This is a genomic window from Pseudomonas sp. Irchel s3h9, from assembly GCF_900187475.1.
Taxonomy (GTDB): Bacteria; Pseudomonadota; Gammaproteobacteria; order Pseudomonadales; family Pseudomonadaceae; genus Aquipseudomonas; species Aquipseudomonas neuropathica.
Genome location: NZ_FYDH01000010.1, coordinates 227,992 through 285,662, shown reverse-complemented (window position 1 = coordinate 285,662; position 57,671 = coordinate 227,992). Strand labels below are relative to the sequence as shown.

Here is a 57,671-nt window from a genome sequence, read left to right as displayed (position 1 = left end):
GGACGCGCCGCCGAACACTGCGGTGAACGGCTCGTTGTCCTGCAACACCCGCGCATCCCAACGCGCCATGATCGCCGGAATACTCGCGGCGGCTCGGCGTTGGGCGTATTCCACCAGTACGCTCGGTTGCGGCGGCAGGATCTCGGCGATGTTGGCGGCGGTCAGGTGCCGGCGCCAGCCGTAGTCGCTGATCGGTCGGTATTGCAGCAGCCACAGTTGCGAGCCGTCCCAGGCCCATTCGACGTCGCCGGGCACGTAGTGGAATACGCGCAGCACGTCTTGCAGAAAGCGCCAGAGCAGGTCTTCGGTCAAGCCATGGGCCGGCGTGAACGTGCCGCTGCGCCACGCATCGCCGAGCCGCGAAAGCGTTGCCCGAGAGGGGCTGACGTGACCGTCGGCCAGCGATTCAAGATGGCCTTCAACCCACTCCAGTTCTACCGAGAGATGGCGCACAAAAGCGATCCCGGAAACTAGCGGCGTGATGAAGCGCTGCACCACCACTTCCTCGACGCCTTCGGCCGTCAGTTCGGCAATGCGTTTCGGCACATTGGCAGACGGCTCGCGCAGATAGGTGGTGCTCAAACCGGCATTCGCCGAGTCGGCCTGATCTTCACCGTAACTGGAGGAGCGCACCGCCCAGGTCACATCAGGTTGGGCCGCGAGAAATGCCGGCAGACGCGGATCGGTGCAATCGTTGAGGGTCAGCGCTGCCGGTACCGCTTGCCGGGCCAGTTCAGCCAGGCGCAAACGCCCGCCCTTGGTGTGGGCGACAAACCCGCGCTCGCCCGACTCCAGCCACTGCGCGAACTGCGCGGGCGAGTCGATCCACGGGTAATGACCCCAACCGGGTTTGAGGCTGATGGTCAGATCAGCGCGGGCGAGAATCGCCGACCATGCCGCTGCTTGCTCGATGCCGAGCACAGCGTCCTGATCGCCCCAGACCAGCTCGACCGGATCGGTGATCCACTCCAGCAGCGGCAGCGCAGTGTCGGCGCGAATCAGATCCCAGTGCGGCACAAACGCACGGCAGCGCGCATAGCCGGCGCCCATGCGCTGGTACTGCTCGGGCGTCCAGGTCTGGTTGGAGAACTTGCGCGCGAACAGCGTGGGTTTGTTCGACAGCAGCCAGTGGATGGTCTTGCGGATCGGCAGCGGTGACATCAGCGCCGGCAATCGACGCTGCCACAAAAATGCCCCAACCGGCGCCAACAGAACACTGCGGGAAAAGTGTCCGGGCCGACGCTGCAACGCATGCAATACAAGCAAGGCATTGACCCCGACCGCCATGATCGCGCTGCCCTGCTGCGTCATCGCCAGCAAGGTCTGCGCGTAGTCCGCCAGATCTTCGCAGGGTGACTGCGGGTTGGCGCCAAAGCCCGGCAACTCCAGCGGCACCACGTCGTAGCGCTGAAAGTGCGGCAGCGCGTCGTCCCACCAATCGGCAGCGCTACCGTTGCCGGCTAGCAGGTACATCAACGGCTTGCTCATGAGCGATCCTCAGGTCAGATCGCGCAGAGTGGCGTCGAGGGTTGGATAGCGGAATGTGTAGCCGGCCTCGGTCAAACGCTGCGGCACCACGCGCTGACCGTCGAAAAACAGCTGCGCCATCTCCCCCGCCAATGCACGCACTGGCGCGGCGGGAATGTGCAACCACACCGGACGCTTGAGGACCTTGCCGGCCTGCTCGGCGAACGCGGCCTGACTCACCGTTTCCGGCGCGACCATGTTGTAGGTGCCACGCAGAGTGTCGTCGTTGAACGCCCGCGCGATCACCTGAAGCACATCGTTGCGATGTACCCAGCTCATGATCTGCTGACCGTCGCCCATGCGCCCGCCGAAACCCAGGCGGAATGGCAGCAGCAACGGCGTCAACGCACCGCCGGGGCCGAACACCACGCCGAGACGCAGCACCACCTGACGCACGCCAAACTCAGTGGCCGGTTGCGCGGCGGCCTCCCAACGCGCGCAGAGTTCGGCCATGAAACCGTCGCCCTTGCTGGCGTGTTCGTCGAGGTTTTCGCTGGCATCGCGCACGCCGTAGAAACCGATGGCCGAGGCTTGAATCCATAGGGCTGGTTTGTGCTTGGTGTTCTTCAGCCAGGTCATCAACGCTTCGGTGGTGCCGACTCGGCTGGCGAGCAGTTGCGCTTGCCGCTTGGCGTTCCAACGCGGGCCCGCGACGGGGGCACCGGCGAGATTGATGATTACGTCGAAGGCTTCGTCGTGGCTGAGTTCGCTGAGCGAATGCACGCAGCGGACGCGGCCGTTGAATAGATTGGCCGCGTTCAACGGATCGCGTGTCAGGACGCTGACCGAGTGGCCCGCGTCGAGTAATTGATTGACCAAGGCTTCACCGATAAACCCGGTGCCGCCAGTGATCAGCACACGATTGAAAGCGCCGCCGGCAAACGGGTTGGATTGGCTCGGAGTCTTTACTGAAGGAGATTTTCGGCGGTCATGTCGATACAGCCAGAATAACGGCGGCACCAACACCAGCAATGCAAAACCATCTAGCCATAGATGCGACCAAACCTGTTGTTGCGCTGAGAGCCACATGTCCTGAGGCGCCCATAACAGGATGCCCGCGATCAACCAGCCCCAAACTGCCGGGGCTTTCAAGCGATTGCCCAAGTGCACCAGCGCGAGCATGTACAGCGAATAACTTTGCAGCGTCGCGCCGAACAGCGCGAGCCACCAGACTTGTTGTTCGTGGCCGGCGACGGGCACCGGGTCGGCGCCCCAGAATTTGAGTTCGAGGGTGTGCAGATAGCCGTCGAGTAATCCGGAATGACCGGCCCAGGTCAGGGTGAGGCCGGCGAGAATGTGCACGATTGCGGCGGCGTATAGCCAGAGCACTAGCGCTGGGCGAAGCGAGGTCGAGGGGGCTGGCATTCCGTGTCCTGAGCGCATTCCTTGGGGGTGGGGAGTTTAAAGGAAAATGGTGGTCGTCAGATGCTCAAAAACTAAACGTTTTACCGGACGGATTCAGACTCAACGACTGCGAAAACGCATCAGACATGACCCGGCATTTCAGATGCAGTGACTGGCCTTGATCGGCGCCGTGCCTGTCGATCCCAATCGCCCCACGTTGAAGATGCCCAACTGATTACCTTTGTCAGCCGCCATCTGATAACAGGCTAACGCCCGGGACATATCCTTCGTTCCAAACTCGCCACCTTCAAAGGTCGAGGCCAGATAATTCATCGCATCAGCGGAGCCCATGGAAATAGCACGAATAACCTGCTCTTTTGCCTGCTCGGGATGGAGGCAAGGGCCGTTATAGTCGGTCGAGTTTCCTGAACAAAGAAACGTGGCATAGGCTAACGCGCCACTCGGTATTTTCGAGGCCGCTTTGAATAGCGCCTCAACCTTCGGGGTTTCCAACTGAGACGCCATTTGCGAAAGGCTCAGGCTTGCCGCCGACAGGCTCGCCTGTGCGTCACCCGACTCCGCAGCACAGACAAAATTTTCCAGCGACGCTTCAATCAACTCCACCGTCAGCGGGTATTGCTCAAGAAACCCCAGCCCACCTAGCGCTTCGGCACGCTGATAACAGAAGTTCTCGGCGCGGCTCATTCCCGGGTTATCTGTTGCGACAAGATCCTTCTCGCTGATCGACCAATCCTCAATCCCCTCAAGCACCCAGCACGCCTGACGAGAGAAGTTGAAGATTTTCACATTGCTGTTACCCGCCCGTTTATCCACAACGTTGACGTGACTGTCGTCGACCTCCTCGATCTCGACTCCAGGTGTCTTGCCGGACGTGATGGCGGCCATCAGCGGATAGTTGAAAGTAGCTCCACTGACTCCCGAGGTCGAAGGCTCAAAGGTACTTCGATCCTTTCCTGCTACCGGTTTCAACACCAGCGACTTGACCGTCATCGCAGTCAGACGGCGTTGTGATTCGCTGTTGGCGGAAAACGCAGTCAGGAAAGGCGCGAACTCCTCCGAGGGGCAAGCGTCGCTGGTGGGAGCCGTCGAAGCGCTCTCATCGGATGCAAGCGCAGGGACAATCTTGTCCAGATACGCCGAGCGCTCGCGACTCATTCTAGCGATGCACGAGTTAACGGCGAACACATGCGCCGGCATCCCCGTCTCGATTTCGAATGCCTCCAAAGGGCAGTTCGCATCGCGCAACTTCAACCACGCACGTTGCGACTCTTTGACCTTCGCGGCGTACTCCGCGCCCAATGCCGGATCTGCTCGATAGTCAGACTCAAGTCGCGACATCAACTGCTTGTAGCTGACATTCAACTGCGCATCGGCAGCCTTCTTCGACGCCTCCGAGCAGGGCACCATTTCCAGGCTTGAGGTGACATTGCGGCAGTCGTCCTGCGCGTAGGCCGCTGAAACTGGCAGTAGTAGCGCGGCTAGCAGGGTAAAAACAAAACGGTTCAATGTGTTCTTCCTTGAGTCATTCAGGTTTTGCGGGGGAGGCAGATTTACCCAAGTCTCCCTTACGGAAAATCTGCTCTATTTGCGCCCGCGGATTCTACTTTCACTTACCGGTCAGCTTGTCCATACCCGGTTGCAGGCGGAAGCTCTTCAGGATGTTGAGGAAGTCTTCCTTGCTCTGCTCAAAGGTTCTGATTTGTGTTGAAGCGTAATTCTCGGCCTTCAACACCATGCTCGGTTCATATCCCTTGTTGGCCAGACCTGCGGTCATGACGAATCGCTCTGTGGCCTCAGTTTCTTTGCCTTGCGGGTCCGTGGGCTTGTAATACTTGCCGCCCATGATTCCTGTGCGCGATCCGATTTGCACTTTTGAAGGGCCGAACGTTTGAATGACGCCGGCACTTGGGAATGGGTTGCCCATGATCGGCGTGGTCAATACCGGGAGCAGATTAAGGGCTTTGCCGATGTCGTCACTCAAACTCAGGCTGTAAAGCAGGTTCGGATTGTCAGTGGGATGCCAGGCCATGGTGATCGAGTAGTGGGCTTTGCCATCATCGGCGATGAAGCCGAAGGGCAGGCAAAAGCCAGTCTCTTTGGGATCTCAAATTCTGCGCGCGTGCGGAAGCGCGCGAGCAGGTCACGGGCGGCGGGGAGTAGTTTTTCGAACGAACTTCTGTGTTCGGAATAGTCGCTTTGTTGGCCGAATGCGAAGCGATAGATTCGGTCGTCACGCCACAAGAGCACGATGAGTTTGTCGGGATAGCGAGCGCCGTAGGCGTCTGGCATGCCGAAGTCGAAGGCGGACTGCTCGGCGTAGAGTTCATCTGTTGGGTAGGTATCGAATTCTTTTTTGTAGGCTTCCAATTCAACTTCAAAATGTTTGTAGGGACGGTTTTCTCTTTTGAATTGACTTATAAAGTCCGCCAGCACAACGAGTTCGGTGCTTACTTTTCTGATTCTGGTTAATGTTTTGCGGAGATCGAGTCGTTGCTTTTGCAGTGATTTATATTTTGCGGGGTCCGAGCGAGATAAGTCACCTGTCATTATTTCTGAAATTTTGTCGATTTTGTTTTTTACTACACGTTCTTTTGCCACGGTTATGTCTGGGCGATGGCTGCTGACCAATTCGTTAAAGGTTTCCAAATCGGTTTTAGGTGAGACTTCAATGGTGACTAGACCGTATGCATCATTTGTTGGATCACTGCCGTAACTGAGCTGCTTGTCCGCCAAGCGTATATCCGGTGAATAAGTGGTGAAATCAGTGCCGGCAGTATAGGTCCATTGGTCGTTAAGCAGGAGCCACGTTAATTCTGGTTTTATGTCGAATACCGATCGCCCCAAGCACTCTGTTTGTGATTTAGACTCTCCAGTGCCGGCTTGCGCTACCAGTGAACTTATCAGCGCTGACGTAAATAAGGCATATAAGAAGTGAGTGGCATGCATCAGGGGCTTCCGTATCCAGTTGCTGATCGCTATTAACGGGACGTGTATAGCGTATTCGTTCGACGGCTAATTGCTGCGGTGCTGAGCAGATTATCCAAGTCGGACATTGAACAGATCTGCTCTATTGCGCACCGCAAGATTGCTTTCACTTACCGGTCAGCTTGTCCATGCCAGGTTGCAGGCGGAAGCTCTTTAGGATGTTGAGGAAGTCTTGCTTGCTCTGCTCAAAGGTTCTGACTTGTTTTGAAGCATAATTCTCGGCTTTCAATACTAGGCTAGGCTCCCAGCCTTTATTGGCCGTTCCGGCGGTTATGACAAAGCGTTCTGTGGAAGAGTTTTCATCGCCTTGTGGATCAGTGGGTCTGTAATACTTGCCACCCATAAGTCCTTCGCGCGAACCGATCTGCACCTTTGAAGGCCCGAAGGTTTGAATGACGCCGGCGCTTGGGAACGGGTTGGCCATGATCGGTGTGGTCAATATGGGCAGCAAGTCAAAAGCTTTGCCGATGTCATCACTCAAACTAAGGCTGTACAGCAAGTTCGGGTTGTCAGTGGGATGCCAGGCCATGGTAATTGAGTAGTGGGCTTTGCCATCATCGGCGATGAAGCCGAAAGGTAAGCAGAAGCCAGGCTCTTTGGGTATCTCAAATTCGGCGCGTGTGCGGAACCGTGCTAGCAGATCACGGGCGGCAGGAAGCAGTTTTTCGAACGAGCTTCTGTGTCTGGAATAGGCGCTCTGCTGGCCGAAGGCAAAACGATAGACGCGCTCGTCGCGCCATAGCAGGACGATGAGCTTGTGGGGGTGACGAGCGCCGTAGGCGTTTGGCATGCCGAATTCGAAAGAGGACTGTTCGGCATAGAGTTCGTCTGTTGGATAGCTGTCGAACTCTTTCTGGTAGGTTTCAAGCTCAAGTTCGAGTTTTTCAGTAGGTTTTTTTTGTTCTTTGAATTCAGCGATTAGGCCCGGTAATAAAACTCGCTCTATGGTTGCTCTACCCAACTTGTCAAATTTCTCCCTAAGCTCGTCTCTTTCATCCTCTAAGGATTTGTATTGATCAGGATCCGAGCGCGACAAGTCACCGGTCATGGCTACTGAAATTTCTTCTATTTTATTTTTTATAACTCGTTCTTTAGCCTCAACCACGCTTGGGCTATGTCTGTCGACCAATTTTTTAAATGTTTCGAAAGTAGTTTTTGGACTGACATCTATAGTGACGAGACTGTAAGCATCATTTGTTGGATCGCTGCCGTAATTAAGTTCTTTGTCCTCCAGTCTTATGTCCGGAGTGTAGGTGGCAAAATCGAGGCGATCGGTATAGTCCCACTGGTCGTTCAGTAAGTGCCATGATGTATCTTGATTGATATCAAATAGCGAGCGCCCTAGGCATTCAGTGTTGGTGATTGTTGTGGTATTAGCGTTTTCTGCTTGCGCAGTTTGGGTTAAAAGAAAATAGCAGCTGAGTAAAATGTAGATTGGCTTAATAGGACGCATTATGAATTTTCCGTGACTCGGTTATTGTTTAAAGCTGCGACAGCTATATCTTCACCTTCCTTTTTGTTGGGTTGTATTTTAGCAAGTATGGTCTTGCTGAAACCGGAGTCATTATTTTCATTTTTTGTCCAGTTAACAGGAAATGCTGTTATAAATCCGAGGATTTCTCTTGGCATTCCGCTGGGTTTGTATTTTTTCCAGAATTCAGTTTCGAAAGGCATTGGCTTTTCTTTTTTACCCGTCAACATGCCTGTATCTGTTTTTAGATCTTTTTTCCAAGTCGGCCAGATTGATACATCGTCACCGGGGATAAAAGTAAAGGCTTCTCTGTATGCATCAGAGTTCTTTTGCGCTTGTTTCTGAATCGCCTTCCAGGTTTCCGGTGACGCAGGTTCATCTATCAAACTACCCAGCAGCGCAGCGGGCCGGACTTTGACGCCTTTATCGGTGGCGTCAAGCGCAAACAACTTGCGCCACAGCTTGCCTCGTAACGCCTTGATCTCAGGGCAGACGGGATGTTGTTTTTTTCCGTTCACTGGAGCAGGCGTCGAAACCGTACCCGATACGATCACAGCCAACTCCGAGTCTCGATCACCCAACTGGCTGCGATCATTGATGTTTGCGCTGCCGAGTATCGCCACACGATCATCTGCAATAAGCAATTTACTGTGCACGTAAATCTGTTCCGTAACCGGCTGGTCGAGCAGTTCCCATGACCGAAGATTCAAGAGAGTCAGGTATTTCGACCATTTCATTTTTTCATAAACCTTGAGCGTGTCAGTTCCGTCTCCAGCGAGCTCTATACCGGCCTTCGCGACCGCTTCCGATCTGCCTCTATCCATCTGCTCCTTCATCGCCATCGCCCGCTGCACTCGTTTTATCAAGCTCTGCTGGCCCAGAGAAATGCTTTGCATCGTCAGGTGAACTTGAGTCATCAGATTGATCGCGTTGAGCGGTCCTTCGGGGTGCACGGGAAGAACCATGTAGACATGGAAGTTCTCGCCCATTTCGATCGCGCGTTCAATTCGATCGGCCAGCGCTTCGCACAGCGGGTTTATCAGGGCGGTTTGTGGCTTTTGCAGGAGGTTCAGGCCTTCGACGGTTGACTGGTTGGTCAACACCTGCATGATGCCTTGAGTCAATGCTTCGGCTTCTTTGTTTCGTATCATCTCTGCCAGTGCGAAATAATTGATCTTGTGCAATTTTTTCGGGTCTTTGTCGACTTCATCCAAGCGCAGTCGCGTTTTATAAGTTTCAAAGTCTGGCAGCCCGGAAATGTTCATCAAGCTTTGCGTTGGCCCTTTGATCAGGTCGGCCGAGGGCTTTGTGTCCTCGCCATACGCACTCTGAAAAAACTGGTTCTCAATGTAAATGAAATGCTGCGCCCCCGAGATCGCTTGCAGCATGGCCTGCATGCAATTTGCCTGAACGCCTGTCGGGGCGGAGGCTGGACCTTTGGCGCCTGACTTGCTGGCGCCCTGGCGTTCTTCGGTTTGCATGCGCAGCGGAGCGCTTCGCAGTACTTGCATGCTCATTTTGCCCTTTGGTGCGACACGTTCGGGTTGCGCGAGGTAGTGCGGTTTGAACGGGACGGGCTCAAGGTTCTTGTCAGCGAACTTCAGCAGGCCGGTCAGCACGCTTGGCATCTTCTGCACTTTGCCGTCGAAGCGCGCCTGCAGACTGTTCCAGCGATCAATGAAATTGCGCGACAGGTCATAAACCGAGCTGCCTTCCAGACGCATGTGCACGTCATGCCAAGGCATGCGCGGTTGTTTGATGCTGTCGAGCATCATGCCGCCGGGTGGCAGCAGGCGGGTCGCGGGGTCGGCCAGGTACGAATAGGGCTGGCCCGTTTGAGCATCGCTCAATCGGTCGAGAACCGAGTGCAGGTAGAGGACAAAAGGGGTGGAGATCTGTTCGAATTCCGTCATCGCCTTGGCGGTGATAATCGGCGTTGGCGTGTTGTTGAGCCAGGCATAAAACGCGCCCAGCCCTGTTTGCTGGATCCACAGGCTGGTGAGTTCGCTGCCTTCGTTCAATAGCTGCTCGCTGATTTGACCGCCGGACTTAATGACTTGGCCAGCCCAGGCGGACAAGTCTTGTTGAAACTTGTCCGCCTGCGGAGCAGCGCGCTCTACCCAGGTCTGCACTTCACCCTTGAGGCGGGTGACCTGAGTTTGCAACTTGGCGCGACCCGGCTGAGTGACCGCGGTCACCGCAGGAATTTTCTGTTGCGCGCGCACCAGCCAGTTCTCGACACGCTGCTGAATGGCCGAGGCTTGTTCCGGCTTATTCAGCGCCACACCGATAGCCTCGCTGATGGATTTGGCTTCCTGGCGCAGTTCAGTCAGGCTGCTGTCGGTTTTTTGCAGCGTCTGGACTTCATGATCAATGGTGCCGACGGCGCCATCGAGCGAGGTTTTCCATTGGCGCAAGCTTTTCTTCCAGCCTTCCAGATTGTCTCCGGTCAACTGTTGCTGGATGAACTCGGCAATGTAGATCACACCGCCGGTAGAGTACGCAGCACCCGCACCGAGCAAGCGCAGGCCGTCCTTGCCCTTTTCGGCGAACCATTCGCCGGCGTCTTTCTTGGCTTCCCGCAGCACGTTGAACATCTTGTTATCTTTTGCCCATGCCAGCTTGCGCTGGGCCTTGCTCAATACATCACCCTCCATCAAGGCTGCGCCGATCAACTCGACGGTGGTCATGTACGGGTATTGCTTGTGGGCTTCGATTTCCTTGATCGGCGGGATGCACGGGTTGTAAAACTCGTTGGCGGTTCGGCCTTCGGCGGCCAGACGAAAGTTGTTGTCATCGCGGCGCCCGTAGGCGAGGTCGATCCCACCGACGTAGGCGATTTCGTTGTCGATCACCACCATCTTCTGGTGATGGGAAAAGAACAGGCCAAGGGTGCCCATGTCGCTTTGCTGGATCGCCGGCAGGCACCAGACTTTTTTCTTCGCGAGACCGGCATTCAGAACAAACGCGGCCACCATGGTTTCCAGATCACCGGTATCAACGGCGGCCTTCGGCGACAGCCAAGGCATGAGGTAGATGTCCGGCGCCGCGCCTTTGTGCAACGCATGGTGCAAGCAGTCCCACAGCCGGGTTTCGCCCTCCAGCCGCACTTCGTAGTTGATCTGCCAGCCGGAAATGAAGATGGATTTCTTAGCGTTTTTTATCGCATTGGCGACATCTTTGAAGTAGTCGCTACCGGTGGTGAAAAACTTCACTTCGTTGCCCGGGCGCTCAGGTGAGAACGCTTCGCCGTATTTGGCATTGCCTTTGATGAACCAGCCAGGAGCGGAAGTAGCGGTGTAGGCATCGCCTTCTTTTGAGTTCAGTTGGTTCAGTTGCTTGGGCTGAACGCCGTTCAAGTTGCTCATGCCTTAAATCCCTTTAATTTGTCGAAGAGTGCAATGCCGTCGGTCAGTGACAAGTTTTCGAAGGCGCTGAGTTTGTCTGTGCCGGCTTGTTCGTGACGGGCGTCGGAGTGGGGCTCGCTGCTGAAGTCCATACTTGCCAGTGCCAGCAGTTCACGCTGTTCTTCAGACCAGCCGGTGTCGGTATGTGCCTTGAGCGCAACGCATTGACCTGGATATACCAGCCAGAACATTTCCGGATTTTGTGGGTATTCGAGGGACAGCTTCTTCTGAACAGCATCGGTAAGGGTGACTTTGCCTTCGTCATCGGTTTCGCCTTTGGCGATGACGTCGCTTTCTGGCACGCGACCGATTTTTTTCCAGGTCGGCTCGCTCATTTTGATGATGCGCCACGGTGTGTTCGCCAATGCGAAGGCGCCTTCCCCAGGGCGGTCAGCCAGACGAATGTCAAAGCGCAGGTTCTTCACCGGGGCGGGTGGGACTGGCGATCGTGTGTTGCCCTGAGCGCGATCCATCAGGCTGCCGGCCTTATCCTTATCCGCCGCACCCGGCAGCACCGGCGGTTTAATCCCAATGCCAGTCCCCGATCCCGCAGAACCACCCGCATTGATCTTGATCACCGGCCCAACCACCGTAACCCCACCGCCATCGAGCTTGATAAAGCTCCCACCCCCAAGAATGGTCAGCTCTGTCCCCGCCTCAATAACAATCTTGTCCCCAGCCTTGAGGTGTATCTCTTTCCCCACGCTGGTGAGCTGCGCAGTCCCCAGCTTCACATGCTGGTTCTGCCCAACCGTCAGGTGATCATCCAGCTTCGCTTCAACCTTGCGATCGGAGATCGTGGTGCGGTGTTCTTCAGCCTTCAGCTCTGTGTAGGTGTTCTTAACTACCGTGTCATGACGTTCATTCCCGACCCGAATCTTCTGGTCATGCTCAACGTTCTCATCCCAATCGCGCTGGGCGTGGATGTAGATCTGCTCCGCACCTTTCTTGTCTTCGATGCGCAGTTCGTTATACCCACCGCCACCCGGTGAACTGAGCGTTTTGAACACGCTGCGCGTCTTGTTCGCCGGCAGTGCGTACGGCACCGGGTTTTCCTTGTGGTACAGGCAACCGGTCACCAGCGGTTGGTCGGGGTCGCCTTCGAGGAAGGTGACGAGGACTTCCATGCCGATGCGCGGGATGCTGATGGCGCCGTAGCGGTCGCCGGCCCAGGAGCTGGAGACGCGCAGCCAGCAGCTGGTTTTGTCGTCGGCCTGGCCTTCGCGGTCCCAGTGGAACTGGACTTTGATGCGGCCGTACTGGTCGCAGTGGATTTCTTCGCCTTTGGGGCCGGTGACCATGGCGGTCTGGCTGCCGAGTACGCGCGGTTTCGGGTGTTCGAGGGCCGGACGGTAGAACACGTCCCACGGGGTGGCGAGGAAGGTGTTGCGGTAGCCCTGGTGGAAGTCGTCCTTGTTGTCAGTGGTGTCGCTGGTCACGCCTTCTTCGAGCACTTGCGGCTGTTTGCCTTCGTGGAAGAGTTCGGTGAGCAGCCACAGGTCGTTCCACTCGCTGCGCGGGTGGTCGGACAGTTCCATGAAGTGGCCGCTGACCAGTTTGGTCTGGTCGCCGCGACCTTCGGCCTGCCGGTAGTCGGCGCGATGGCGTTCGAGGGCGCGTTGGCTGAGGAACTTGCCACGGGCGCGGTCGATGAAGCGGCCCGGGTAGTCGTAGTCTTCGAGATCCGGCTCAGTGCTCCCGCCTTCGGGTTTGTAGGCGGCTTCCATTTGCAGGCGCGGTTTTTCGAAGTCGTAGTCACGCCGTGTGATGCGGCTGGTGCGGGTTTCCAGGCGCAGTTTGAAGCCTTTGATCACCGGTTCTTCGGCGACCATGCCGCTGCCCTGCACATACGCAGTTGGCTGACCGAGTTTGCGGAACACGGTCTGGTCGTCGCCGAACACCAGCAGATGGCCTTTGTCGCTGTGCTGGAAGTGATAGTGAATCCCCTCCTCCTCGCACAGGCGCTGGACGAAGTGCAGGTCGGTTTCGTCGTACTGCACGCAGTAGTCGCGATCCGGGCACGGCTGGCTGAGCTGGAAGTTGTAAGCGTTGCCCTTGATGCCGTGTTCTTCGAGGATCAGCGCGATGATTTTCGGCGCTGACATCTGCTGGTAGATGCGCTGGTTGGTGCGGTGATGCAGATATTGCAGTTGCGGCACCATCGACACTTTGTAGCGGGTCAGGCGTTTGCCGGCATCGCCCTGAGCGACGCGGTAGATCTGGCCGTGGATGCCCGAGCCTTGAGGATCGAATGCGAGAAACGCCTGCTTGTGCAGCAGTTGTTCGAGGTCCAGATCAGGGTTTTCGCTGACCAGTTCGAGGTCGAAGCGATACGGCTGGCTGATGCCTTCGGTGCCGGTGAACGACAGCACTTGCAGGTCGCCGACGTAGTCTTCGACCTTGAGGCTGAAGTGGGTTTCGTTAGCTGGGTTGAACATAAAGTGCTCCCTGTTCGAATGTCATCCGTTACGCCCGAAGTCGCAGACGTTGCAGCCAGGACGAAGTGGCGCCCAAGGCGTCACGCAATTGTTGGGCAGTGATGGTGCGTTCTGCCGGGTTGAAGCTCAGCGCGGTTCGCAGCGCTGGCCAGCCGTGTTTCGGTAAGTTCGCCGGGGCTTGCAGTTCGCGCTCCAGGTGCTCATCGCGCGCCTGAGTCGAGGGCAAGCGGCGGAACGGGTGTTTGCCGCCCGCCAGTTCGTAGATCACGCAGGCCACGCCGTACACGTCCGCGCTGGCCGACAAAGGTTGGCCCTCAAGCAGTTCGGGGGCGGCGTAGCCCGGGGTCCAGGCGTTGAAGCGTTCGCGACTCAGATGCGGCAGGCCGGGCATCACACCCTCCTCTGCCTGACCGAGGCCGAAGTCAAAGAGGCGCAAGCCGTCTTCGCTGAGCATGACGTTGCTCGGTTTCATGTCACCGTGCAGCACGCCGCGACCGTGGGCGTAGGCCAGCGTGTCGAGCAGCGGCAGGACGATGTCGCGCAGTTCTTGCCACGGCAGGCCGAGGGGCCGCTCGCAGAGCAATTTGTCCAGGGTCAGGCCACGCATGTATTCCATGGTGATGAAGGCCCGCTGGCAGTCGGTGTCGACTTCAAAGGTGTGCGCACGCACGACGTTGTCGTGGCGCAGGCGTCGGGTCAGGGCGAACTCGCTGTAGAGCAAGGCACTGGCGTCCGGCGATTCGGCAAATTCTTCGCTGAGGATTTTCAGCGCAATGTAAGGGTCGGGATCGCCGAACTGTTCGTGCAGCAGATCCCGCGCCCGGTAAACGGCGCCCATGCCACCGGCCCCGAGCAGACGCTCGAGGTGGTAGCGACCGGCGAGTACATCCGGCAGTGCACCGATGCTGGCCTTGGTTGGCGCCAGCAAAGGCTCTGCCTTGTTTTCCTTGGCGAAGGCGAAGTAGGTCAGGTTGTTGGCCTGTTCTTCGCTCATCAGCAAGTCATCGACTGAGGATTCGATTTCAGTCATTGGCGGATCACCACGGCTGTCAGGTTGTCGCGCGCGGCACCACGCAGGGCGCCGTCGAACAAACGTTCCAGCGCCACGTGCGGCGCGCTGAGGCTGAGGGCGTTGCCGAGGGCATCGCTGCTCAGGCCCTGATACAAACCATCGCTGCAGAGCAAAAACGCATCGCCCGGATAGACCTCGAGTTCCAGTACATCCAGGGTCAGTGTTTCGGCCGCGCCAACAGCTCGGGTCAACGCCTGAGCCGCCGGGTGTGCCGCCGCTTGTTCGACGCTCATTTGCTGTTCGTCGATCAATTGCTGTTGCAGCGAATGGTCCTTGGACAGCTGATACAGCCGCTGTCCGCGCCACATGTAACAACGGCTGTCGCCGGCCCAGATGCAGGCCGCGCGATTGCCTTCCACCAGCAGCGCGACGACGGTGCTGCCCATGATGCTGTCGTGGCGTCCGGCGGTGACCGTCAACTCCTGCCCCAAGCGCCGGTTCAACCAGTGCAGGCACTGGCGAATGGCTTTGAGGCGTTCGTCGAAGTCCTCGTGTTGCGGCAGTTCAGCCAGGCTGGCGACGATCAACTGGCTGGCGATGTCGCCACCCTGATGACCGCCCATGCCGTCCGCGACCACCCACAGCCCCTGCTGCGGCGAGTCGAGGAAGGCATCTTCGTTGCGCGCCCGCACCTTGCCCGGGTCGGTACGCGCCGCGCTGCGCCAGGCACTGGCCACCAGCATCAGAGCTGCACCGGCATACGGAAGGTGCGCAGCACGCCCATGTCGAACGGGTTCGGCGTGCGCTGGCTGGTCAGCAGGTAGTTGGCGCGCAGGCCACCTACGTCGGCTTTCAGCACCAGCACGTCGCGACCGCTCAGGTACTCGGTCTGCATCAGGTCGAACAGACGGAACAGCGACCATGGACCGGAGTTCTTCTCGATGCCGATCGGACGCCCGGCCATTTTGTCCATGACCAGGCTGGTGCGACCGTCTTCAGCATCGGTCGGCCATTTGAACGACATTGGCAGGATCGGACCGTGGCGGTATTCCATGGTCTTGTCGCCGAACTTGAACTCGGAACGGCTGACGGCCGGGTCGAGGGTGTACGGCTCCAGTTTGAACTGCACGGTCGGCTCGGCCGGGTTGATCGAGAAGAAGCTCTGACGAATCGTCAGCGCCGCCGCCATCTGGTCCAGATACATTTTCGACACCGGCAGGCTGTGGCCGTCGACGCTGCGCATGCGGTAGTTGCCCGGATCGCCGCTGACGAACGGACGCAAGTAGCTGTCGAAGAAGCGGTCGACGGTACCTTGAGCCCGGAAGAACTCACGGAAATCGCTGATCGCTACGTCGCTGGTGCTGCTGGCGCTGAACGGATAACGCTTGCTGATGGTTTTGCCATACACGCTGTACAGCTCGTTCTGATAACGGCCGTTCAGGTATTGGTAAGCATCGTTAAGCACCAGACGCCACGAGTCTTCGGCCAGCACGTTGAACCACACGCTGAGCGGACGCGGCAGACGACCGGAGGCATTGCGCAGGTTGGTCAGCGCATCACGCTGGCCGCTCATGCGGGTTTTCGCCATTTCGAACGCGGCTTGTTCAGGTGTGCTGGAACGGGCCAGACCGGCGAGTTGCAGTTGCAGGTCGTTGAGCGCGCTCAGCGCAGGCGTCAGATCCGCCGCCGGGCCGTTGTTGTCATCGAGCAAACGATGCAGCGGTTCGAAGCGGCGTTGCAGCGACTTCTTCGCGGTGTCCGGCAGGGTCTTCGCCACGTTCAGGGCCGAAGCCTTGTCCGCGGCGGCGGCGGCAAGTTTGCCAACCTTACCCAGTTTGCCTTTCTGCCCAGCCAGCGCATCAGCAGCGTCGCCAGCTTCTTCGACAGGGTCTGCAGCGGCCTGGAAGCGGGTGTTCTCACGCACTTCAGTGAGCAATGCCAGCACCGGCGAGTTGGCCGAGGTCAGGCCCGCCAGTTGCTCGGCGCCTTCACCGGCATCGCTGATCGGCGGCAGGGCAACCTGGCCAACGGCTTCGCTCCAGTAGTTGGCGTAGTCGCGGAAGTACAGCTGCTCCAGCTCGACCATCAGGCGACGCAAGTCCATGTCGCTGATGCCCGCGCCTTCGCCCAGTACCCAGTTGTCACGCAGGATGTCGGTGACCAGCGCCGAACCCTGCACCGAGAAATACTGCTGATAACCGGTTTGCGTATAGAAACCCGGGATCACGTATTCGGTGCCGATAAACAGCGAGCCTTGTGGGCCGAGGTGTTGGCTGAAACGGTAGTCCGGCAGGTTGCGCGCCTGCTCGCGGAGCATGCGGTAAACCACCGTGGCCAGCGATTCGCTGCGCAATACCTGACGCGCCTGAGTGACCAATTGGTCGTTCAGCGGGTAGATAAACGGCTGCTTCAGCAGGCGATCGAGGTGCGCACTCAAACCGTTCTGTACGGCGGTGTTGCCGGTATAGCGCGTCGACCAGTCAGTAGCGACCCAGTCCTTGAGCCACGCGGCATCGCGACGATCCTTCATGTTCAACATCAGGTACGCGCGCAGGCTGTTGAGCAGGCGGTCGCGGTCCTTCATGTTGGCGCGGATCTGCCCTTCGAGCATGGTCGCCACCCGTGGCAGCAGTTGCTTTTCAAGCTCGCGCTCGTAAGCCTCTTTGACCACTGGATTGACGTCTTCACCTTGATACAGACCGCCGCGCTCGTGATACGACACGTCGCCTTTTTTCGGGAAGACCTGGGTCGCGGCGTAGCTGGTGTCGAGGGTTTTCAGCACGCCCATGGCGTCATCACGCGGCGAAAGTGCCGTGCGCTGCTGCGTCCAGTTCTGCGCCAGATTGCGCAGGTTTTCCAGGCGCTCGTAGTTGGCCGAGAAACCACCGGCCCAGAGCATGCCGAACAGCGCCAGCGAAGCGAGTGCGCCGACGTACAGCGCACGCTGGCCCCAATGGATGCGGCTGCGTTCGCGTTTGTCCAGACCGGCCAGATCGGCTTCGGGGAAAATCACTTGGCTGAACAAGTGATGGATGAAACGCGAACGGCCGCTGCGCAGGGTCGGCAGCACGCCGGCGCTCATGCCGAGACTGGCGCCGATGCCGGCGGTGGTGGCATCCATCTCTTGGGTCAGGTGCGGCGCGCTGGTCAGGTAGAAACCGCGCAGTTGCGTGGCACGCTGATAACGGTTGCCAGTGAACGCCATGTCGACGAACAGGCACAGGCGCTCGCCGATCTGCCCCAATTGATGCGGGAAGTCGAGGATGCGGCCACGGCGCTGGGTATCGCGCTCGGAGTGCATGCGCATGATCACTTGGCTGTTGAGGCGACGCAGCAGTTCTTCGAATTCGTTGCGCAGCACAGCGACATCGGTGCCGACCTGATCCTTGCGGAAACTGGTGCCGAGCACTTGATCGCTTTCTTCGCGAGTCAGTTGATCGAAGAACTCGTCGAAGCCGAGCAGCTTGTCAGCCTTGCTCAGGACCAGATACACCGGCACATCGACGTGCAGTTTCTGATGCACGTCCTGCAGGCGACCACGTACCTGGCGCGCCAGGGTATCGATGTCCTGTTCGCTGCCGCCGAGCAGGGTTTCCACCGGGATGGTCACCAGCACACCGTTCAACGGACGCCCGCGACGGCGCTTGCGCAGCAGTTCCAGCAAGGTGGTCCAGGCGCTGCCGTCGACTTCCGCGTCAGGCTGGGTCATGTAGCGCCCGGCGGTGTCGATCAGCACACCGTGGTCGGCGAAGTACCAGTCGCAATGACGAGTGCCGAGGGTGTCGCGGGTCAGCTTGCGGTCGATCTTGTTGATCGGGAATTCCAGACCGGAAAAGTCCAGCAGGCTGGTCTTGCCGGAAGCCTGCGGACCGATCAGCAGATACCACGGCAAGTCACTGCGCCAGCGCTCGCTGCGGCCGCGATACAGGCTCGAGGTCTTCAGGGTTTTCAGCGCGTCTTTGAAGCGCGCCTTCAACTCCTTCTGTTCTTCGTCGATCAGCTCTTCGCGACGAATGCGGTCCTGGCCGTCCTCGCTTTCTTCCTCGGCTTTCTTGCGGATACCCGCGCGCCAGCTGACGAAGACCATGGTCAGGCCCCAGATCAGGAATAGCACGGCAATGGTCAGCAAGCGCGCGGTCGCACTCTCCCAGAACTTGTAGTCATCAACCGCCAACAACGGGCCGACGAACCACACCAGCAGCGCCACGAACAGCACCAGCAGTAAGGTCCAGACCCAGGTCTGGCGCAGGAAGGCGCCGACTTTCTTGAAAAACTTTTTCATCACACGTCCCTGTTTACGGCTGCGACTGCGGTTGCACCGCAGCCGGATCAAGCGGCTGATAAGGTTGCAGAACGGTGTCGCGCTGCTCGCCCAAGACCCAGGCGAAGCCTGAATACATCACCACCAGACAGACGAAAGTGAACAACACCACCATCCACGCCGGCACGATGCGCACCAGGTTGCGACGCTGATCGTTCAAGCCTTCCCAGTGTGGCGACAACTCGCGCGGCACGTCGCCACGCAACTGACGGATCTGCCGATACAAGGCGTCACGGATGCCTTCAAGTTCGAGCATGCCGCGCGCTTGCACGCGGTACTTGCCTTCGAACCCGAGGGACAGGCACAGGTACATCAGCTCGAGCATCGGCAGATGCTTGACCGGGTTCTTCGACAGTCGATCGAGCAACTGGAAGAACTTCTCGCCACCGAAGGTTTCGTTGTGGAAGCTGCTCAGCAGACTCATCTGCGACCATTCGCTTTCGTTGCCCCACGGCGTGGTCACGACAGCTTCGTCGACCACGGTGCAGAGCACGTAACGCGCGGCCATCACCTGGCTGCTTTCGGCGCCGTTGTGCAGGGCGCGGACTTCAAACAATTTCAGCCCGGCAGTCAGACGCTCGTTGAGTGCGTACAAGTCTTCGCGGGTTTCGCTGTGCTTGAGGCGCACCACTTCCGAGAGCAGCTCGGACGAGGCCGCCACCAGCGAATTGAGGCTGATGTTGAACGCTTCGGCCGGGCGCAGGCGCGCGGCGTAGATCATGCGTTCTTCCAGTTGCTCGAAACGCGGCGGCGCGGCGAAGTCGGTCAGCGGACTCGATGCCGGTCCGTGGCCCTGACGATCGAGCAGGACAGTTTTGTCGTCCTGGTTGTAATCCGTTTCCTTGATCATGTCGGTCAGTTCCTGATGGCCCAGAATTTCAGTTCAAGCTCGGCGAATTCGCCGGACACATGGAACGCGAAACCGCCGGAGCGCTCGAGTTGTGCCAGGTCTTCGGAACTGAGTTCGAGGATGAAATAGGTTTTGTTCGAGTGGAACGCGATCTGCCGCGGGGCCACCGGCAACGGTTTGACCTTGATCCCCGGCAAGTGCAGGTTGACCAGTTGGCGGATACGCTCCACCGGGCCGACCTTGAGGTGCGCCGGCAAGCGGTGGCGCAGTTCTTCGGAGTCGCAGTTGGCACTGGCTGCCAGCACGAACGACGCCGAGCCGAGCAGTTTGTGGTCGTGCAACGGCGAGACGATGATGCCGTACTGACGCGCTTGCAGGATCAGTTCGATGGCGTGCTGTTCGAGCACCATCGACAGCACCTGACGAATCGCTTCCATCAGTTTGCGGAAGCTCCCACCCTGATCGGCGTGGGAGTAGCGGCTGTCCAGGCGCGGGCGTTTGCTCTCGCCGGAAAAGGTCGCCAGATCGCCGAGCATGGTCAGCAGCGTGCGGTACAACTCTTCCGGGTGCACTTGCTCCAGGCCGAGGTAGTGGCGCAGCAGCAGTTCGGTGCGGTTGATCAGTTGCAGCATCATGAAGTCACCGACCTCAGCACCGCCGACCTTGCCGTTGGAGCGAATCCGCTCGGCAATCGTGTCGCCACGGTGGTTGAGCATGCTGATGACTTCTTTCAGGCACGACAGCAGATAGCTGGAGGCGTGGGCCTGAATGTAGGTCGGCACGAAGTCCGGGTCGAGGCTGATCACGCCGTCCGGCGTGGTGTCGAGCACGTCGCAGATCTTCAGCTTGACGTAGGCCTGATCGCTCTGCTGCTCGCCGAGCAACAGTTTGAAGTCCGGGCGACCGCAGCTGACCTGGCTGGCGGAATCGTCGCCGGCGTTGGAGTCGGCCACTTCGGCGTCGTACGCGGTGTAACGCGCGAGCACGTCGGATTGCTCCGGACGGCGCGACTCGATGTGGTTACCGGTGACCAGCGGCAGCGCCAGGTAGATCGGTGTGTTGCCGGTGTTCGGCGGTACGTCCAGCGCCAGCGGCTCGGTGTTGCCACCGAGTTCGAACAGGCTGCCGTCCGGCAGAATCCCCGAGGCTTCACTGATCACCAGTTTGCCCATGTTGAGGAACTGCAAGTCGATCTCCAGATTGAGGAAACCCCAGGTGTAACCACCCAACAATTGGGTGCGGGTTTTCATCTGGTGATCGTAATAACGATCGTTGTGCTGGAAGTGCTGCGGCCGCAGCAGCATGCCTTCCTGCCAAATGACTTTATGGGTATTCATGATCAGTCATCCGCCTTGGCGAGCACTTGATTGGTGTTACGGATGCCGGTCTGGTCCAGAGTCAGATCGACTTCGGTGACTTCCAGCGGAGTGATCTGAACGGTGTGGCGCCATTGGGTGTCCGGCAAGTCGCGGTAAGCGGCGAGAACGCCAACATAAAGGCTGCCCTCTTCCACCTTGAGCTTCATCTCCACGGTTTCACCCGGGCGCAGTTCGAGCTCTTCGCTGGCCACCAGATCCGGGTTGAGGGATTCCTTGGCGCGTTCGTAAAGGCTGAAGAAATCAGCGTTCTCGAAGGTCACCGGGTGCTTGAGTTCGAACAGGCGCACGACGATCGGCGACGGCCGACCGTTGAGGTCCGGGTTGAGCTGATCGCTGCCGGTCAGCTTCAGGTTGATCTTGGTCACTTTCGAGTACGGCGACAGCGACGAGCAACCGGCGAGTAGCACCAGCACGGTGAGCGCAGTCAGCGTCTTGAAAAAAGCGGTCGAGCGGCGAGACATGCGCATCATCCTTGGTGGTCGGTGTGGAGGGTGGAGATCAGGCGGATCTGTTCTTCGTAGGCCTGGGCGAAGTCGCGGGCCAGCAGACGCTCGCTCCAGTCATCGTCCTGACGCAGCGCCTGGTGATAGCGGCCGAACGCTCTCCAGCGCCCGCCCGATGTCGCGATCAACGGCTTGTTGTCACGCTCGAAACGCAGGGTCAGTTGCTCCGGCGAGAAGTGCTCCAGGGTGCCGCGTACGGCGGCGCGGCTGGCGGTCAGCAGTGCGACTTGATGCGCCTGCAGATCGCGGAACGCGCGGGAAATCGCTTGCTCGGCCGGCAGATGGCCGGGCTTGCTTGGCTGCAACAGAATCTGCAGCGCTTCGCTCGGATCGACGGCGAATTTCAGCGGATTCTTGTTGGTGCCTTGCACGGTGGTCTGGGCCAGACGCAGTTCGTTTTTCAGCTCCGAACGGGTGCGCAGGCTCTGCTGCAAACCGCCGATGCTTTGGCGCAGCAAGCGCGCCGCGTTCAACGCCAGGGCTTCGCGTTCGTCGTGGCTGAGGCCTTTGACGTCGACACCCAGCGCCGCACCGAAATGATCCCAGAAACCTTCGCTTTGACGCTCAACGGCTTTCGGTGCCGGAGCGGGCTCAGGTTCGACGGGGGCTGCAATCAGCTCCGGCACCATCAGGCTTTCCATGTCGATGCGCGCGTAGTCGGCGCGTTGACGGGAATCCTCAGGCTTGGTGTTCGGCGCCAGCAGTTCGTCGATTTCCGAGTACACACGCTCTTGCTGTTCGAGAGCATTGAGCGGATCGAGATCCAGAAATGCGTCATCGGGAATGATGCTGCCGGCAGCGCGTGGACGGCCGACTTCACCGTCGAAGGTCGCCGGGTCACGCACCAGGCGCGCGCGAATCTCGAAGTCACCCAGTACGTAGGTGCTGCCGTGTTCGATGCGCACCGGTTCGCCTTTGTGCAGGCGTGCGCCGCTCTCGCCGTCCTGGACACCGTTGCTGCTGGTGTCGGTGAGGAAGAACGTGCCCTCGCGGTAACTGACAATCGCGTGGTGATTGGACAGGTGACGCTTGCGGTCAGGGATGATCCAGTCGCAGTCCTCGCCCCGCCCGATCACGCCGCCGGCCTGTTTAAAGGTCTTCTGGCACAACTCGGTGGGCACGAACTGCTTGGTGTTCAGCATTTCGAAAACCAATTCCATGTTTGATGCTCCTTGCGGTCACTTGCCGCGATTGACCGCTTGCGGATCACCCAACGGGCGATAGTCGTTGTCGTTGAATTTGTAATTGCCGCTACAGCCGCCAAGGCCGCATAGAACGACGAGGGTCAGCAGGACAGCGTGCCAGTGACGAACAGACATCAGAGGGTCTCCAGGTGTAGACAAAGCACAAAGCGCCGACCCTTGCGGGCGGCGCTGAAATTGGTTTTTGTGGGGATTTCGATGAAGTTTTGCCTACCCATCGAAATCTCCCAGATTGATGTTCAAACGGCCGAGCCGATACAGCAGCGTGCGTCGCGGCAAGCCCAGTTCACGGGCGGCGAGGGTCTGGTTGCCGTCGTTTTTGCGCAGGCAATCGAGCAATAACGTGCGTTCGACCTGCTCCAGACGTTCGCGCAAATTCAAGTGGCTGTTGTCTTCCGGCATCGGCTCCATGCGCAGGGAGAAATGCTCGGCGAGCAACTCGCCGCCTTCGCACAACAGCACCGCACGTTCGACCAATGCCTTGAGTTCACGCACGTTGCCGGGGAAGTTGTAGCCGGACAGGTGTTCCAGCGCCGCACTCGACCAGCGCACCGGATCGCGTTGCAAATACGTGCAGGTCTTCTCGGCGAAGTGCTGGGCCAGTTCGAGGATGTCGCCTTCACGCTGACGCAGCGCCGGCAGCTCGATCGGGAATTGCGCGAGGCGGTAGTACAAGTCCTCGCGGAATTTGCCTTCGCTGACCAGCGTCGACAGATCGCGGTGCGTTGCGGCGATGATGCGTACATCGATTTTGTGCGTGTCGTTGGAGCCCAGCGGACGGATCTCGCCTTCCTGCAACACGCGCAAGATCTTCGCCTGCAACGACAACGGCATGTCGCCGATCTCGTCGAGCAACAACGTGCCGCCATTGGCCGCATCGAACAGGCCGGCGCGGTCGCGATCGGCACCGGTGAACGCGCCTTTGCGATAGCCGAACAGCTCGCTTTCCAGCAGATTTTCCGGAACCGCCGCGCAGTTCTGCACGATAAACGCCTGGGAACGGCGCGGGCCGCAATCGTGAATCGCCCGCGCAACGACTTCCTTGCCGGTGCCGGTTTCGCCGCGCAACAACACGGTGTACGGGCTGTGCAGGACTTTGCTGATCAGCGAATGGGTCTGACGCATCGCCGCGCTTTTGCCGATCAAACCATAACCACTGATGCTCGGCACGCTGCGCGCCACTGTTGCCGATTCCGCCAGTGGCTGGCGCAGACGTTGCAGCAAATGCAACTGGCCAAGCACGAACGAGCCGAGCTGGCCGAGGGAATCGGCGAAGCCTTGCAGGTTGGTACGACGACGGCTGGCGCACAACAGCAAACCTTCAACAGCTTTGTGCTGATTGACCAGTGGCACGCACAACAGCGACTGCCAAGGCGAGGTCGCCGCTGGCAGGAAACTGGTTTCGTGCAGGCTGCCGCTCAAGTCGTCGAGGCACACCACGCGGTTCTGGCACAGGGCGAATTGCAGCAGTTGCTCACCGTTGTAATCCGCCGGCAGGCTCGCCGCTTCACGCGGTTGCAAGGCGCCGTCGAGGTATTCGGCATTCATCCCCAGGCACGTGTGGGTGGCGTCGAGCAGATACAGCTGCGTCAATTCGCAACCGCTCAACTCGGCCAACCCACGCACGAAGTCACCCAGCAACGCAGCACCGTCCGCCGCCCGCGACAGACTGGCGAACTGCGCCAGCAACGCTTCGGCATAGACCAGTGGCTGCGGCACCTGAGTGAACATCACACCCACCTCAGGCGAACTCGCACGTCACGCTGGACTCGCCGTCGAGCGTGGCATGCACACGCTTGAGGCTTTCACCGGTAGCCATGGCATCGAGCAAGCGGTCAGCCACCAGCGGCAGCACGTGCTGATCGAGCAGATGGTCGATCAGACGCGCACCGCTTTCGCTTTGCGTGCAACGCTCGGACAGGTGATCGACGAGGTTCTGGCACCAGCTGAAATCCAGCTGACGACGGTTGAGGCGCTCGCCGAGACGACCGAGTTTGATCTCGATCAGCTCGCGCAATACCGGGCCGCCGACCGGGTAGTACGGCACCACTTTCATCCGCGCCAGCAGCGCCGGTTTGAAGTGTTTGCTGAGTACCGGGCGAATGGTTTCTTCGAGGACTTCAGCGGTCGGGCGTGCGCCGTTTTCGCAGAGGTCGCTGATCTTGTCGCTACCGAGGTTCGAGGTCATCAGGATCAACGTATTGCGGAAGTCGATCTCGCGACCCTCGCCGTCGTTGGCCACGCCTTTGTCGAAGATTTGGTAGAACAGGTTGAGCACGTCCGGGTCAGCCTTTTCGACTTCATCGAGCAACACCACCGAGTACGGTTTCTGGCGTACGGCTTCGGTGAGCATGCCGCCCTCGCCGTAACCGACGTAGCCTGGTGGTGCGCCGATCAGACGGGAGACGGTGTGCTTCTCCTGGAACTCGGACATGTTGATGGTGGTGATGAAACGATCACCGCCGTACAGCAAGTCAGCCAGGGCCAGCGCGGTTTCGGTTTTACCGACGCCGCTCGGGCCGACCAGCAGGAACACACCGACCGGCGCGTCAGGCTTGTTCAGACCGGCAGCGGTGGCGCGCATCGAGCGATCCAGTGCGTGCACGGCCTGTTCCTGACCACGGATGCGCGTGCGCAGGTCAGTGGCGAAACTGGCGACTTTGGCGTTGTGCTCACGGGCCAGTTGCGCCAATGGCACGCCGGTCCAGGCGCTGATCACTTCGGCGACCAGACGCGGGCAGACTTCGAAGCTGACCAGACGCTCTTTGACTTGGGCGGCGGTCAGGGCGCTGTGGGTTTCGTTGAGCTGGGCTTCCAGCGCTTCGACGCTTTGGCCTTCTTCAACCTCAGCGGAGACGGTTTCGATCACGGTGCCTTCGGCGTCTTCTTCAACGGTGACCACTGGCTCGACCGCAGCAGCTTCGCGGGCCTTGGCCAGTTGCTGACGCAGTTCCAGCAGGCGCTCGGCCAGTTGCTTCTGTTCAGTCCACAGGGTTTCCAGCGCGACCATTTCAGTTTCGGCTTCGTCGAGACGCGCTTCCAATGCATCCAGCGCTTCGTGGTCGATCAGCAGACCGGCTTCGGCATCGCGGCGCAGGGCCTGACGCTGGCGGCCACCTTCAGCCAGTTCGCCACGCAGGCGCTCAAGGCTTTCCGGGGCGGCGGCGAGGCTGATGCGTACGCGGGCGCAAGCGGTGTCGAGCACATCGACAGCTTTGTCCGGCAGCTGCCGACCGGCCAGATAACGTGCGGACAATTCAGCCGCCGAAACCACCGCGTCATCGCGCAGGTAAATGCCGTGGCTCTTCTCGTAAACCTGGGCCAGACCACGAAGGATGGTCACCGCTTCACTGACGGTCGGTTCGTGCAGTTGCACCGGTTGGAAACGACGGGCCAGCGCCGGGTCTTTCTCGAAGTATTTCTTGTACTCGGCCCAAGTGGTCGCAGCGATGGTGCGCAGTTCGCCACGGGCCAGTGCCGGTTTCAGCAGGTTGGCCGCATCGGAACCGCCGGCATTGCCGCCCGCGCCGATCAGGGTATGAGCTTCGTCGATAAACAGAATGATCGGTTTCGGCGAGGCTTTGACTTCGTCGATCACGCCTTTAAGACGACGTTCGAACTCACCTTTGACGCTGGCGCCAGCCTGCAGCAGGCCCATGTCCAGCGACAGCAGTTCTACGCCTTTGAGCACTTGCGGCACTTCACCGGCGGCAATGCGCGAAGCCAATCCTTCGACGATGGCGGTCTTGCCGACACCGGCCTCACCGACGACGATCGGGTTGTTCTTGCGGCGACGGGCGAGGATGTCGACCATCTGGCGAATCGCGCCGTCACGGCACAGCACCGGGTCGAGTTTGCCGTCGCGGGCCTGTTGGGTCAGGTTGTGGGTGAAGCGCTGCAGCAGCGATTCGCCCTGCGCCGCTGGTTTGCCGTTGGCCGCCGGTTGCTCCTGTTGCGACAGGGCAAATTCCTTCAGGCGATCGATGTTCAGCTTGGCGAGCAGCGGCTGATAACGGCTGCCGGCGTAGCGCATCGGATTGCGCAGCAGCGCGAGGATCAGCGCCGCGTCTTCGACCTGGGTCTGGCCCAGTTCGAGGTTGGCTACCAGCAGCGCGTCTTGCAGCCACTGCACCAGTTCCGGGGCGAACACCGGGTTACGCGAAGCGCTGTGTTCGACGCGCGATTGCAGCGCGGCGCTGAGTTCACCGGCGTCGACGTCGGCATCCTGCAGTGCGCGCGACAGCAAACCGTTCGGACGCTCGAGCAGGCCGAGCATCAAGTCTTCGACGAGGATCTTGCTGCCGCCACGGGCCACGCAACGCTCGGCAGAACGTTCCAGATCACGACGGGTTTCGGCGTCCAGCGCCTGGATGAGTTGTTGCAGGTCTACGTTGATCATGGCTCACGTCCTTAATGAATTTTGCTGCCCAGGGTCACCACGCCGTCCGCTTTCTCGCGGCCCAGCCAACTGGTCCAACCGAGGCGACAGGCGTTCTGCTCACCGATGCGCAGTTCGCGGATTTCTTCCTGGCGCAGGACCAGGCGAATGTCGTAATCGAGCGGGTCACGCAGGGTGAACCGCACCAGCGCGCAGAGCGGCTGGTAACCGAAACCGATCGGCAGGAATTCATGGAATCGCTGCCAGTCGAGTTCGGTGATGTGAATGCGGAATTTGCCGCTGCGGTCGCGCACGTGTTCGCCGAGCACCAGGTCTTCACCGAGCATGCTGTTGGCACGACCCAAACGATTGCGCTGCTCTTCGAGAATTTCTACGCGGCGCTCGATGCACTGCTCGATGACCAGGTCTTCGTGCTTGAAGTAGTAACGCAGTACGGCTTCGATCAGCGCCGCCGAGTGCGCCCGCAAGCTGAGCAGGCCGAGGTACGGCAGCAGGCGTTTCCAGTTGAGTTCCTTGGCCTTGCGGATCTCGTCGCCGCCCAGACCGATCAGGGCGAATAGCTGCGAGGAGAACGGGTCAATCGCGCCGCTCTGGAAGCTTGCGCGGTAACGATATTTGCGCCAGATCGGCAGCATCAGCCGTTGCAGGCGATGGTGAAAGAGGTCGAGGAAATTGCGCGTCGGGTTGCCGTCCTCGCTGTCGCCCAGGGCTTGTTCGCCATAGAACGCCGGCAGCGGCGAGCCGGAACCGACCAGGCCGATCAGGTTGAAACGCATGCGCGCGCGCATCTGCCCGTGCTCTTCGAAAAACTCGACGCGATCGACGTCGCTGCGCGGAAAGCCCAGGCTCGGGTTGGCCTGGAACTCCACGTGGTCGTACAGATCGTCTTCGCTCAGGTACGGGTGTGCTTCGCGCAGCCGGTCGATCACCAGCAGCACGGCCTGAAACAGCGAGTACTCGCGTATTACCTTGGTCAGCCCGCTTAAAGCAGGGGCTGCAGGCCCATACGTGGTGTCCATTGGTACACCTCTCCCTGTGTGCTTTTTACGCGCAGCTCATGGAATGAATTGAGACTGGCGTAAAGCGCGAAAAACTCGTTAAGAACCGAAGCGAAGACGAACAGGTCGCCTTCGCCGATGTACCCTTCCGGGTCGATGGTCAGTTCGGTGCGCAAACCGCGCACCGGCAACCCACGGTGCAAGCGGTCGACGTGGTGATGCTTGATGTGCTTGAGGCCGCCGAGCAAGCGTTTGCTGACCTTCTCCGCGTGCTGGTCGTAGTAGCGCGGCAAGTCGTAGGTTTCGAGAATCACCTTCAACGCATTGACGTCGGCCAGCGACAGATAGTTAAGCGACATGTTGCTGATCAGTTTCCACAGGAAGTCACGGTTCAGCGGTGGCGCGAAGCTGGAAGTGGCCGGGGTAATGTTGCGGAAGCTCAAGAACTCCGGCGTCTCTTCACTGGCCATGCAGATGTCGCCGAGCTTGAGCTTGCGCGGCAGGTTCTGGTTGGTGCACATCAGCTCGATCGACAGGGTTTCGTGGGCTTCGGTATGGCGAATACCGAAGCTCAGGTAGGTGTCGAGGCCGTCGTGCAGCAAGGACGAACGCTGGCGGATGCTGTAATGCGGACGGCTGTTGGGCACGTCGAAACTCGGGTCGTGCTCGAAGGATTCGAACGGCACGTACTCCTGATAACCGAGGCCGCCGGGCTTCCAGCCGGTCACGGTTTCCACCGAGAACACACCGCAGTTTTCCAGATCGTATTCCGCCGGCAGCAACAGGTATTCATCCTGCTTGCCGTCGAGGCGAATCGGCAGTGCGTCGTGGGCGAACAGGTTGGCAATCGGCGTGCAGAACAGCTTCACGTTATCAAGCGTCGGGCGCATGCGCATGATGCCGCTCTTGCGGATATCGAAGCGCAGTTCGAGGCCACGCATCTGCTTGAGGGTGTCTTCCGGCAGCGCGTTGATGATGTCCAGGCCGTTGACGTCGACGAACAGGAACTTGTCCTGGAAGGCGAAGTATTCCTGCAGGTAGCGATAGCCACGGAAGGTGTTCAGCGGATACGGGATCAACGCTTCTTCTTCGGCAAAGCCCACCGGTTTGACCCGATCACCGGGAATCTTGAACGCCATCGGCTTGCCGCTGACGCCATCGATCGGTTTGCCGGCACCGTCGAGCGGGATCAGTTCGATACCTTCGAGGTTGCGCAGCAGGCTCAGGTAGAGCATCTGACTGATATAGCGCTCACCGGCAAAGTGCAGACGCAGTTTGCTCAGTTCCAACTCACCGAGGTGGCCGTCGGCGCTCATTTCCAGGCGCAGGCTGAGCAGCGAGCCGTCGCCCTTCACCGAGTAATTCAGCGCGGCCAGATCCAGCGGCAACACTTCGGTCGGGTAGCAGGTGCGGAAGCGGCAACGCACGTCTTCGATCGGCTTGCTTTCAATCGGCGTATCACGCTCGACGCGCAACGCCGGCCCGGAACGCTTGAGCGGATCGAACTGCAAAATGCTGAACGCCGGAAGCGGGCGCATATAGTTCGGCCACAGCAGCTGCATCAGCGAATGGCTGAGTTCCGGCAGCTCGTCATCGAGCTTCTGGCGCAGACGCCCGGTCAGAAACGCAAAGCCTTCGAGCAACCGCTCCACATCCGGATCCCGCCCTGCCTGGCCCAGATACGGCGCCAACGCCGGACTACGCTCGGCGAAACGGCGACCGAGTTGGCGCAGTGCGGTGAGTTCGCTTTGGTAGTAGTGGTTAAATGACACGGGTTACCTGCCTGGTAGTGGAACTCATCAAAAAAATATCCTGTAGAGCGCGACCGTCACGCCGGCACAGACGTAACCGCCAATCAGGAGAAACGGCACAATCGAGATCCAGCCGTACGCCATGTAGGCATCACTGAGCTGACCGACGGCCAGACTGAGCAAGCCATACAGCATCCATGGCACGGCATAGAACGGGATGAACTTCACCGGCGCCCACCAAACCATCCGCAATGCCTGCTGCTCGTTGCGGCTCTGCGCCGATCGGGACATCCATAGAGAAAAACCCAAAAGCCCGGGAATTCCCCACCACAACAGGTACTGCCAATAAATCCCGGACGACTCGGGTGTTGAATACTCGCCATTCCACAGGTCATAGGAACTGATCGCCAACACCGCCAGCAATGGCCACCATAAGGCCGCCATGAAGAAGCTCAGTTGCGTGCGACTGAGCATAAGCATCTCGCTTGATGAGTCGGTCATCTGCGAACCTCCACAGCGTGATCCATGCACCATGTGCGGACATCGCGCTTGTCGAAGCCTGCGCACCCATTGTCTTTTGCGATCACGCGATATGAATGTTCAGGGACGTACGCAAAAAAGTAATAGTTGCCCCTGTCCTCACCGTAGAGCCAGTAAGACGAAGAGCCTTGATTGATTTCGTAAGGTTCGAATGTCCAGATGGACGACTGCGCAGGGATAAAATTTTCGCGGTCCATCAGCAACATAAAAGCGTTGGAAAGCGCGTGCGCAGCAAAATAGAGCATGCAGGCGAACGCTCCCACCACGAGTAGCAAGCGCTGCAGCCAAATCATTGCGAAGCGACCTGAGTCGGTCATGCGTCCGTCTCCTGCCCCGGGGTCGCTGGCACATATTTATTCATCGCTGCGCAACTCCCTGTTTTTGCGCCGTGATCGCGACACCCGTATAGACATAGAGCTCTTCACCGCCGTAGCCACCAATTGCCGCAGCGCTGAGTGGATGGCTGTCCCTGGTGCCATATCGAACCCAGCCTTCAGTCCACATCCCTCCACTTTCGTGACGAATTTCCACGTAATAGTCCGGCGCTTCGTGCTTAGTAATCTCGACGAATACCCCCCCATCCTCGGCGCCAATCCACAACGCGTGGGGATGAGCGAACAGCTTTGGTTCGGTCGAGCTTTCCATCCGCAGCAGCAGCGTCAAGCCGACCAAAATCGCCAGCAAACCAACCGAGCTGAGAAAAGCCACAAGACATTGCCAGGCTCTGTGTTTCATTGAGCCGACCCGAACATGTGCTTCATGGACAGAACGCCCCGCTATCGACTATCCATGAACGAACAACGCCACTCAGGTGTTTCTTAGTCATCAGCTCGACCCTGGCGAATTGCCGATAATCACCGTCCCGGAACCTGCCGTGACCTTGTTTCCGTGAATACCAACCGAACCCACGGTCGCGGCCGGTTTGCCATTGATCAAAACCGTGGTCGCCAGATCGCCGACCATCGCACCACCACACGCCGAGGCATCGCCTTGGCGGGCGGCCGCGAGGCCGTCGAAGAACACGTCGCCGGAACCGGCGGCGATCGGGTTGGTACCGTGGCCTGGAAGTGGGCAAGCGGTAGGGTCGGATACGCGTGCTGCTGGTTTGCCAGACATCGGGGATCTCCTTAGGTGACCTTCACTTGTCCGCTGCCATCCAGGCGCGCGGAAAAACTGACCTGACGCTTGAACCCTTCAACTTCCAGCAGGCCTTCGATGCTGAAGGCGAGGCGAAGTTGATCGTGGTCACGCGGCAGGGAAATGACACGCACGTTGCTCAGGCGCGGCTCGTAGGCTTCGATGAAATTCTCGATGGCCAGACGGGCCTGACTCAGGGAGTCGTGCAGGCTCAGACGCATGTCATTGAGATCGGGCAACCCGTAGTCGGCCAGCGTTTGCACGCTGCCGGCCCGGGTGCTGAGCATTTTGGCCAGATGGGCAGCCACTGACGCCATGGCACAAGCCTCAAGGCTGTTGCCCTTGCGTAGTTGCGCGTCGCCGTTAAGGCGTTCGAACAGGCTGCCGTATCCGTCCATGAGTCGCTCTTACTCTTTGTCCAGCTTGCCAACCAGCGACAGGGTGAAATCGGCACCCATGTACTTGAAGTGCGGACGCACGTTCAAGCTCACGCGGTACCAGCCCGGCTCGCCTTCAACGTCGCTGACGATCACTTGCGCAGCGCGCAGCGGACGACGGCCACGCACTTCGGCGCTCGGGTTTTCCTGGTCGGCAACGTACTGACGGATCCACTTGTTCAGTTCCAGCTCGAGGTCGGTACGCTCTTTCCACGAACCGAGTTGCTCGCGCTGCAGCACTTTCAAGTAGTGAGCCAGACGGTTGACGATCATCATGTACGGCAGTTGGGTGCCGAGCTTGTAGTTCAGCTCTGCGGCCTTGCCTTCTGCGCTGATGCCGAAGAACTTCGGCTTCTGCACTGAGCTTGCGGAGAAGAACGCCGCGTTGTCGGAGCCTTTACGCATGGTCAGGGAGATGAAGCCTTCCTCGGCCAGTTCGTATTCACGACGGTCGGAAACCAGAACCTCAGTAGGGATCTTGGTTTCGATTTCGCCCATGCTTTCGAAATGGTGCAACGGCAGGTCTTCAACCGCGCCACCGCTCTGCGGGCCGATGATGTTCGGGCACCAGCGGAATTTGGCGAAGCTGTCGGTCAGCTTGGTGCCGAACGCGTAAGCCGTGTTGCCCCACAGGTAGTGCTCGTGGCTGTTGGCAACGGTTTCCTTGTACACGAACGATTTGACCGGGTTTTCTTCCGGATCGTACGGGTTACGCAGCAGGAAACGCGGCACGGTCAGACCAACATAGCGGGAGTCTTCCGAAGTACGGAAGCTCTGCCATTTGGCGAATTGCGGGCCTTCGAAGTGGTCTTTCAGATCTTTCAGATCCGGCAGGCCGGTGAAGCTTTCCAGACCGAAGAATTTCGGGCCGGCGGCAGCGATGAACGGCGCGTGCGACATGCACGAAACGCTGGCCACGTACTGCATCAGCTTGACGTCTGGCGAGCTTGGCGACATGTAGTAGTTAGCGATGATCGCGCCCACAGGCTGACCACCGAACTGGCCGTATTCAGCAGTGTAGATGTGCTTGTACAGGCCCGACTGCATGACTTCCGGCGAGTCTTCGAAATCGTCCAGCAGGTCTTCTTTCGAGACGTTGAGGATTTCGATTTTGATGTTTTCGCGGAAGTTGGTGCGGTCGACCAGCAACTGCAGGCCACGCCACGACGACTCCAGAGCCTGGAAGTCCGGGTGGTGCAGGATCTCGTCCATCTGACGGCTGAGCTTGGCATCGATCTCGGCGATCATGCGGTCAACCATGGCCTTCTTGACCGGCTCACCGTTGTTCTGCGGCTTGAGCAGTTCTTCGATGAAGGCCGACACACCGCGCTTGGCGATGTCGTAGGCTTCGTCGTCCGGAGTCAGACGGGTTTCGGCGATGATGCTGTCGAGAATGCTGTATTCGCCGCTGGCGGCGCTCTTCTCTTGTGCTGCGCTAGTGCTCATTGTGTTGGCTTCCTTGGCTGGAGTCTCAGGCGTCCGGGGCTGCGGCGTTCAGGCCCAGCTCACCGAGTACGCGACCGCGGGATTCGTCGTCGGCGAGCACGCCTTCGATCGCTTTACGGAACGCAGGTGCGTTACCCAGCGGGCCTTTGAGGGCCACCAGCGCATCGCGCAGTTCCATCAGTTTTTTCAGCTCAGGCACTTGCTCGACCAGGCTGGCCGGGTTGAAGTCCTTCATCGAATTGACGCGCAGTTGCACAGCCAGCTCGTCGGCCTCGCCATCTTCCTGCAGACGGTTCGGCACGCTCAGCGTCAGACCCAGTTCTTGCTTGGCCAACACTTCGTCGAAGGTCATCTTGTCGATGCTGATCGGCTTGCGATCTTCGATTTTGCGATCGTCCTTGCGGTGGGTGTAGTCACCGATTGCCAGCAGCTTCAGCGGCAGTTCAATCTCTTCCTGAGCACCGCCGGTGGCGGGTTTGAAGGTGACGTTGATGCGTTCCTTGGGGGCTACCGAGCCTTCTTTGGCCATGGCTTTTCTCCTTGCGGTTGTGGCCCTGGGGCCTATTCGAGTACCACTTCGAGGTCGAGGTGGCACAGCCTGCGATAAATCTCTTCCTTGCGTTCACGTACGGCATGGTTCTGCGGCAACAACTCGCAGCAACTGTGCAGCAGGTGCAGCACTTCCAATGCAAGATCGGGCTCCCAGGCGTGCAGGCCTGAGTCCTGTAATGTCTGATCGAGGGTTTCCAGCTGGTTCTTGGCCAGTTCGTATTTCTTGGCCATGAAGCACAGCCGCGCGAGGGCGAACTGCCAGAAGAAACGTTCGCGTCCGCCGTGGGCGGATTGCAAACCCTGCTTGAGGGTCTGCACGGCCGGCTTCAGGCCTTCCTTGCGCAGCAGCGGCAGAACTTCTTCGAGGGCTTTTTCCCAGGCTGGCTGGGTTTCGACGTTTTCGCTTTCGACCTTGCGCGGCGCGCTGGCGCTTTGCAGGTGCGGCATGACATTGGCGGCGATCCACGCCCGGGTGGACGGATCGGCAAACGGCGCGCCGTCATGGAAGCGCAACTCGACAATGCCGGGCAGCCGTTGAATCAAAAGCGCGAAGTGGATTTCCACTTCGCGCATTGCCAACTCGGCGTTGAGGTTCTGGAGACACTCCCAGACCATCCTCTGCCCATCGAACCAGAACGGCGCCTTCGCCAGGCTCGCCTCCAGTTCCACCAGCAGGTCAGCGTATTTGCCTTGATCGAAACGGTCTTGGTAGAGCTTGAGTTTTTCCAGTGGCAGGCCGCGCAACACGGTGATCTGTTCGGCGTTGCGCTCGGGTACTGCGTCGATGGTCATCCACAGCAACGTGCGATTCAGGCGCAGGGCGCGCAGGTCAGTAGCCTTCTGCTTGAGCCACCAGGCGCACAGCGGGCGCGCGCTTTCCTGTTGGGCGCGCAGGGCTTTGTGTGCATCTCGTTCGTTGTCGATCGGTGCGCCGGGGGTGAGCAACTGGCTCGCCGCCTGCTTGACCTGCGCCACCGCCGCACCGACCACACCGGGGGCCGGCTGATTGTCGGCCGCGCGCTGGATCATGGTTTTCAGGCGACGGGAGATCGGCAGCAGCAATGGCGAATCATCGCCCAGGTGCTCAGCACACGCCGCTTCAAGGCCGGACAGGTGCTCGGAGAGCTGCCGGAACATCGGCAACTGCTCTTTGATCGCAATGTTTTCGGTGATGACTTGCTCGAGACGCGGTACCAGCCAGCCGATGGCGGCGGCACGAGTACGGGGTTTGAGCGGGTGAACGTCGGCCCAGTTGTTTTCCGACAGATGGTGCAGCAGACCGAGACCGGCCAGCAGCCCGGGGAAGGATTCGCGCTGGTACAGCGACCAGGTCAGCCAGGCGCCGACACGTAAATCCTTGGATTGGGTACGCAGCAGATTTTCGCTGTTTTCGCGAATTTTCAGCCAGTCGATCTGCCCGCTTTCGTGCATCGACGAGGCTTTGGCGAGCTCACTTTCCAAGGCCTCGAATTCGCTCGAAAAACGAACGTCTTCGCCCGCGAAATTCTCTTTGGAAACAGAGACTTTAGCGAGTTCGAGGTAATGGGCGGAAAGTTTGCTTGAGTAGGACATCCATGGCCTTTATTAAGGATTACAGTCAGGCGCCTATTGGAGTTACCGCGGCGCGGGACAGTATCGAAGAGCGGTGAAGCGACTCATCCAATTGAGATGTGCTCTTTCAAGTGGGCGCATCGTAATCACTATGATGGCCACTAGCAAGCATCTGATTAAACAACAAGACGAACTGTTCTTTGTTTGTTGTAGGAGGTTTCCCTATATTTAGTCAGGGAATCCCCGATGCCGTCTTCATATATACGCAGCCGCACGAAACACCTGAAAACCCTGATTTAGAGCGATCGTTCCAATCTGCCGTGATCACCGAAAACCGGGGCCGACGACAATGGCGCGGAGCATGACGGGTTTTGAAAAAAACGGATGTAGGATGATTCCGAAAGATTTCAGTGTTGTTTCAACAATTCACAGCGAGACAACCAACAATGGCAAAAGTGCCATCACTATGATGGCTTTTATATATAGGGTATTGATTTAAGTGTGAGGCAGATCGATCGCCAACCAATGCAATTGGTTACGTGGCTTTATTATTGCTGCAGTGCATAACAAATAGGCAGGCATAAAAAATGGGCACCCGACCGCAATCGGTGTGCCCATTTTTTCAGCGGTTCTCCCCGTTATTCGAGGAGTTCGCCGCAATTAAGGATTTACGCTGTCTTTCAACGATTTGCCTGGCTTGAACGCAACAGTGTTGCTGGCCTTGATTTTAACCGGCTCGCCGGTTTGCGGGTTTTTGCCGGTGCGGGCGCCTCGGTGGCGTTGCAGGAAGGTGCCGAAGCCGACCAGCGTCACGCTGTCCTTGCGGTGCAGAGCGCCGGTGATTTCTTCGAGAACGGCGTTGAGTACGCGGTTGGCCTGTTCTTTGGTCAGATCTGCTTTTTCAGCGATTGCAGCGGCGAGTTCTGGTTTACGCATTAGTGAAGCCCCTTTGACGGTTTTTTGTTGTTATGTCCGTGCTGTTCTCGTTGGAACAGCGCCCAAGGCGCCGCAGGCTCTACTCTGCGGCAGACGGGAGTGAGAATGGCACGCGGATACCGGCGGCGCCAGTCTCCACGCGACCTTTGTAGGGGCAAAAGCGGGGTGATTCCGACAGAACGACCGGTATTTACGCCAGCAGGGCCGGAAGCTGTTTGTTGAGGGCGAGTTTTTCCATCACGGCTGCACCGGTTAGCGCGTAACCGAGCAATTGGCCGTCGGCGCTGTGACACAGCGCCTTGATGTCGGCGCCCTGGCCTTCGACGGTCCAGACACCTTCGCTGCCCCGTGGTGGCGGCGAAACCACCAGCGGGCACACCGGGGTTTTCACGGTGATCGGCATCGGGCCGTAGCTCACGGCGGTCGGGTTACCCGTCAGGGTTTGCGCCAGCGCGCGCGCGCAACTCATCAGGGGCATCACGTACAGCAGGTTCAGCCCGTCGACTTCAGCGCAGTCGCCCAAGGCGTAAATATTGGCGTGGGAGGTTTTCAGATGGCGATCGACCACGACGCCGCGGTTGACCTGTACGCCAGCGGCCGCCGCCAGATCGATGCGCGGACGCAGGCCAATGGCCGAGACCACCACATCGCAAGGAATGACCTGGCCGTCGGACAGGTGCGCTTCCAGGCCGTCGGCGACTTTTTGCAGGCGGGTCAGTACCGGGCCGAGGTGGAATTTCGCACCGAGGCTTTCCAGCCCGGCCTGCACCGCCGCCGCAGCGGCCGGGTGCAGCAGCATCGGCATGACTTGTTCACAGGGTGCAACCAGTTGCACTTCGTAGCCGCCAAGTATCAGGTCGTTGGCAAACTCACAGCCGATCAGGCCAGCGCCGAGCAGTAGCACCCGACGCTTGCCCGCCGCAGCGGCGCGGAAACGCGCATAGTCTTCGAGATCATTGATCGGGAACACCAGATCGCTGCCATCGCCTTCAATCGGCACACGCACGGTTTCCGCGCCCCAGGCGAGAATCAGGTCGCGATAGCTGACCGCCTCCTCGCCAATCCACAGGCGCTTGTGGCCAGCGTCGATGCCGCTGATGCGCGTGTGTGTGCGCACTTCGGCCTTCAACTGCTCGGCCATGGTGCCCGGCTCGGCCATGCTCAGGCCGTCGGCGTCCTTGTTCTTGCCGAAACCGGTGGAGAGCATCGGCTTGGAGTAAGAGCGGCCGTCATCAGCGGTGATCAGCAGCAACGGGGTTTCGCTGTCGAGCTTGCGAAACTCGCGGGCCAGGTTGTAGCCCGCCAGGCCAGTGCCAACGATGACGACAGGTGCGCTCATGCCTTACTCCTTTGTTTTTCTTGCTTAGTTGATTTCGATCATTTCGAAGTCCGTCTTGCCGACGCCGCAGTCCGGGCACAGCCAGTCTGCCGGTACATCCTGCCAAGCGGTGCCCGGCGCAATGCCGTCATCCGGCCAACCCTCGGCTTCGTTGTAGATCAGGCCACAGACGATGCATTGCCACTTTTTCATTCAGGTACTTCCTCAGGGTTCAGGCGTGGTGCCGGCGCGGACGGTCGATGGGTGTTGCGCTGCCATCCGGCTCAGGGCGTTTTGTACTGATGGAGCCGGGCAGATGCAAGCCTGTTCGGCGCAACGGCGACCCGGATCAATCAATATCGGCGGCCACCATGTTAAGCTCGCCGCCTCATTTGCGGCCAATAATGACTCATTGTGCAACATTCAAATGCCTGCCCGGCCCCGCTCTGGCTGACTCAAAGCCGACTGACGCCCCTCCCCGATTCGGTGACCCTCGACTGGCTGTTCGACGAAGGCTCCCTCACCCGCCGACTGACCCGGTTGTCCAATGACGGCTTCAGCGTCACGCCGCTGTTTGAAGGCTGGGACACCTTGCGCGCTGACGAATGTGCGGCGCTGGATCTGGCTGAGGGCAGCGAAGGCTGGGTACGCGAGGTGTATTTGCGCGGTCACGGCGAGGCTTGGGTGTTCGCCCGCAGCGTGGCTTCGCGCGCCGCCTTGCAGGGTGACGGCTTGCACATGGATGAGCTGGGCAGCCGCTCGCTGGGCGAATTGCTGTTTTGCGATCAGGCCTTCCAGCGCCGCGCCCTCGAAGTTTGCCACTACCCTGAACAATGGCTGCCGCCAACCGCCAAAGCGCCAGAATTGTGGGGGCGCCGGTCGCGCTTCGACCGTGGCGCCTTAAGCGTGCTGGTAGCAGAAATATTCCTGCCGAGTCTGTGGAACGCCGCCCGCGCCCATCCGGAGAACTGCTGATGTATCAGAGCCTGCTCAAGTCCCTGAACCGCTTGAACCCGCGCGCCTGGGATTTCATTCAGTTGACGAGGATGGACAAGCCGATCGGCATCTACCTGCTGCTGTGGCCGACCCTGTGGGCGTTGTGGATTGCTGGCAAAGGCTCGCCGTCGCTGGCCAATATCGTGATTTTTGTCCTCGGCGTGGTACTGACCCGCGCCGGCGGCTGCGTGATCAACGACTGGGCGGATCGCAAGGTCGACGGCCACGTTAAACGCACCGCGCAACGGCCCTTGGCGGCAGGCAGGATCAGCTCGAAAGAAGCGCTGGTGTTCTTCGCCCTGTTGATGGGCGTGAGTTTTCTGCTGGTGCTGTGCACCAATGCACCGACGATCTGGCTGTCGCTCGGTGGTCTGGCGTTGGCCTTCACTTATCCGTTCATGAAGCGCTACACCTATTACCCGCAAGTGGTGCTGGGCGCGGCGTTTTCGTGGGGCATGCCGATGGCGTTCACGGCCGAGACCGGTGAACTGCCGGCGGCAGCGTGGCTGCTGTGGATCGCCAACCTGCTGTGGACGGTGGGTTACGACACCTATTACGCGATGACCGATCGCGATGACGATTTGAAGATTGGCGTGAAATCCACGGCGATTCTGTTTGGCGAGGCGGACCGGGTGATCATCCTGAGTTTGCAGGCATTGTCGCTGGGCTGCCTGATGCTGGCGGGATCCAAATTTGAGCTGGGAATCTGGTTCCATCTTGGCTTGCTGGTGGCTGCCGGGTGTTATGCGTGGGAATTCTGGTACACGCGGGATCGCGACCGGATGCGCTGCTTCAAAGCGTTTTTGCACAACCATTGGGCTGGATTGGCGATTTTCGTCGGGATCGTGCTGGATTACGCGTTGCGCTAAACGCAAATCAATGTAGGAGTGAGCCTGCTCGCGATAGCGGTGTATCAGTTAACGAAAATGCCGACTGATACACCGCTATCGCGAGCAGGCTCACTCCTACAAGGGACCGCGTTTATTTGGCTTTGGCGACTTTCCAGGCGCCGTCCATTTTGCCGTCACCGGTCATGTCACCGGCCTTCTTGTCCATCACGAAGGTGTACAGCGGCATGCCTTGATAGGCCCACTGCATTGAGCCGTCGTCGCGCTTGATGACAGTCCAGTCACCCATCGACTTGTCACCCGCCGTCGCCATCAACGGAGGCCAGTTCGTTGCGCATTTGTCGTTGCACATCGACTTGCCGCCCGAGTCCTTGGCGAAGGTGTACAGAGTCATGCCCTTGTGATCGGTGTACATGCCGTCCTTCTCCATCGCAGGATCCGCGGCCAGTACAAATCCAGGCAGAGTCAGGGCAGCAGCCATCAGCATGGCTTTGAAAGAAACAGTCATTTGAGTCATGGAAACCTTCTTTTGTGGTTGTCAGGATTCGGACTTAGAGCTTAGTTGAGGATTTGCACAATCGCCGCCGGACTAAAATACTGTCACACGACTGCAATAATTCCGTTATCTAATGCGGCGCAAGACAGTTAAATGACAAGAGGATTAAGGCATGGTTGGCAGGAGCATTCTGATCGTCGACGACGAAGCGCCCATTCGCGAAATGATCGCCGTTGCGTTGGAAATGGCCGGCTATGACTGCCTCGAGGCAGAGAACTCGCAGCAGGCCCACGCCATCATCGTCGACCGCAAGCCGGACCTGATCCTGCTCGACTGGATGCTGCCCGGCACCTCCGGCATCGAACTGGCCCGTCGTCTCAAGCGTGACGAGCTGACCGGGGACATCCCGATCATCATGCTCACCGCCAAGGGCGAAGAGGACAACAAGATCCAGGGTCTTGAAGTCGGCGCCGACGACTACATCACCAAACCGTTTTCCCCGCGCGAACTGGTCGCCCGCCTCAAAGCCGTGTTGCGCCGCGCCGGCCCGACCGACGGCGAAGCGCCGATCGAAGTCGGCGGCCTGCTGCTCGACCCGATCAGCCACCGCGTGACCATCGACGGCAAACCCGCCGAAATGGGCCCGACCGAATACCGTCTGCTGCAATTCTTCATGACCCACCAGGAACGCGCCTACACCCGTGGCCAGTTGCTGGATCAGGTCTGGGGCGGCAACGTCTATGTTGAAGAGCGCACCGTCGACGTGCACATCCGGCGCCTGCGCAAGGCGCTCGGCGACGCCTACGAAAATCTGGTACAAACCGTGCGCGGCACCGGCTACCGGTTTTCCACCAAGGCCTGATCCGACCGCCAGACTCGCTGACAAGGACCGTATTTTCCGTGAATCAAAACTGGCATGGCACCCTGATTCGCCACATGCTGCTGTTGGTCACCGCCTGCCTGGTGATCGGCCTGATCACCGGCTATTACGGCTGGAGCCTCGCCGCGGGCCTGGGGATTTATCTGGCCTGGACGCTCAAGCAATTGCTGCGTCTGCACGAATGGCTGCGCCAGCATCAACCCGACGAAGCACCGCCCGATGGCTATGGCCTGTGGGGCGAAGTGTTCGACAGCATCTACCATTTGCAACGCCGCGATCAGCGCGTGCGCGGGCGCCTGCAAGCGGTGATCGACCGGGTGCAGGAATCCACCGCTGCGCTGAAAGACGCGGTGATCATGCTCGACAGCGACGGCAATCTGGAATGGTGGAACCGCGCCGCCGAAACCTTGCTTGGCCTCAAGACCCCCCAGGACAGCGGCCAACCGGTGACCAACCTGGTGCGCCATCCGCGTTTCAAGGAGTACTTCGAGCAGGACAGCTACGCCGAGCCGCTGGAAATCCCCTCGCCAACCAACGATCGCGTGCGCATTCAGCTGTACCTGACCCGCTACGGCAACAACGAACACTTGATGCTGGTGCGCGACGTCACGCGTATCCATCAGCTGGAACAGATGCGCAAAGATTTCATTGCCAACGTCTCCCACGAATTGCGCACGCCGCTGACAGTGATCTGCGGCTACCTGGAAACCCTGCTCGACAACGTCGAGGAAGTGAATCCGCGCTGGAGCCGAGCCCTGCAGCAGATGCAGCAACAGGGCGGACGCATGCAGACACTGCTCAATGATTTGTTGTTGCTGGCGAAACTCGAAGCCACCGATTACCCGTCGGACAACCAGCCAGTGCAGATCGACACCCTGCTGCAATCGATCAAGAGCGATGCGCAGCAATTGTCCGGCGCGAAGAACCAGCGCATCAGCCTCGAAGCCGATGCCGGCCTGTTGCTCAAGGGCAGCGAGGCGGAGTTGCGCAGTGCGTTTTCCAATCTGGTGTTCAACGCGGTGAAGTACACCCCGGCCGAGGGCAACATCCGCATTCGCTGGTGGGGTGACGATCAAGGCGCACACCTGAGCGTGCAGGATTCCGGCATCGGCATCGACAGCAAACACCTGCCGCGCCTGACCGAACGTTTCTACCGCGTCGACTCCAGCCGCAACTCCAATACCGGCGGCACCGGGCTTGGCCTGGCCATCGTCAAACACGTGTTGCTGCGCCACCGCGCGCGCATGGAGATCAGCAGCGTGCCCGGTCACGGCAGCACGTTCACCTGCCATTTCGCCCCGGCTCAGGTGGCTCAGGCGCGAGCCATCAGCGCCGCCGAGTAAGACCGACCGGCACTCGCCACTAGGCAATCGCCATGTCAGCCGCTACATTGGCTGACTTGTGCCTGCCTTTCAGGCGCGACTTTTCTCTCTTTTGAATCACACGGAACCCGCAAAACTCCATCATGGACCCTTCCCCTGGCTTGTCCCTCGCTACAATTTTCGCCGACTTCGGCATGATCCTTTTCGCTCTGATCCTGGTTTTGCTCAACGGCTTTTTCGTTGCGGCGGAATTTGCCATGGTCAAACTGCGCTCGACCCGGGTCGAGGCCATCGCTGATCAGAACGGCTGGCGCGGGCACATCCTGCGCACCGTACACAGTCAGCTCGATGCGTATCTCTCGGCGTGTCAGCTCGGTATTACCCTCGCCTCCCTTGGCCTGGGCTGGGTCGGTGAGCCGGCCTTCGCGCACATTCTCGAGCCGCTGCTGAGCGCGGTCGGCGTGCAGTCGCCTGAGATTGTCAAAGGCGTGTCGTTCTTCACCGCGTTCTTCATCATTTCGTACCTGCACATCGTGGTCGGTGAGCTGGCCCCGAAGTCGTGGGCGATCCGCAAACCCGAGTTGCTGTCGCTGTGGACGGCGGTGCCGCTGTACCTGTTCTACTGGGCGATGTACCCGGCGATTTACCTGCTCAACGCCAGCGCCAACGCGATTCTGCGTATCGCAGGGCAAGGCGAACCTGGTCCGCACCACGAACACCATTACAGCCGCGAAGAACTGAAACTGATCCTGCACTCCAGCCGTGGCCAGGATCCGAGCGATCAGGGCATGCGCGTTCTGGCGTCGGCGGTGGAAATGGGCGAGCTGGAAGTGGTCGACTGGGCCAACTCCCGCGAAGACCTGATCACGCTTGAATTCAACGCGCCGCTGAAAGAAATCCTCGCGATGTTCCGTCGTCACAAGTTCAGCCGTTACCCGGTGTACGACAGTGAGCGCCAGGAGTTCGTCGGCCTGCTGCACATCAAGGATCTGCTGCTGGAACTGGCGGCGCTGGACCACATTCCCGAGTCGTTCAACCTGGCTGAGCTGACCCGTCCCCTGGAGCGCGTGTCGCGGCACATGCCGCTGTCGCAGTTGCTGGAGCAGTTCCGCAAGGGCGGCTCGCACTTCGCTGTGGTCGAGGAGGCTGACGGCAACATCATCGGCTACCTGACCATGGAAGACGTGCTGGAAGTGCTGGTCGGCGACATTCAGGACGAACACCGCAAAGCTGAGCGCGGGATCCTCGCCTATCAGCCGGGCAAGCTTTTGGTGCGTGGTGACACGCCGCTGTTCAAGGTGGAACGCCTGCTGGGCATCGACCTTGATCACATCGAAGCGGAAACCCTCGCCGGGCTGGTCTACGAAACCCTGAAACGGGTGCCGGAAGAGGAAGAAGTGCTGGAAGTCGAAGGCCTGCGCATCATCATCAAGAAGATGAAAGGGCCGAAGATTGTGCTGGCGAAGGTGTTGATGCTGGATTGAGTGCAATGCGGGAAACCGCGTTGCCTGCTAAAAGATCGCAGCCTGCGGCAGCTCCTACATGGGAATGTGAACCCCCTGTAGGAACTGCCGCAGGCTGCGATCTTTTGCTTTTAGAGGCTTATTGCTTGCCCAACGCAAAGTTGGGCAACGCCCCCAGCGGCTGGATGAACTGATACGGAATCGACACCAGCCCCTCGCTAGTATTGCGCTGCACCACAAAGTGCAGGTGCGGGCCGCTGCTGTTGCCGGTGTTGCCCGACAAGGCCAGCGAACTGCCCACCGCCACCCGTTGCCCTTCGCGTACGCTCACCGAGCCTTGCTTGAGGTGCAGGTACACGCCCATGGTGCCGTCGTCATGCAGCACGCGCACGAAATTGCCGGACGCATCCGAACCGCGCCCGCTCTGCGAGTTTTCGGTCTTCACCACCACCCCGGCCCGCGCGGCAATGATCGGCGTGCCCACCGGCATGGCGATGTCCATCGCATAGCGATTCTTCGGCCCATAGTGACTGTACTGACCGTTGGCGCCCTGACTCAGACGAAACGGCCCGCCACGCCATGGCAGTGGATAGCGATAGCCCTGCGCGATGCCTGTGGGGTCGCCGAGGGAGTAATGGAACTGCGGCGTATACACCAGCGGCTGCTTGCCGGATATCGCCGTCAGCAACGCCAACCGCGTGTTGCTACGCGCCGGCAGCACCCGGTGGATGGTTTGCGCCGGCGCACCGCGCACATTACTCAGCCCGGTGAATGCCAAGGCAATTTTGACCGGCGCATACAGATCGTTGCGCACGAAGACCACGTCAGTGCCCTTCTGCTTCTTGATGTCGAGGTACACCTGCCGCTCCAGGCGCTCGACCATGCGGTCTTGAAAGACGAACACCTGCGCGCCTTTGCTCGGCCGGTCACTGTAGGAGACCACGCCGTTGGCATCGGTGGATTTGTAAATGGTCATGGCCACAGCCGATGTGGAGGCCACGAAGAGACCACAGAAAAACAGCAGGCGTGCGAGCATGGGCAAGAGTCTGTCGAAGTAAGGCCTGGGAATGAGCCTAGCAGGTGAAGCAGACCAGGCTAGTCGACAGATGTTTCAAATGATCGTCCCCACGCTCTGCGTGGGAATGCAGCCCGGGACGCTCTGCGTCCCATGCGAGAGGACGCGGAGCGTCCGGTTGAGGCATTCCCACGCAGAGCGTGGGAACGATCAGTGTAAAGCTGTGATCACGCGCCGGGAACGAAGTGCTTCTGCGCCGTGCCGCGGGCGATCAGGCGCGAGATGTAGTCGAGTTTCTGCGCGTCCTGATCGACGAAACGGAAGGTCAGTTGCAGCCAGTCGCTGTCCGGTTTCGGCTCAAAAGCGACAACCGCGTGCAAATAGCCATTGAGACGGGCGATTTCAGCGTTGTCACCCTGCTCCAGATCGAGCACGGCGCTGTCGAGGATCTGCGGCAGGGTGTCGGTGCGTTTCACCACCAACAACGCTTCCTTGATGCTCAGAGCCTTGATCACGCATTGCTGAGTACCGCTTGGCAGACGCAATTGGCCCTGACCGCGACCACTGGCCGGAGCGGATGCGGCGGCTGGAGCCTTGACCGGAGGGCTGTTGAGCAGGCCACGGGATGGCGCAGCAGCCGGCGCTGGTGCGGCAGCAGCCGGTTTGGCGAACGGGTTGACCGCCGCAGCTGCCGGGGCGCCGCCTACCACGGCAGGCTTGCCACCGGTCAAGGCGCTGAGGGAATCGTTGCCGAACGCCGAGTTCATTTTGGTTGGCGCGCTGTTCATCAGGGTGTCGAGCTTGCCGACCTTGTTCAGCGCCTGTTTGACCTTGGTCAGCAGTTGCTCGTTGGTGAACGGCTTGCTGACGTAGCCGGAAACGCCGGCCTGAATCGCCTGCACGACGTTTTCCTTGTCGCCACGGCTGGTGACCATGACGAATGGCATGGTCTTGAGGTTGTCTTGCTCGCGGCACCAGGTCAGCAGTTCGAGCCCGGACATTTCCGGCATTTCCCAGTCGCACAGGACCAGGTCGAATGCTTCCCTGGCCAGCATAGCCTGAGCCTTTTTACCGTTGACGGCGTCCTCGGTGCGGATCCCCGGGAAGTAATTACGCAGGCACTTTTTCACCAGGTCACGAATGAACGAAGCATCGTCCACGACCAACACACTGATCTTGCTCATCCAACACCCCTATTAAAATCCCGGCAAGCATAACGCTGGCTGATGGCACATTGCCAAAACTCTTCAGTCACGCCGGGACTTTTCGTTCGCGGGTGCTGCTTTTTAATCGAATCTGCCCATGAAAAGCACAAACAAAAACGCCCGGCCAAAGGGCCGGGCGCTTTTCTCAGGCAATCTTACTTATCGTCAGCATTGCCCGGAACATTAGCGGTTTCGCCGCTTGTGCCTTCAACTTCTTCTTTCATGCGCTTGAGGCCCATGTGGCGCACGTCGGTGCCGCGCACCAGGTAGATGACCAGTTCGGAGATGTTGCGCGCGTGATCGCCGATGCGTTCCAGCGAACGCAGCACCCAGATAATGCTCAAGACCCGCGAGATAGAGCGCGGGTCTTCCATCATGTAGGTCGCCAGCTCACGCAGCGCGGTCTTGTATTCGCGGTCGATGATCTTGTCGTACTGCGCCACCGACAACGCCAGATCAGCGTCGAAACGGGCAAACGCGTCCAGCGCATCGCGGACCATGTTGCGCACCTGGTCGCCGATGTGGCGAACCTCGACGTAACCGCGCGGCGCTTCACCTTCTTCGCACAGCTGAATGGCGCGGCGAGCGATCTTGGTCGCTTCGTCACCGATGCGCTCCAGGTCGATCACCGACTTGGAAATGCTGATGATCAAACGCAAGTCGGACGCCGCCGGCTGACGACGGGCGAGAATGCGCAGGCATTCTTCGTCGATGTTGCGCTCCATCTGGTTGATCTGGTCATCGATCTCGCGCACTTGCTGAGCCAGACCGGAGTCGGCTTCGATCAGTGCGGTGACCGCGTCGTTGACCTGCTTCTCGACAAGCCCGCCCATGGCCAGGAGGTGGCTGCGCACTTCCTCAAGCTCAGCGTTGAACTGCGCGGAGATGTGGTGGGTAAGGCCTTCTTTACTAATCATGTTGGCGTCCTTGGAGCGTCCGGTAAGGTGCGGTGGGCCGCAGCGTCAATTCTGTGAATAACCCGCAACTGTCAGCCATAACGACCGGTGATGTAGTCTTCGGTCTGCTTCTTCGCCGGATTGGTGAACAGGGTATCGGTGTCGCCAAATTCCACCAGTTTGCCCATGTACATGAACGCCGTGTAGTCGGACACCCGCGCGGCCTGTTGCATGTTGTGCGTAACGATAACGATGGTGAACTTGGACTTCAGCTCGTAGATCAGCTCTTCGACTTTCAGCGTCGAGATCGGGTCGAGGGCCGAGCACGGTTCGTCGAGCAGCAGCACTTCCGGCTCAACCGCGATGGTGCGGGCGATGACCAGACGCTGCTGCTGACCACCGGACAGGCCGAGTGCCGATTCATGCAGGCGGTCTTTGACTTCGTCCCACAACGCCGCGCCCTTCAACGCCCACTCGACCGCTTCGTCGAGGACGCGCTTCTTGTTGATGCCCTGGATGCGCAGACCGTAAACGACGTTTTCGTAGATGGTCTTCGGGAACGGGTTGGGCTTCTGGAACACCATGCCGACGCGACGACGCAGCTCGGCAACGTCTTCGCCCTTGCGATAGATGTTGTTGCCATACAGGTTGATCGCGCCTTCTACGCGGCAGCCGTCAACCAGGTCGTTCATGCGGTTGAAAGTGCGCAGCAAGGTCGACTTACCGCAGCCGGACGGGCCGATGAACGCGGTCACGCGCTGCTTCGGGATGTTCATGCTGACGTCGAACAGCGCTTGTTTCTCGCCGTAGTACAGGCTCAGGCCGGGTACTTCGATGGCCACGGTTTCCTGCGCCAGATTGAGGCTCTGCTTGTCGCGGCCCAGGGCGGACATGTTGATGCCGTGGGTATGTGTTTCGTGCTGCATGGGAGGCTCCCTGTGCTAACAAATTCGGTTTGTTGAACCGCTGGCCAAACCAGCGGGTAACGCAAATTCAGTTTTTGTCGCGGTCCCTGTGGGAGCTGGCTTGCCAGCGATGGCATCACTGCGGTGTAACTGAAACACCGCGTCGCCTGCATCGCTGGCAAGCCAGCTCCCACAGGGTTTGTGTTAACTGTCCAAAGCTTTGTATTTTTCGCGCAGGTGGTTACGGATATACACCGCCGACAGGTTCAACGTCGCGATCACCAGCACCAGCAACAGCGCCGTGGCGTACACCAGCGGACGCGCCGCTTCGACGTTCGGGCTCTGGAAGCCGACGTCATAGATGTGGAAGCCCAAGTGCATGATCTTCTGATCCAGGTGCAGGTACGGGTAGTTGCCGTCCACCGGCAGCGACGGCGCCAGTTTCACCACACCCACCAGCATCAGCGGCGCCACTTCACCGGCGGCGCGGGCCACGGCGAGGATCATGCCAGTCATCATTGCCGGGCTGGCCATCGGGATGACGATCTTCCACAAGGTTTCAGCCTTGGTCGCACCCAGTGCCAGCGAACCTTCACGCACGGTGCGCGGAATACGTGCCAGACCTTCTTCAGTCGCGACGATCACTACCGGCACCGCCAGCAGCGCCAGCGTCAGCGAGGCCCAGAGCAGACCCGGTGTACCGAAGGTCGGTGCCGGCAGTGCTTCGGGGAAGAACAAGCGGTCGACCGAACCACCGAGTACGTAAACGAAGAAGCCCAGACCGAACACGCCGTAAACGATCGCCGGAACGCCAGCGAGGTTGTTCACCGCGATACGGATGATCCGCGTCAGGGTGTTCTGTTTGGCGTATTCACGCAGGTACACCGCCGCCAGCACACCGAACGGGGTGACGATCATCGCCATGATCAGCGTCATCATCACGGTGCCAAAGATCGCCGGGAAAATCCCGCCTTCGGTGTTGGCTTCACGCGGGTCGTCCGAAAGGAATTCCCAGATCTTGCTGAAGTAGAAACCGACCTTGGTGAAGGTGCTCATCGCGTTTGGCTGGTAGGCGTGAACCACTTTGCCCAGACCGATTTCAATCTCTTTGCCGTTGGCATCGCGAGCGGTCAAGGCATCGCGATTGAACTGTGCATGCAGATCGGCAAGCCGCGCTTCGATGTCCTGATAACGCGCATTCAGCTCGGCACGCTCAGATTCCATGTCCGCTTGCGCGGTGGCGTCGAGCTTGCCTTCCAGTTCCAGTTTGCGACCGTGCAGACGGATGCGCTCCAGCCCTGCGTTGATTGCACCGATGTCGGTCTTTTCCAGCGACTTCAGTTGCGCCGCCAGACCGTTCACACGGTTGATCCGCGCTTGCAGCTCTGGCCACGCAGCCTCGCCTTCGGCGATGACCTTGCCGTCCTGTTTGACGTTGACCAGATAGCCGTAGAAGTTGCCCCACTCGCGACGTTCGATCGCCATCAACTCGGGCGGCGTAGTCTGGTTGGTCAGCCACTCACCGACGACCCAGGTGAAGTCGTTGCCATTCAGATCCCGGTTGCCGACCTTGATCAGCTCGCGGGTCATGAATTCCGGGCCGACGTCAGGCACCGGCAATCCGGCGCTCTTCAGGCGAGCACGCGGCACTTCTTCTTTCTGTACCACTTCGCCGACCACAAGATGCTGGGCCTGGCCCGGCACGTCGTAGCTGGCATGCACCAGATCCGCCGGCCAGAAGTGACCCAGACCGCGCACGGCAATCACCGCCAGCAGGCCAATGGTCATGATGACCGCGATGGACACCGCGCCACCGCTGATCCAGACGCCCGGGGCGCCGCTCTTGAACCATCCTTTCAGGGAGTTCTGTTTCACAGACTTCTACCTTTGCTTAAAGCGACGAGTATTTCTTGCGCAGACGCTGACGAATCAGTTCTGCCAGGGTGTTCATGACGAAGGTGAACAACAGCAACACCAGCGCCGAGAGGAACAGCACGCGGTAGTGGCTGCCGCCGACTTCCGACTCGGGCATTTCCACCGCGACGTTGGCTGCCAGGGTGCGCAGGCCTTCGAACAGGTTCATTTCCATGACCGGGGTGTTACCGGTGGCCATCAGCACGATCATGGTTTCGCCGACCGCACGGCCCATGCCGATCATCAGCGCCGAGAAGATCCCCGGGCTGGCGGTCAGGATCACCACGCGGGTCATGGTCTGCCACGGCGTGGCACCCAGCGCCAGCGAGCCGAGGGTCAGGCCACGCGGCACACTGAACACGGCGTCTTCAGCGATCGAGTAGATGTTCGGGATCACCGCGAAACCCATGGCCAGACCGACCACCAGAGCGTTGCGCTGGTCGTAGGTAATGCCCAGGTCGTGAGAGATCCACATGCGCATGTCACCGCCGAAGAACCAGTTCTCCATGAACGGACTCATGTACAGCGACAACCAGCCCACAAACAGGATCACCGGAATCAGCAGCGCACTTTCCCAGCCATCCGGGACTTTCAGGCGGATCGATTCAGGCAGGCGGCTGAAGGTGAAGCCGGCGACCAGGATGCCGATCGGCAGTAACATCAGCAGGCTGAAGATGCCCGGCAGATGCCCTTCGACATATGGTGCGAGGAACAGACCGGCGAAGAAACCGAGGATCACCGTCGGCATCGCTTCCATCAGCTCGATCACCGGCTTGACCTTGCGGCGCATGCCCGGGGCCATGAAGTACGCGGTGTAGATCGCAGCGGCAACGGCCAGTGGAGCAGCGAGCAGCATGGCGTAGAACGCAGCTTTCAGAGTGCCGAAGGTCAGTGGCGACAGGCTCAGTTTCGGTTCGAAATCGGTGTTGGCGGCGGTCGATTGCCAGACGTATTTTGGCTCGTCGTAGTTCTCGTACCAGACCTTGCTCCACAGCGCGCTCCAGGAAACTTCCGGGTGCGGGTTGTCGAGCAGAAGCGGTTGCAGCTTGCCGTCGGCTTCGACGATGACACGGTTGGCACGTGGCGACAGACCGAACACGCCCTGGCCTTCTACCACTTGATCGACCAGCAAGGTGCGATGCGCGGTGCTGTGGAACACGCCAAGCTTGCCGCTAGCATCCAGAGCAAGGAAGCCCTTGCGACGCTCTTCGGCAGTGATTTCAACGATCGGCGTGGTGCCCATCTGGAAAGTGCGGATCTGCTTCAGGCGCAGCTCACCATCGGTGTCACGGGCCATGAACCACTGGGCCAGACCACCCTTGGAGTCACCGACGATCAGCGAGATACCACCGACCAGTTGCGTGGTCGCGGTGACTTCGGCGTCAGCGTTTTCCAGCAGTTTGTAGCGACCGTTGAGGCTCTTGTCGCGCAGGCTGAACACATCGGCCTGAGCGCGACCGTTGACCACGTACAGCCACTGCTGGCGCGGGTCGACGAAGATGTTTTTCACCGGCTCAGTCATTTGCGGCAGATCGATACGCTTCTGCTCGTTGGTGACTTCGCCAGTCATCATGTTTTCTTCGCTGGTCAGCGACAGCACATTGAGTTGCGAACCGGTCGAACCGACCAGCATCAACGTCGTGTCGGTGGCGTTCAGGCTGACATGCTCCAGCGCGCCGCCGGCTTCGTTCAGCGCGATCGGCGTCTCGCCATACGGATACTCGATGGCCGGGCTGATGGTTTTCTTGCCATCGGGGTAGCTGACTTTATAGGTGTGACGGAACACCAGCGCCTGACCGTTGGACAGACCCACGGCCACCAGTGGATGGCCCGGCTGGTCTTCACCAATCGAGGTCACGGTTGCGCCGGCAGGCACTGGCAGATCGACGCGCTTCAGTTCAGCGCCACTGTCGATATCAAAGAACAATGCCTGGCCTTTGTCGGAAACGCGCATGGCCACCTGATTCTGCTCTTCGAGCGAAATCATCAGTGGCTTGCCGGCGTCCTGCATCCAGGCCGGGGTGATCGAGTCTTTCGCGGTGAGGTCGGCACCCTGAAACAGCGGCGCGACCACGTAGGCGAGGAAGAAAAAGATCAGGGTAATGGCTGCCAGCACCGCGAGACCGCCAACGAGGACGTACCAGCGGGTGAAGCGATCCTTGAGCGCACGAATGCGGCGCTTGCGTTGCAGCTCAGGCGTATTGAAGTCAATGCGCTTGGGAGGATTAGTAGTCATTTGGGAATTGGCCAGATCATTCATGCGCTCACCCTAGCGATCCTGTATGACAGAAAGATGACAATGCAGTGACGCAGCAAATCCACCGCCAGCGGGACTGGCAGAGGATCAAAAATTTGAGGTGTGGAAAAGGCCGGCCTGCGCGCAGGTCCGGCCTTTTACCTGAGTCCGGTGGGGTTCACCCTGGACTCAATTTGTTACTTCTTTGCGACAGCGCCGCCTTCCTGCAGACCCAGGTCAGCCAGTGCTTTTGCAGCAACCTTGGCTGGCAACGGGATGTAACCGTCTTTCACCACAACTTCCTGGCCCTGTTTCGACAGCACCAGCTTCACGAACTCAGCTTCCAGCGGAGCCAGAGGCTTGTTCGGGGCTTTGTTGACGTAAACGTAGAGGAAACGCGACAGCGGGTACTTGCCGTTCAGGGCGTTTTCTTCGGTGTCTTCGATGAAGTCAGTGCTGCCTTTCTTGGCCAATGGCACGGTTTTCACGCTGGCGGTCTTGTAACCGATACCCGAGTAACCGATGCCGTTCAGCGAGGAGCTGATCGACTGCACCACCGACGCCGAACCTGGTTGTTCGTTGACGTTTGGTTTGTAGTCGCCTTTGCACAGGGCTTCTTCTTTGAAGTAGCCATAGGTGCCGGATACCGAGTTACGACCGAACAGTTGTACTGGCTTGTTGGCCAGGTCGCCGGTCACGCCCAGGTCACCCCAGGTTTTCACGTCGGCTTTGGCGCCGCACAGACGGGTGGACGAGAAGATCGCATCAACCTGTTCCATGGTCAGGTGCTGGATCGGGTTGTCCTTGTGCACGAACACAGCCAGGGCGTCCACGGCAACCGGGATAGCGGTTGGCTTGTAGCCGTACTTCTGCTCGAAGGCCGCCAGTTCGGTGTCCTTCATCTTGCGGCTCATCGGGCCGAGGTTGGAGGTGCCTTCAGTCAGCGCAGGTGGCGCAGTGGCGGAGCCAGCGGCCTGAATCTGGATGTTTACGTTCGGGTATTCTTTTTTGTAGTTCTCAGCCCACAGGGTCATGAGGTTGGCCAGGGTATCGGAGCCGACGCTGGACAGGTTGCCCGACACACCAGTGGTCTTGGTGTAGCTCGGGATAGCAGGGTCAACAGCGGCGAACGCGTTGGCAGTCGCAACGCCAGCAGCGACAAAAGTCATTGCCGCCATCAAACGCTTCAGTTTCATGCCTTACTCCTAGCAGATAGGGTGTGTTAAGTCGGGGCCAAGTATCAGCAGGCCGTGTGAACACTCTATGGCTGAAATATGACAATTGGATGAAAGGCCAGCATGTCGCGACAGATCGTTCCCACGCTCTGCGTGGGAACGCCGCCATGGACGCTCTGCGTCCGCATTTGAGAGGTGACGCGGAGCGTCACAGGATGCATTCCCACGCGGAGCGTGGGAACGATCAGGCGGGAGAGAAAATCAGCGCCCCTTCTTCCAGAGCCACGCCCCCACCAGAATCCCCATCGCACACAGCACTGCCACGTAGTAGGCCGGGCCCATCGCGCTTTCTTTCAGCAGCAGACTCACCACCATCGGCGTCAACCCACCGAAAATCGCATAAGCCACGTTGTACGAGAACGACAATCCGCTGAAACGCACCACTGGTGGAAACGCTTTAACCATCACATATGGCACCGCACCGATGGTGCCGACCAGAAAACCGGTCAACGCGTACAGCGGGAACAACCAGTTCGGGTGATCGGCAAGGCTGTGATAGAAGGTCCACGAGCTGATCAGCAAGCCCAGGCAGCCAAACACAAACACGCGACCGGCACCAAAGCGATCCGCCAGTGCACCGGAAATGATGCAGCCGATGCTCAGGAACACAATCGCCAGACTGTTCGATTGCAACGACTCGGTCGGCGTGAAGTGATAGACCGTTTGCAGCACGGTCGGGGTCATCAGGATCACCACAACGATGCCGGCCGACAGCAACCAGGTCAGCAGCATTGAAATCGCAATCGCGCCGCGATGATCACGCAGCACCGCGCGCAGCGGTACTTCTTCGGCCAGCGCCTTGCGCAATTGCAGTTCGGCGAACACCGGGGTTTCGTGCAGCCAGCGACGCAGGTAGACCGAGAACAGGCCGAACACGCCACCGAGCAGGAACGGGATCCGCCACGCGTAATCGGCAACCTCGACAGGCGTATAAATGCTGTTGATCGCGGTGGCGACCAGCGAGCCGAGCAAAATGCCGGCGGTCAGGCCGCTGGTGAGGGTGCCACAGGCGTAACCCATGTGCTTTTGCGGTACGTGTTCGGAAACGAAGACCCACGCGCCCGGCACTTCACCGCCAATTGCCGCGCCTTGAATCACCCGCATCAATAGAAGAAGGATTGGCGCCCACAGGCCGATCTGCGCGTAGGTTGGCAGCAGACCCATGATCAGGGTCGGCACGGCCATCATGAAAATGCTCAGGGTGAACATCTTCTTGCGCCCCAGCAGGTCGCCGAAGTGCGCCATGACGATGCCGCCCAGCGGTCGCGCCAGATAGCCGGCGGCGAAAATGCCGAAGGTCTGCATCAGGCGCAGCCACTCGGGCATGTCGGCGGGGAAGAACAGCTTGCCGACCACAGTGGCGAAGAAGACGAAGATGATGAAATCGTAGAATTCCAGCGCGCCGCCAAGGGCGGACAGCGATAGAGTCTTGTAGTCATTGCGGGTCAACGGTCGTGCGGGTTGCTCGGGCTGCGCGAGGCTCGAAGGCGCTGTGGTCATGGCAAGGGCTTCTCTTATAGTCGGATCTGCCGCCACAACAACGCTGGCGGTGGCTTGGGCAGGTTCGGCACCATAGCAAATTGTTCGAAAAAGCACATAGAGGTGCGTATTTGACGGTCAAAATCAGAACCGGATGGTCGTCGTGGAGTCTACCGACCGATATACTCGCAACCTGCTCCGGTTTGTAGGGGGTTGCTGTGCGAAAACGTCGTTGGCCCGGCCTTTGCTCGGGATTAGCCGGTTTCGCAGAGTTTCTCCTTAGGCGCCTGATGGAAAACGTGACGAACGTAGTATGTTCGGTGCTGAATCGTTTTTCCCGAAGACGGCTACCACCAGCAATACCAACGAAGAGTCACGGGTCAGAGGCACCCCCGGCATGATAGAGCTCGAACAAGAAGATCCAATCCCGCAAGGCGACCTGGCCCTGCAAATCACCGCACTCCCTCGCGAAACCAACGGCTTTGGCGATATTTTCGGCGGTTGGCTGGTAGCACAGATGGATTTGGCCGGCACCGCAATGGCCAGCCGTGTCGCTGGCGGACGCGTCGCCACCGTCGCCATCGACCGCATGGCGTTCCTTGTGCCTGTGGCTGTCGGCGCGCAATTGTCCTTTTATACCCAGACCCTGGAAATCGGCCGCAGCTCGATCCAGATGATGGTCGAAGTGTGGAGCGACGACCCGTTGTCCAGCGAGTGGCGTAAAGTCACCGAAGCGGTCTTCGTCTTCGTCGCCATCGACGGCAGCGGCCGCACTCGCTCGGTTCCACCACGCGCGCGTTAAACATCGTGGCCGTTTTACGGTCGATAGTTGTCCTTGTTACTGATCGAGAGCTGTCCCATGAACACGCCCAACGTTGAAGCCGTGAAACTGGATGAACTGAACTGCTGGCGCATCCGCCACGGTCAGGCCGAAGTGCTGGTGGCCCAGCAAGGCGCGCACATCCTCAGTTATCAGATCGATGGCCAGCCGCCGATCATCTGGCTCAACGACAAGGCCGAGTTCAAGACCGGCAAAAGTATCCGCGCCGGTGTACCGGTGTGCTGGCCGTGGTTCGGCAAGTTCGAGCGCAACCCGCAGAGCGTGCAGGCCATGTATACCGGTGAGCAACCGGCACCCGCGCACGGTCTGGTGCGGGCGATGGATTGGGAGTTGGGCGGCATCGAATCAGAGGCTGACGGCGTCAAGGTCGAATTCAAGCTGCCTTACCCCGAAGGTGGCCTGCCGGGCTGGCCGCATCAGGTCGATCTGACCCTGACCCTGCATTTGTCCGAGCAACTGAGTTTCAGCCTGACCAGCCATAACCGTGGCAGTGACAGCGTCAGCCTGAGCCAGGCGCTGCACACTTACTTCGCGGTCAGTGACGTGCGCAATGTGCATGTCGATGGCGTGGATGGTTTGAATTACATCGAGACGCTGGACGACTGGAAAACCCACAGTCAGCAAGGCGACCTGCATTTTGCCGGTGAAACCGACCGCATCTATCTCGATGCTCCACCACAACTGAGCATCATCGACCTGGCCTGGGAACGACGCATTGTGCTGACGGCTACCGGCTCACGCACGGCGGTGATCTGGAACCCGTGGATCGACCGCGCCGCCGCGCTGGCCGACATGGATAACGATGGCTGGCAGCGCATGCTGTGCATTGAGACGGCGAATGTGATGGATGACATCGTCACGCTGGCGCCGGGGGCGAGCCATACCATGGGCGTCAGCGTCGCCAGCAAACCGCTCTAACCAGCACCGCAATACAAAATGTGGGAGCGAGCCTGCTCGCGAAGGCGTTGTATCAGTCAACATTCAAATGTCTGATACACCGCTTTCGCGAGCAGGCTCGCTCCCACAGTTGCTTCGTGGTGATTGTTAGAGATCAGATTCCTGCACCACCCGCACCTTGTCGGCTTCCAGCGCATACGCCGCATCGGCCAGATCATTGCTGACCTTCTCGACCTTCAGCGTGCCGGTCACCCACAGCGGTGTGTAGATATCATCCAGCTTCAAGCCTTTCGGATAACGCACCAGCACCAGTTGATTCGGCGGCGGTGGCGGCACGTGGATACATGCGCCCGGATACGGCACGAGGAAGAACAGCGTGCTGCGACCCTTGGCGTCGGATTCCAGCGGCACCGGGTAACCACCGATGCGGATGTGCTTGTCATTCATCGACGCCACGGTTTTGGTCGAATACATCACCGCCGGCAGACCTTTGGCCTGCTTCATCCCGCCCTTCTCAGTGAAGGTGCCGGTGGCTTCCGGGGAGTTGTGGTCGATTTCAGGCATGGCCTCGAGGGCCTTTTGGTCCGACTTGGGCATCAATTCGAGCCAGTCGGTTTCCGGCAGTTCGCCGGCGTGGGCCAAACCGCTGCCCAGGAAAAGGAGAGTCAACAGAAGACGGCGCATGAAGGTGCTCGGTATAGAAAGGAAAGAACAGTAAATCGCCGAGCATTCTAGCCCTCCCGGCCACTTTGGCAGAGAGGGCTTTGTCGCTTTGGATCAGTTCTTTTTGATCAGGCCGTAGATCACCAGCAACACGATAGCGCCGACCAGTGCGCCGATGAAACCTGCGCCCTCGCCTGCGTGATAGATGCCCAGAGCCTGGCCGCCGTAGGTGGCTGCCAGCGAACCGCCGATACCGAGCAGGATGGTCATGATCCAGCCCATGCTGTCATCGCCCGGTTTCAGGAACCGCGCCAGCAGGCCGACGATCAAGCCGATAAAGATGGTTCCGATAATTCCCATGGCATTTCCCTCTGAATAGTAGATATGCGAAGCCTAGTCAGACTTTGGCATCCTGCAATCAGAGAACGGCGGCCCCTGAATGGTTCCGCCGCTGCCAAATGAAACTGTCGTTACTCGGCGATCAGCGCTTCGACCTTGACGATCTGCGCCTGCAGCGTAGCCATGTCGGCGCAACGCAGATTGGCGTGACCGACCTTGCGCCCGGCCTTGAAGGCCTTGCCGTAGTGATGCAGATGGCAGTCTTCGATAGCGATGACTTTCTCAACCGGCGGTACAACACCGATGAAGTTAAGCATCGCGCTCTCGCCGACTTTGGCCGTCGAACCCAGCGGCAGGCCGGCAACGGCGCGCAGATGGTTTTCGAACTGACTGCACTCGGCGCCTTCAGTGGTCCAGTGCCCGGAGTTGTGCACGCGCGGGGCGATTTCGTTGGCCTTGAGGCCACCGTCGACTTCAAAGAACTCGAACGCCATGACGCCGACGTAGTCGAGTTGC

Annotated in this window: 49 protein-coding genes and 1 pseudogene (2 of these 50 only partly in view); 7 read left to right on the top strand and 43 right to left on the bottom strand. The window is 59.4% G+C overall.

Going from position 1 to position 57,671, the window contains the following annotated elements; translation table 11 throughout:
• From CKW26_RS18740 to CKW26_RS18590, 31 genes and pseudogenes are all read right to left on the bottom strand, one after another.
• Positions 1-1,488: the 5' portion of an alpha/beta fold hydrolase gene (locus CKW26_RS18740; RefSeq protein WP_095049668.1), read on the bottom strand. It extends 963 nt beyond the left edge of the window; the window shows 1,488 of its 2,451 coding nt (coding positions 1-1,488); its start codon is at positions 1,486-1,488; its stop codon lies beyond the left edge, outside the window.
• Between the two features lie 9 nt (positions 1,489-1,497).
• Positions 1,498-2,892 carry a TIGR01777 family oxidoreductase gene (locus tag CKW26_RS18735; RefSeq protein ID WP_095049667.1) on the bottom strand — a complete coding sequence of 465 codons (1,395 nt, stop codon included), beginning with the start codon at positions 2,890-2,892 and terminating at the stop codon, positions 1,498-1,500.
• A gap of 138 nt (positions 2,893-3,030) precedes the next feature.
• Positions 3,031-4,398: a lysozyme inhibitor LprI family protein gene (locus CKW26_RS18730; protein WP_095049666.1), complete on the bottom strand. Its 1,368-nt coding sequence runs from the start codon at positions 4,396-4,398 to the stop codon at positions 3,031-3,033.
• A 100-nt stretch (positions 4,399-4,498) separates the two neighbouring features.
• A complete protein-coding gene (locus CKW26_RS18725; protein ID WP_095049665.1) occupies positions 4,499-4,921 on the bottom strand; it encodes a hypothetical protein in 423 nt (140 codons plus the stop codon).
• Positions 4,876-5,838 carry a hypothetical protein gene (locus tag CKW26_RS18720; RefSeq protein WP_095049664.1) on the bottom strand — a complete coding sequence of 321 codons (963 nt, stop codon included), beginning with the start codon at positions 5,836-5,838 and terminating at the stop codon, positions 4,876-4,878. The genes CKW26_RS18725 and CKW26_RS18720 overlap by 46 nt, the downstream gene beginning before the upstream one ends.
• A 145-nt stretch (positions 5,839-5,983) precedes the next feature.
• Positions 5,984-7,330, bottom strand: a complete 1,347-nt coding sequence (locus CKW26_RS18715) for a T6SS immunity protein Tli4 family protein (protein ID WP_095049663.1) — start codon at positions 7,328-7,330, stop codon at positions 5,984-5,986.
• Positions 7,330-10,716: a hypothetical protein gene (locus CKW26_RS18710; RefSeq protein ID WP_095049662.1), complete on the bottom strand. Its 3,387-nt coding sequence runs from the start codon at positions 10,714-10,716 to the stop codon at positions 7,330-7,332. The genes CKW26_RS18715 and CKW26_RS18710 overlap by 1 nt, the downstream gene beginning before the upstream one ends.
• On the bottom strand, positions 10,713-13,193 hold the full coding sequence (locus CKW26_RS18705) for a type VI secretion system tip protein VgrG (RefSeq protein ID WP_256579912.1): 2,481 nt from the start codon (positions 13,191-13,193) through the stop codon (positions 10,713-10,715). Before CKW26_RS18705 ends, CKW26_RS18710 begins: the two co-directional genes overlap by 4 nt.
• A gap of 28 nt (positions 13,194-13,221) precedes the next feature.
• The gene (locus CKW26_RS18700; protein ID WP_095049661.1) at positions 13,222-14,223 is read right to left on the bottom strand and encodes a serine/threonine-protein kinase; all 1,002 of its coding nucleotides are present in this window, start codon (positions 14,221-14,223) and stop codon (positions 13,222-13,224) included.
• Complete coding sequence (locus CKW26_RS18695) at positions 14,220-14,948, bottom strand: PP2C family serine/threonine-protein phosphatase (protein ID WP_007920303.1); 729 nt, start codon at positions 14,946-14,948, stop codon at positions 14,220-14,222. Before CKW26_RS18695 ends, CKW26_RS18700 begins: the two co-directional genes overlap by 4 nt.
• Entirely contained in the window at positions 14,948-18,487 is a 3,540-nt protein-coding gene (tssM, locus tag CKW26_RS18690) for a type VI secretion system membrane subunit TssM (protein WP_095049660.1), read from the bottom strand. Before tssM ends, CKW26_RS18695 begins: the two co-directional genes overlap by 1 nt.
• A gap of 13 nt (positions 18,488-18,500) precedes the next feature.
• A complete protein-coding gene (gene icmH, locus CKW26_RS18685; RefSeq protein ID WP_016985783.1) occupies positions 18,501-19,376 on the bottom strand; it encodes a type IVB secretion system protein IcmH/DotU in 876 nt (291 codons plus the stop codon).
• Positions 19,377-19,381: 5 nt separating this feature from the next.
• Complete coding sequence (gene tssK / locus CKW26_RS18680; RefSeq protein WP_007920300.1) at positions 19,382-20,713, bottom strand: type VI secretion system baseplate subunit TssK; 1,332 nt, start codon at positions 20,711-20,713, stop codon at positions 19,382-19,384.
• A 2-nt stretch (positions 20,714-20,715) separates the two neighbouring features.
• Positions 20,716-21,216 carry a type VI secretion system lipoprotein TssJ gene (gene tssJ / locus CKW26_RS18675; RefSeq protein ID WP_007920299.1) on the bottom strand — a complete coding sequence of 167 codons (501 nt, stop codon included), beginning with the start codon at positions 21,214-21,216 and terminating at the stop codon, positions 20,716-20,718.
• 5 nt (positions 21,217-21,221) lie between these two features.
• Positions 21,222-22,418 carry a type VI secretion system-associated FHA domain protein TagH gene (gene tagH, locus CKW26_RS18670; RefSeq protein ID WP_034152083.1) on the bottom strand — a complete coding sequence of 399 codons (1,197 nt, stop codon included), beginning with the start codon at positions 22,416-22,418 and terminating at the stop codon, positions 21,222-21,224.
• 18 nt (positions 22,419-22,436) lie between these two features.
• Positions 22,437-22,577 (bottom strand): hypothetical protein, encoded by a 141-nt coding sequence (locus tag CKW26_RS18665; RefSeq protein ID WP_003229566.1) that lies wholly within the window; start codon positions 22,575-22,577, stop codon positions 22,437-22,439.
• 93 nt (positions 22,578-22,670) lie between these two features.
• Positions 22,671-24,191 (bottom strand): sigma-54-dependent Fis family transcriptional regulator, encoded by a 1,521-nt coding sequence (locus CKW26_RS18660; RefSeq protein ID WP_095049659.1) that lies wholly within the window; start codon positions 24,189-24,191, stop codon positions 22,671-22,673.
• A gap of 10 nt (positions 24,192-24,201) precedes the next feature.
• Positions 24,202-26,859 (bottom strand): type VI secretion system ATPase TssH, encoded by a 2,658-nt coding sequence (gene tssH, locus CKW26_RS18655; RefSeq protein WP_095049658.1) that lies wholly within the window; start codon positions 26,857-26,859, stop codon positions 24,202-24,204.
• Positions 26,860-26,870: 11 nt separating this feature from the next.
• Positions 26,871-27,878 carry a type VI secretion system baseplate subunit TssG gene (gene tssG / locus CKW26_RS18650; protein WP_095049657.1) on the bottom strand — a complete coding sequence of 336 codons (1,008 nt, stop codon included), beginning with the start codon at positions 27,876-27,878 and terminating at the stop codon, positions 26,871-26,873.
• Positions 27,842-29,629, bottom strand: a complete 1,788-nt coding sequence (gene tssF / locus CKW26_RS18645) for a type VI secretion system baseplate subunit TssF (RefSeq protein WP_016985778.1) — start codon at positions 29,627-29,629, stop codon at positions 27,842-27,844. Before tssF ends, tssG begins: the two co-directional genes overlap by 37 nt.
• 27 nt (positions 29,630-29,656) lie before the next feature.
• Positions 29,657-30,109: a hypothetical protein gene (locus CKW26_RS18640; protein ID WP_095049656.1), complete on the bottom strand. Its 453-nt coding sequence runs from the start codon at positions 30,107-30,109 to the stop codon at positions 29,657-29,659.
• On the bottom strand, positions 30,106-30,465 hold the full coding sequence (locus CKW26_RS18635) for a hypothetical protein (protein ID WP_095049655.1): 360 nt from the start codon (positions 30,463-30,465) through the stop codon (positions 30,106-30,108). The genes CKW26_RS18640 and CKW26_RS18635 overlap by 4 nt, the downstream gene beginning before the upstream one ends.
• A 40-nt stretch (positions 30,466-30,505) precedes the next feature.
• Entirely contained in the window at positions 30,506-30,883 is a 378-nt protein-coding gene (locus CKW26_RS18630; RefSeq protein ID WP_095049654.1) for a hypothetical protein, read from the bottom strand.
• A 105-nt stretch (positions 30,884-30,988) separates the two neighbouring features.
• Positions 30,989-31,264, bottom strand: a pseudogene (locus CKW26_RS18625) (PAAR domain-containing protein); the annotation flags it as partial.
• A gap of 11 nt (positions 31,265-31,275) precedes the next feature.
• Positions 31,276-31,683 carry a type VI secretion system baseplate subunit TssE gene (tssE, locus tag CKW26_RS18620; RefSeq protein ID WP_007920274.1) on the bottom strand — a complete coding sequence of 136 codons (408 nt, stop codon included), beginning with the start codon at positions 31,681-31,683 and terminating at the stop codon, positions 31,276-31,278.
• A 9-nt stretch (positions 31,684-31,692) separates the two neighbouring features.
• On the bottom strand, positions 31,693-33,168 hold the full coding sequence (tssC, locus tag CKW26_RS18615; RefSeq protein WP_016772499.1) for a type VI secretion system contractile sheath large subunit: 1,476 nt from the start codon (positions 33,166-33,168) through the stop codon (positions 31,693-31,695).
• A 25-nt stretch (positions 33,169-33,193) separates the two neighbouring features.
• Positions 33,194-33,697: a type VI secretion system contractile sheath small subunit gene (gene tssB / locus CKW26_RS18610; protein WP_003229587.1), complete on the bottom strand. Its 504-nt coding sequence runs from the start codon at positions 33,695-33,697 to the stop codon at positions 33,194-33,196.
• A gap of 32 nt (positions 33,698-33,729) precedes the next feature.
• Positions 33,730-35,292: a type VI secretion system protein TssA gene (gene tssA / locus CKW26_RS18605; protein WP_095049653.1), complete on the bottom strand. Its 1,563-nt coding sequence runs from the start codon at positions 35,290-35,292 to the stop codon at positions 33,730-33,732.
• A gap of 639 nt (positions 35,293-35,931) precedes the next feature.
• The gene (locus CKW26_RS18600) at positions 35,932-36,207 is read right to left on the bottom strand and encodes an HU family DNA-binding protein (RefSeq protein WP_003213368.1); all 276 of its coding nucleotides are present in this window, start codon (positions 36,205-36,207) and stop codon (positions 35,932-35,934) included.
• Positions 36,208-36,397: 190 nt separating this feature from the next.
• Positions 36,398-37,546, bottom strand: coding sequence for an NAD(P)/FAD-dependent oxidoreductase (locus CKW26_RS18595; protein ID WP_095049652.1), 1,149 nt, complete (start codon positions 37,544-37,546; stop codon positions 36,398-36,400).
• A gap of 24 nt (positions 37,547-37,570) precedes the next feature.
• Positions 37,571-37,738: a rubredoxin gene (locus CKW26_RS18590; protein ID WP_095049651.1), complete on the bottom strand. Its 168-nt coding sequence runs from the start codon at positions 37,736-37,738 to the stop codon at positions 37,571-37,573.
• Positions 37,739-37,939: 201 nt separating this feature from the next.
• On the opposite strand from CKW26_RS18590, the gene CKW26_RS18585 reads away from it, so the two are divergent.
• Both CKW26_RS18585 and ubiA read left to right on the top strand, forming a co-directional pair.
• The gene (locus CKW26_RS18585; RefSeq protein ID WP_095049650.1) at positions 37,940-38,500 is read left to right on the top strand and encodes a chorismate lyase; all 561 of its coding nucleotides are present in this window, start codon (positions 37,940-37,942) and stop codon (positions 38,498-38,500) included.
• The gene (gene ubiA, locus CKW26_RS18580) at positions 38,500-39,390 is read left to right on the top strand and encodes a 4-hydroxybenzoate octaprenyltransferase (protein WP_095049649.1); all 891 of its coding nucleotides are present in this window, start codon (positions 38,500-38,502) and stop codon (positions 39,388-39,390) included. Before CKW26_RS18585 ends, ubiA begins: the two co-directional genes overlap by 1 nt.
• Before the next feature lie 112 nt (positions 39,391-39,502).
• Here ubiA and CKW26_RS18575 read toward each other — a convergent pair whose 3' ends face one another.
• Positions 39,503-39,886 (bottom strand): hypothetical protein, encoded by a 384-nt coding sequence (locus CKW26_RS18575; RefSeq protein WP_095049648.1) that lies wholly within the window; start codon positions 39,884-39,886, stop codon positions 39,503-39,505.
• A gap of 151 nt (positions 39,887-40,037) precedes the next feature.
• Between CKW26_RS18575 and phoB the strand changes: the two genes are divergently transcribed.
• The 3 genes from phoB (at position 40,038) to CKW26_RS18560 (ending at position 43,551) form a co-directional block, all read left to right on the top strand.
• Positions 40,038-40,727: a phosphate regulon transcriptional regulator PhoB gene (gene phoB / locus CKW26_RS18570; RefSeq protein ID WP_007896474.1), complete on the top strand. Its 690-nt coding sequence runs from the start codon at positions 40,038-40,040 to the stop codon at positions 40,725-40,727.
• A gap of 74 nt (positions 40,728-40,801) precedes the next feature.
• Complete coding sequence (gene phoR, locus CKW26_RS18565) at positions 40,802-42,088, top strand: phosphate regulon sensor histidine kinase PhoR (RefSeq protein WP_245398065.1); 1,287 nt, start codon at positions 40,802-40,804, stop codon at positions 42,086-42,088.
• Between the two features lie 122 nt (positions 42,089-42,210).
• On the top strand, positions 42,211-43,551 hold the full coding sequence (locus CKW26_RS18560) for a hemolysin family protein (RefSeq protein WP_007920256.1): 1,341 nt from the start codon (positions 42,211-42,213) through the stop codon (positions 43,549-43,551).
• A 118-nt stretch (positions 43,552-43,669) separates the two neighbouring features.
• Here the strand turns inward: CKW26_RS18560 and CKW26_RS18555 are convergent, their stop codons facing one another.
• The 8 genes from CKW26_RS18555 to CKW26_RS18520 all read right to left on the bottom strand — a co-directional run bounded on the left by CKW26_RS18555 (position 43,670) and on the right by CKW26_RS18520 (position 54,436).
• Positions 43,670-44,566 (bottom strand): M23 family metallopeptidase, encoded by an 897-nt coding sequence (locus CKW26_RS18555; RefSeq protein WP_095049646.1) that lies wholly within the window; start codon positions 44,564-44,566, stop codon positions 43,670-43,672.
• A gap of 206 nt (positions 44,567-44,772) precedes the next feature.
• Entirely contained in the window at positions 44,773-45,729 is a 957-nt protein-coding gene (locus CKW26_RS18550; RefSeq protein WP_095049645.1) for a response regulator, read from the bottom strand.
• Positions 45,730-45,905: 176 nt separating this feature from the next.
• On the bottom strand, positions 45,906-46,667 hold the full coding sequence (gene phoU / locus CKW26_RS18545; RefSeq protein WP_016985766.1) for a phosphate signaling complex protein PhoU: 762 nt from the start codon (positions 46,665-46,667) through the stop codon (positions 45,906-45,908).
• Between the two features lie 71 nt (positions 46,668-46,738).
• Positions 46,739-47,572, bottom strand: coding sequence for a phosphate ABC transporter ATP-binding protein PstB (gene pstB, locus CKW26_RS18540; RefSeq protein WP_095049644.1), 834 nt, complete (start codon positions 47,570-47,572; stop codon positions 46,739-46,741).
• 183 nt (positions 47,573-47,755) lie between these two features.
• On the bottom strand, positions 47,756-49,426 hold the full coding sequence (pstA, locus tag CKW26_RS18535; protein WP_095049643.1) for a phosphate ABC transporter permease PstA: 1,671 nt from the start codon (positions 49,424-49,426) through the stop codon (positions 47,756-47,758).
• A 16-nt stretch (positions 49,427-49,442) separates the two neighbouring features.
• Positions 49,443-51,476: an ABC transporter permease subunit gene (locus CKW26_RS18530; protein WP_176471262.1), complete on the bottom strand. Its 2,034-nt coding sequence runs from the start codon at positions 51,474-51,476 to the stop codon at positions 49,443-49,445.
• A gap of 422 nt (positions 51,477-51,898) precedes the next feature.
• Positions 51,899-52,897: a phosphate ABC transporter substrate-binding protein PstS gene (locus tag CKW26_RS18525; protein WP_038359380.1), complete on the bottom strand. Its 999-nt coding sequence runs from the start codon at positions 52,895-52,897 to the stop codon at positions 51,899-51,901.
• A 240-nt stretch (positions 52,898-53,137) separates the two neighbouring features.
• Positions 53,138-54,436 (bottom strand): MFS transporter, encoded by a 1,299-nt coding sequence (locus tag CKW26_RS18520; protein ID WP_095049641.1) that lies wholly within the window; start codon positions 54,434-54,436, stop codon positions 53,138-53,140.
• A 376-nt stretch (positions 54,437-54,812) separates the two neighbouring features.
• On the opposite strand from CKW26_RS18520, the gene CKW26_RS18515 reads away from it, so the two are divergent.
• Both CKW26_RS18515 and CKW26_RS18510 read left to right on the top strand, forming a co-directional pair.
• Positions 54,813-55,217: an acyl-CoA thioesterase gene (locus tag CKW26_RS18515; protein WP_003229628.1), complete on the top strand. Its 405-nt coding sequence runs from the start codon at positions 54,813-54,815 to the stop codon at positions 55,215-55,217.
• Between the two features lie 57 nt (positions 55,218-55,274).
• Entirely contained in the window at positions 55,275-56,174 is a 900-nt protein-coding gene (locus tag CKW26_RS18510) for a D-hexose-6-phosphate mutarotase (protein ID WP_095049640.1), read from the top strand.
• Between the two features lie 126 nt (positions 56,175-56,300).
• Here the strand turns inward: CKW26_RS18510 and CKW26_RS18505 are convergent, their stop codons facing one another.
• From CKW26_RS18505 to CKW26_RS18495, 3 genes are all read right to left on the bottom strand, one after another.
• Positions 56,301-56,837, bottom strand: a complete 537-nt coding sequence (locus tag CKW26_RS18505; protein WP_007920225.1) for a DUF3299 domain-containing protein — start codon at positions 56,835-56,837, stop codon at positions 56,301-56,303.
• A 93-nt stretch (positions 56,838-56,930) separates the two neighbouring features.
• Complete coding sequence (locus tag CKW26_RS18500) at positions 56,931-57,176, bottom strand: GlsB/YeaQ/YmgE family stress response membrane protein (protein ID WP_007920223.1); 246 nt, start codon at positions 57,174-57,176, stop codon at positions 56,931-56,933.
• A gap of 110 nt (positions 57,177-57,286) precedes the next feature.
• Positions 57,287-57,671, bottom strand: the final stretch of a protein-coding gene (locus CKW26_RS18495) for a 5-(carboxyamino)imidazole ribonucleotide synthase (protein ID WP_007920221.1). 698 nt of this gene lie beyond the right edge of the window; 385 of the gene's 1,083 nt are visible here — the last part of the coding sequence; the start codon falls outside the window, past its right edge; the stop codon is at positions 57,287-57,289.

Coding starts and splice junctions, on each gene's coding strand:
- CKW26_RS18735 (WP_095049667.1), bottom strand. CDS start 2,892: ATGCCAGCCCCCTCGACCTCGCTTCGCCCAGCGCTAGTGCTCTGGCTA.
- CKW26_RS18725 (WP_095049665.1), bottom strand. CDS start 4,921: ATGGCCTGGCATCCCACTGACAATCCGAACCTGCTTTACAGCCTGAGT.
- CKW26_RS18720 (WP_095049664.1), bottom strand. CDS start 5,838: ATGCATGCCACTCACTTCTTATATGCCTTATTTACGTCAGCGCTGATA.
- CKW26_RS18715 (WP_095049663.1), bottom strand. CDS start 7,330: ATGCGTCCTATTAAGCCAATCTACATTTTACTCAGCTGCTATTTTCTT.
- CKW26_RS18710 (WP_095049662.1), bottom strand. CDS start 10,716: ATGAGCAACTTGAACGGCGTTCAGCCCAAGCAACTGAACCAACTGAAC.
- CKW26_RS18705 (WP_256579912.1), bottom strand. CDS start 13,193: ATGTTCAACCCAGCTAACGAAACCCACTTCAGCCTCAAGGTCGAAGAC.
- CKW26_RS18700 (WP_095049661.1), bottom strand. CDS start 14,223: ATGACTGAAATCGAATCCTCAGTCGATGACTTGCTGATGAGCGAAGAA.
- CKW26_RS18695 (WP_007920303.1), bottom strand. CDS start 14,948: ATGCTGGTGGCCAGTGCCTGGCGCAGCGCGGCGCGTACCGACCCGGGC.
- tssM (WP_095049660.1), bottom strand. CDS start 18,487: ATGAAAAAGTTTTTCAAGAAAGTCGGCGCCTTCCTGCGCCAGACCTGG.
- icmH (WP_016985783.1), bottom strand. CDS start 19,376: ATGATCAAGGAAACGGATTACAACCAGGACGACAAAACTGTCCTGCTC.
- tssK (WP_007920300.1), bottom strand. CDS start 20,713: ATGAATACCCATAAAGTCATTTGGCAGGAAGGCATGCTGCTGCGGCCG.
- tssJ (WP_007920299.1), bottom strand. CDS start 21,216: ATGTCTCGCCGCTCGACCGCTTTTTTCAAGACGCTGACTGCGCTCACC.
- tagH (WP_034152083.1), bottom strand. CDS start 22,418: ATGGAATTGGTTTTCGAAATGCTGAACACCAAGCAGTTCGTGCCCACC.
- CKW26_RS18665 (WP_003229566.1), bottom strand. CDS start 22,577: ATGTCTGTTCGTCACTGGCACGCTGTCCTGCTGACCCTCGTCGTTCTA.
- CKW26_RS18660 (WP_095049659.1), bottom strand. CDS start 24,191: ATGTTCACTCAGGTGCCGCAGCCACTGGTCTATGCCGAAGCGTTGCTG.
- tssH (WP_095049658.1), bottom strand. CDS start 26,859: ATGATCAACGTAGACCTGCAACAACTCATCCAGGCGCTGGACGCCGAA.
- tssG (WP_095049657.1), bottom strand. CDS start 27,878: ATGGACACCACGTATGGGCCTGCAGCCCCTGCTTTAAGCGGGCTGACC.
- CKW26_RS18640 (WP_095049656.1), bottom strand. CDS start 30,109: ATGACCGACTCATCAAGCGAGATGCTTATGCTCAGTCGCACGCAACTG.
- CKW26_RS18635 (WP_095049655.1), bottom strand. CDS start 30,465: ATGACCGACTCAGGTCGCTTCGCAATGATTTGGCTGCAGCGCTTGCTA.
- CKW26_RS18630 (WP_095049654.1), bottom strand. CDS start 30,883: ATGAAACACAGAGCCTGGCAATGTCTTGTGGCTTTTCTCAGCTCGGTT.
- tssE (WP_007920274.1), bottom strand. CDS start 31,683: ATGGACGGATACGGCAGCCTGTTCGAACGCCTTAACGGCGACGCGCAA.
- tssC (WP_016772499.1), bottom strand. CDS start 33,168: ATGAGCACTAGCGCAGCACAAGAGAAGAGCGCCGCCAGCGGCGAATAC.
- tssB (WP_003229587.1), bottom strand. CDS start 33,697: ATGGCCAAAGAAGGCTCGGTAGCCCCCAAGGAACGCATCAACGTCACC.
- tssA (WP_095049653.1), bottom strand. CDS start 35,292: ATGTCCTACTCAAGCAAACTTTCCGCCCATTACCTCGAACTCGCTAAA.
- CKW26_RS18600 (WP_003213368.1), bottom strand. CDS start 36,207: ATGCGTAAACCAGAACTCGCCGCTGCAATCGCTGAAAAAGCAGATCTG.
- CKW26_RS18595 (WP_095049652.1), bottom strand. CDS start 37,546: ATGAGCGCACCTGTCGTCATCGTTGGCACTGGCCTGGCGGGCTACAAC.
- CKW26_RS18590 (WP_095049651.1), bottom strand. CDS start 37,738: ATGAAAAAGTGGCAATGCATCGTCTGTGGCCTGATCTACAACGAAGCC.
- ubiA (WP_095049649.1), top strand. CDS start 38,500: ATGTATCAGAGCCTGCTCAAGTCCCTGAACCGCTTGAACCCGCGCGCC.
- CKW26_RS18575 (WP_095049648.1), bottom strand. CDS start 39,886: ATGACTCAAATGACTGTTTCTTTCAAAGCCATGCTGATGGCTGCTGCC.
- phoB (WP_007896474.1), top strand. CDS start 40,038: ATGGTTGGCAGGAGCATTCTGATCGTCGACGACGAAGCGCCCATTCGC.
- phoR (WP_245398065.1), top strand. CDS start 40,802: ATGCTGCTGTTGGTCACCGCCTGCCTGGTGATCGGCCTGATCACCGGC.
- CKW26_RS18560 (WP_007920256.1), top strand. CDS start 42,211: ATGGACCCTTCCCCTGGCTTGTCCCTCGCTACAATTTTCGCCGACTTC.
- CKW26_RS18555 (WP_095049646.1), bottom strand. CDS start 44,566: ATGCTCGCACGCCTGCTGTTTTTCTGTGGTCTCTTCGTGGCCTCCACA.
- CKW26_RS18550 (WP_095049645.1), bottom strand. CDS start 45,729: ATGAGCAAGATCAGTGTGTTGGTCGTGGACGATGCTTCGTTCATTCGT.
- phoU (WP_016985766.1), bottom strand. CDS start 46,667: ATGATTAGTAAAGAAGGCCTTACCCACCACATCTCCGCGCAGTTCAAC.
- pstB (WP_095049644.1), bottom strand. CDS start 47,572: ATGCAGCACGAAACACATACCCACGGCATCAACATGTCCGCCCTGGGC.
- CKW26_RS18530 (WP_176471262.1), bottom strand. CDS start 51,476: ATGCAGGACGCCGGCAAGCCACTGATGATTTCGCTCGAAGAGCAGAAT.
- CKW26_RS18525 (WP_038359380.1), bottom strand. CDS start 52,897: ATGAAACTGAAGCGTTTGATGGCGGCAATGACTTTTGTCGCTGCTGGC.
- CKW26_RS18520 (WP_095049641.1), bottom strand. CDS start 54,436: ATGACCACAGCGCCTTCGAGCCTCGCGCAGCCCGAGCAACCCGCACGA.
- CKW26_RS18515 (WP_003229628.1), top strand. CDS start 54,813: ATGATAGAGCTCGAACAAGAAGATCCAATCCCGCAAGGCGACCTGGCC.
- CKW26_RS18510 (WP_095049640.1), top strand. CDS start 55,275: ATGAACACGCCCAACGTTGAAGCCGTGAAACTGGATGAACTGAACTGC.
- CKW26_RS18505 (WP_007920225.1), bottom strand. CDS start 56,837: ATGCGCCGTCTTCTGTTGACTCTCCTTTTCCTGGGCAGCGGTTTGGCC.
- CKW26_RS18500 (WP_007920223.1), bottom strand. CDS start 57,176: ATGGGAATTATCGGAACCATCTTTATCGGCTTGATCGTCGGCCTGCTG.